52 protein-coding genes (2 of these 52 running past the window's edge) are annotated in these 56,777 nt (G+C 71.8%); 17 read left to right on the forward strand and 35 right to left on the reverse strand.

Annotated features, from left to right (window positions below):
* Positions 1–792, reverse strand: partial view of a class I SAM-dependent methyltransferase gene (locus IA22_RS0106250; protein WP_030122961.1) — the 5' portion only. 45 nt of this gene lie to the left of the window's left edge; only the first 792 of its 837 coding nucleotides appear in the window; its start codon is at positions 790–792; its stop codon lies beyond the left edge, outside the window.
* Positions 793–881: 89 nt separating this feature from the next.
* Between IA22_RS0106250 and IA22_RS0106255 the strand changes: the two genes are divergently transcribed.
* Both IA22_RS0106255 and IA22_RS0106260 read left to right on the forward strand, forming a co-directional pair.
* Positions 882–2,774, forward strand: a complete 1,893-nt coding sequence (locus IA22_RS0106255; RefSeq protein ID WP_030122962.1) for a S9 family peptidase — start codon at positions 882–884, stop codon at positions 2,772–2,774.
* 62 nt (positions 2,775–2,836) lie between these two features.
* Positions 2,837–3,616, forward strand: a complete 780-nt coding sequence (locus tag IA22_RS0106260) for an SURF1 family protein (protein ID WP_030122963.1) — start codon at positions 2,837–2,839, stop codon at positions 3,614–3,616.
* A 314-nt stretch (positions 3,617–3,930) separates the two neighbouring features.
* On the opposite strand, the gene IA22_RS0106265 is transcribed toward IA22_RS0106260, so the two are convergent.
* From IA22_RS0106265 to IA22_RS0106295, 7 genes are all read right to left on the reverse strand, one after another.
* Entirely contained in the window at positions 3,931–5,430 is a 1,500-nt protein-coding gene (locus tag IA22_RS0106265) for a hypothetical protein (RefSeq protein WP_030122964.1), read from the reverse strand.
* Positions 5,427–6,002 (reverse strand): SigE family RNA polymerase sigma factor, encoded by a 576-nt coding sequence (locus tag IA22_RS0106270; RefSeq protein WP_014155427.1) that lies wholly within the window; start codon positions 6,000–6,002, stop codon positions 5,427–5,429. Before IA22_RS0106270 ends, IA22_RS0106265 begins: the two co-directional genes overlap by 4 nt.
* A 359-nt stretch (positions 6,003–6,361) precedes the next feature.
* Positions 6,362–7,426 carry an aspartate-semialdehyde dehydrogenase gene (locus IA22_RS0106275; protein WP_014155426.1) on the reverse strand — a complete coding sequence of 355 codons (1,065 nt, stop codon included), beginning with the start codon at positions 7,424–7,426 and terminating at the stop codon, positions 6,362–6,364.
* Entirely contained in the window at positions 7,423–8,694 is a 1,272-nt protein-coding gene (locus IA22_RS0106280) for an aspartate kinase (protein ID WP_014155425.1), read from the reverse strand. The genes IA22_RS0106275 and IA22_RS0106280 overlap by 4 nt, the downstream gene beginning before the upstream one ends.
* Before the next feature lie 375 nt (positions 8,695–9,069).
* On the reverse strand, positions 9,070–9,729 hold the full coding sequence (locus tag IA22_RS0106285) for a DUF5063 domain-containing protein (protein WP_014155424.1): 660 nt from the start codon (positions 9,727–9,729) through the stop codon (positions 9,070–9,072).
* Between the two features lie 98 nt (positions 9,730–9,827).
* Positions 9,828–10,427 (reverse strand): recombination mediator RecR, encoded by a 600-nt coding sequence (gene recR, locus IA22_RS0106290; protein ID WP_014155423.1) that lies wholly within the window; start codon positions 10,425–10,427, stop codon positions 9,828–9,830.
* Positions 10,428–10,488: 61 nt separating this feature from the next.
* On the reverse strand, positions 10,489–10,827 hold the full coding sequence (locus IA22_RS0106295; RefSeq protein ID WP_014155422.1) for a YbaB/EbfC family nucleoid-associated protein: 339 nt from the start codon (positions 10,825–10,827) through the stop codon (positions 10,489–10,491).
* Between the two features lie 358 nt (positions 10,828–11,185).
* Here IA22_RS0106295 and IA22_RS0106300 point away from each other — a divergent pair, with 358 nt between their 5' ends.
* Complete coding sequence (locus IA22_RS0106300; protein WP_014155421.1) at positions 11,186–11,974, forward strand: SLATT domain-containing protein; 789 nt, start codon at positions 11,186–11,188, stop codon at positions 11,972–11,974.
* A 90-nt stretch (positions 11,975–12,064) separates the two neighbouring features.
* On the opposite strand, the gene IA22_RS0106305 is transcribed toward IA22_RS0106300, so the two are convergent.
* The 3 genes from IA22_RS0106305 to IA22_RS0106315 all read right to left on the reverse strand — a co-directional run bounded on the left by IA22_RS0106305 (position 12,065) and on the right by IA22_RS0106315 (position 14,996).
* Positions 12,065–12,715 (reverse strand): hypothetical protein, encoded by a 651-nt coding sequence (locus tag IA22_RS0106305; protein ID WP_015577773.1) that lies wholly within the window; start codon positions 12,713–12,715, stop codon positions 12,065–12,067.
* Positions 12,716–12,816: 101 nt separating this feature from the next.
* Positions 12,817–13,530, reverse strand: a complete 714-nt coding sequence (locus IA22_RS0106310) for a GntR family transcriptional regulator (RefSeq protein WP_015577774.1) — start codon at positions 13,528–13,530, stop codon at positions 12,817–12,819.
* Between the two features lie 92 nt (positions 13,531–13,622).
* Complete coding sequence (locus tag IA22_RS0106315) at positions 13,623–14,996, reverse strand: aspartate aminotransferase family protein (RefSeq protein ID WP_030122968.1); 1,374 nt, start codon at positions 14,994–14,996, stop codon at positions 13,623–13,625.
* A 177-nt stretch (positions 14,997–15,173) separates the two neighbouring features.
* On the opposite strand from IA22_RS0106315, the gene IA22_RS0106320 reads away from it, so the two are divergent.
* The 4 genes from IA22_RS0106320 to dnaN all read left to right on the forward strand — a co-directional run bounded on the left by IA22_RS0106320 (position 15,174) and on the right by dnaN (position 19,355).
* On the forward strand, positions 15,174–15,797 hold the full coding sequence (locus IA22_RS0106320; protein WP_030122969.1) for a DJ-1/PfpI family protein: 624 nt from the start codon (positions 15,174–15,176) through the stop codon (positions 15,795–15,797).
* Entirely contained in the window at positions 15,794–16,288 is a 495-nt protein-coding gene (locus IA22_RS0106325; RefSeq protein WP_030122970.1) for a MarR family winged helix-turn-helix transcriptional regulator, read from the forward strand. Before IA22_RS0106320 ends, IA22_RS0106325 begins: the two co-directional genes overlap by 4 nt.
* Positions 16,289–16,389: 101 nt before the next feature.
* Positions 16,390–18,111 (forward strand): serine/threonine-protein kinase, encoded by a 1,722-nt coding sequence (locus IA22_RS0106330; RefSeq protein WP_030122971.1) that lies wholly within the window; start codon positions 16,390–16,392, stop codon positions 18,109–18,111.
* Positions 18,112–18,239: 128 nt separating this feature from the next.
* Positions 18,240–19,355, forward strand: coding sequence for a DNA polymerase III subunit beta (dnaN, locus tag IA22_RS0106335; RefSeq protein ID WP_030122972.1), 1,116 nt, complete (start codon positions 18,240–18,242; stop codon positions 19,353–19,355).
* A gap of 14 nt (positions 19,356–19,369) precedes the next feature.
* Here the strand turns inward: dnaN and IA22_RS0106340 are convergent, their stop codons facing one another.
* Both IA22_RS0106340 and IA22_RS0106345 read right to left on the reverse strand, forming a co-directional pair.
* Positions 19,370–19,858, reverse strand: coding sequence for a hypothetical protein (locus IA22_RS0106340; protein ID WP_015577779.1), 489 nt, complete (start codon positions 19,856–19,858; stop codon positions 19,370–19,372).
* Between the two features lie 138 nt (positions 19,859–19,996).
* Entirely contained in the window at positions 19,997–20,881 is an 885-nt protein-coding gene (locus IA22_RS0106345) for a glycoside hydrolase family 19 protein (RefSeq protein ID WP_014155412.1), read from the reverse strand.
* A 265-nt stretch (positions 20,882–21,146) separates the two neighbouring features.
* Here IA22_RS0106345 and IA22_RS0106350 point away from each other — a divergent pair, with 265 nt between their 5' ends.
* Both IA22_RS0106350 and IA22_RS0106355 read left to right on the forward strand, forming a co-directional pair.
* A complete protein-coding gene (locus IA22_RS0106350) occupies positions 21,147–22,679 on the forward strand; it encodes a substrate-binding domain-containing protein (RefSeq protein WP_030122973.1) in 1,533 nt (510 codons plus the stop codon).
* Between the two features lie 144 nt (positions 22,680–22,823).
* Entirely contained in the window at positions 22,824–24,992 is a 2,169-nt protein-coding gene (locus tag IA22_RS0106355) for a serine/threonine-protein kinase (protein ID WP_030122974.1), read from the forward strand.
* A 78-nt stretch (positions 24,993–25,070) separates the two neighbouring features.
* On the opposite strand, the gene IA22_RS0106360 is transcribed toward IA22_RS0106355, so the two are convergent.
* Complete coding sequence (locus IA22_RS0106360; RefSeq protein WP_014155409.1) at positions 25,071–26,354, reverse strand: adenylosuccinate synthase; 1,284 nt, start codon at positions 26,352–26,354, stop codon at positions 25,071–25,073.
* A gap of 186 nt (positions 26,355–26,540) precedes the next feature.
* Between IA22_RS0106360 and IA22_RS0106365 the strand changes: the two genes are divergently transcribed.
* Positions 26,541–27,377 (forward strand): diacylglycerol kinase family protein, encoded by an 837-nt coding sequence (locus tag IA22_RS0106365; RefSeq protein WP_030122975.1) that lies wholly within the window; start codon positions 26,541–26,543, stop codon positions 27,375–27,377.
* A gap of 17 nt (positions 27,378–27,394) precedes the next feature.
* Here the strand turns inward: IA22_RS0106365 and IA22_RS0106370 are convergent, their stop codons facing one another.
* Entirely contained in the window at positions 27,395–27,904 is a 510-nt protein-coding gene (locus IA22_RS0106370; protein ID WP_014155407.1) for a GbsR/MarR family transcriptional regulator, read from the reverse strand.
* A 92-nt stretch (positions 27,905–27,996) separates the two neighbouring features.
* On the opposite strand from IA22_RS0106370, the gene IA22_RS0106375 reads away from it, so the two are divergent.
* From IA22_RS0106375 to IA22_RS37310, 3 genes are read left to right on the forward strand one after another with little or no spacing between them, the layout of a single operon-like run.
* Positions 27,997–28,947: an ABC transporter ATP-binding protein gene (locus IA22_RS0106375; RefSeq protein WP_030122976.1), complete on the forward strand. Its 951-nt coding sequence runs from the start codon at positions 27,997–27,999 to the stop codon at positions 28,945–28,947.
* Positions 28,944–30,602, forward strand: coding sequence for an ABC transporter permease (locus tag IA22_RS0106380; protein WP_030122977.1), 1,659 nt, complete (start codon positions 28,944–28,946; stop codon positions 30,600–30,602). Before IA22_RS0106375 ends, IA22_RS0106380 begins: the two co-directional genes overlap by 4 nt.
* A 36-nt stretch (positions 30,603–30,638) precedes the next feature.
* Positions 30,639–31,025 (forward strand): hypothetical protein, encoded by a 387-nt coding sequence (locus tag IA22_RS37310; RefSeq protein ID WP_015577785.1) that lies wholly within the window; start codon positions 30,639–30,641, stop codon positions 31,023–31,025.
* Here the strand turns inward: IA22_RS37310 and IA22_RS0106390 are convergent.
* The 16 genes from IA22_RS0106390 to IA22_RS0106465 form a co-directional block, all read right to left on the reverse strand.
* On the reverse strand, positions 31,008–32,213 hold the full coding sequence (locus tag IA22_RS0106390) for a cytochrome P450 (protein WP_030122979.1): 1,206 nt from the start codon (positions 32,211–32,213) through the stop codon (positions 31,008–31,010). The two genes, IA22_RS37310 and IA22_RS0106390, sit on opposite strands and share 18 nt — an antisense overlap.
* A 9-nt stretch (positions 32,214–32,222) precedes the next feature.
* Positions 32,223–32,891, reverse strand: a complete 669-nt coding sequence (locus IA22_RS0106395; protein ID WP_014155402.1) for a response regulator — start codon at positions 32,889–32,891, stop codon at positions 32,223–32,225.
* Positions 32,888–34,195 (reverse strand): histidine kinase, encoded by a 1,308-nt coding sequence (locus IA22_RS0106400; protein WP_015577788.1) that lies wholly within the window; start codon positions 34,193–34,195, stop codon positions 32,888–32,890. Before IA22_RS0106400 ends, IA22_RS0106395 begins: the two co-directional genes overlap by 4 nt.
* A gap of 73 nt (positions 34,196–34,268) precedes the next feature.
* Complete coding sequence (locus IA22_RS0106405) at positions 34,269–35,141, reverse strand: alpha/beta hydrolase (protein ID WP_015577789.1); 873 nt, start codon at positions 35,139–35,141, stop codon at positions 34,269–34,271.
* Positions 35,142–35,256: 115 nt separating this feature from the next.
* On the reverse strand, positions 35,257–36,453 hold the full coding sequence (gene kynU, locus IA22_RS0106410) for a kynureninase (protein ID WP_030122980.1): 1,197 nt from the start codon (positions 36,451–36,453) through the stop codon (positions 35,257–35,259).
* Positions 36,446–37,294, reverse strand: a complete 849-nt coding sequence (locus tag IA22_RS0106415; RefSeq protein WP_030122981.1) for a tryptophan 2,3-dioxygenase family protein — start codon at positions 37,292–37,294, stop codon at positions 36,446–36,448. Before IA22_RS0106415 ends, kynU begins: the two co-directional genes overlap by 8 nt.
* Positions 37,295–37,452: 158 nt before the next feature.
* Positions 37,453–37,866, reverse strand: coding sequence for a DUF3151 domain-containing protein (locus tag IA22_RS0106420; protein WP_014155397.1), 414 nt, complete (start codon positions 37,864–37,866; stop codon positions 37,453–37,455).
* A 3-nt stretch (positions 37,867–37,869) separates the two neighbouring features.
* On the reverse strand, positions 37,870–39,378 hold the full coding sequence (locus IA22_RS0106425) for a DHA2 family efflux MFS transporter permease subunit (RefSeq protein ID WP_030122982.1): 1,509 nt from the start codon (positions 39,376–39,378) through the stop codon (positions 37,870–37,872).
* Between the two features lie 100 nt (positions 39,379–39,478).
* Positions 39,479–40,726, reverse strand: coding sequence for a MalY/PatB family protein (locus tag IA22_RS0106430; protein ID WP_199813835.1), 1,248 nt, complete (start codon positions 40,724–40,726; stop codon positions 39,479–39,481).
* Positions 40,727–40,782: 56 nt separating this feature from the next.
* A complete protein-coding gene (fbaA, locus tag IA22_RS0106435; protein WP_014155394.1) occupies positions 40,783–41,814 on the reverse strand; it encodes a class II fructose-bisphosphate aldolase in 1,032 nt (343 codons plus the stop codon).
* A gap of 165 nt (positions 41,815–41,979) precedes the next feature.
* Positions 41,980–42,519 carry an orotate phosphoribosyltransferase gene (gene pyrE / locus IA22_RS0106440; protein ID WP_014155393.1) on the reverse strand — a complete coding sequence of 180 codons (540 nt, stop codon included), beginning with the start codon at positions 42,517–42,519 and terminating at the stop codon, positions 41,980–41,982.
* A gap of 30 nt (positions 42,520–42,549) precedes the next feature.
* Complete coding sequence (locus tag IA22_RS0106445; RefSeq protein WP_014155392.1) at positions 42,550–43,344, reverse strand: aldose epimerase family protein; 795 nt, start codon at positions 43,342–43,344, stop codon at positions 42,550–42,552.
* 30 nt (positions 43,345–43,374) lie between these two features.
* On the reverse strand, positions 43,375–44,319 hold the full coding sequence (locus IA22_RS0106450) for an SRPBCC domain-containing protein (protein WP_014155391.1): 945 nt from the start codon (positions 44,317–44,319) through the stop codon (positions 43,375–43,377).
* Between the two features lie 95 nt (positions 44,320–44,414).
* Complete coding sequence (locus IA22_RS0106455) at positions 44,415–46,001, reverse strand: polyamine aminopropyltransferase (protein WP_030122984.1); 1,587 nt, start codon at positions 45,999–46,001, stop codon at positions 44,415–44,417.
* Between the two features lie 107 nt (positions 46,002–46,108).
* Entirely contained in the window at positions 46,109–46,630 is a 522-nt protein-coding gene (locus IA22_RS0106460; protein ID WP_014155389.1) for a DUF2617 family protein, read from the reverse strand.
* Between the two features lie 311 nt (positions 46,631–46,941).
* Positions 46,942–47,202: a hypothetical protein gene (locus tag IA22_RS0106465; protein ID WP_030122985.1), complete on the reverse strand. Its 261-nt coding sequence runs from the start codon at positions 47,200–47,202 to the stop codon at positions 46,942–46,944.
* 126 nt (positions 47,203–47,328) lie between these two features.
* Here IA22_RS0106465 and IA22_RS0106470 point away from each other — a divergent pair, with 126 nt between their 5' ends.
* The gene (locus IA22_RS0106470) at positions 47,329–48,507 is read left to right on the forward strand and encodes a pyridoxal phosphate-dependent aminotransferase (protein WP_030122986.1); all 1,179 of its coding nucleotides are present in this window, start codon (positions 47,329–47,331) and stop codon (positions 48,505–48,507) included.
* A gap of 82 nt (positions 48,508–48,589) precedes the next feature.
* Here IA22_RS0106470 and IA22_RS0106475 read toward each other — a convergent pair whose 3' ends face one another.
* The 3 genes from IA22_RS0106475 to clpB all read right to left on the reverse strand — a co-directional run bounded on the left by IA22_RS0106475 (position 48,590) and on the right by clpB (position 53,425).
* Positions 48,590–49,147 (reverse strand): type III secretion system chaperone family protein, encoded by a 558-nt coding sequence (locus IA22_RS0106475; protein ID WP_014155386.1) that lies wholly within the window; start codon positions 49,145–49,147, stop codon positions 48,590–48,592.
* A 70-nt stretch (positions 49,148–49,217) separates the two neighbouring features.
* On the reverse strand, positions 49,218–50,486 hold the full coding sequence (locus IA22_RS0106480; RefSeq protein WP_030122987.1) for an MFS transporter: 1,269 nt from the start codon (positions 50,484–50,486) through the stop codon (positions 49,218–49,220).
* A 338-nt stretch (positions 50,487–50,824) separates the two neighbouring features.
* Complete coding sequence (gene clpB / locus IA22_RS0106485) at positions 50,825–53,425, reverse strand: ATP-dependent chaperone ClpB (RefSeq protein WP_030122988.1); 2,601 nt, start codon at positions 53,423–53,425, stop codon at positions 50,825–50,827.
* Between the two features lie 138 nt (positions 53,426–53,563).
* On the opposite strand from clpB, the gene IA22_RS0106490 reads away from it, so the two are divergent.
* The gene (locus IA22_RS0106490) at positions 53,564–53,965 is read left to right on the forward strand and encodes a pyridoxamine 5'-phosphate oxidase family protein (RefSeq protein ID WP_014155383.1); all 402 of its coding nucleotides are present in this window, start codon (positions 53,564–53,566) and stop codon (positions 53,963–53,965) included.
* Between the two features lie 113 nt (positions 53,966–54,078).
* Here IA22_RS0106490 and IA22_RS0106495 read toward each other — a convergent pair whose 3' ends face one another.
* Positions 54,079–54,399: a Rieske (2Fe-2S) protein gene (locus tag IA22_RS0106495; RefSeq protein ID WP_014155382.1), complete on the reverse strand. Its 321-nt coding sequence runs from the start codon at positions 54,397–54,399 to the stop codon at positions 54,079–54,081.
* A 538-nt stretch (positions 54,400–54,937) separates the two neighbouring features.
* Here IA22_RS0106495 and IA22_RS0106505 point away from each other — a divergent pair.
* Positions 54,938–55,783, forward strand: coding sequence for a helix-turn-helix domain-containing protein (locus tag IA22_RS0106505; protein ID WP_030122989.1), 846 nt, complete (start codon positions 54,938–54,940; stop codon positions 55,781–55,783).
* A 160-nt stretch (positions 55,784–55,943) separates the two neighbouring features.
* Positions 55,944–56,777: the 5' portion of a helix-turn-helix transcriptional regulator gene (locus IA22_RS0106510; RefSeq protein ID WP_014155379.1), read on the forward strand. The gene runs 180 nt beyond the window's last position; only the first 834 of its 1,014 coding nucleotides appear in the window; it begins with the start codon at positions 55,944–55,946; its stop codon lies off the right edge, out of view.

A 56,777-nucleotide genomic window follows, 5' to 3' on the forward strand; every position in this document is an offset into this window, starting at 1 on the left:
GATGCGCGGACGGTCCGACGGGAACCGGTAGTACCCGTCTCCTCCTCGCTTCAGCACCTGGTACCGCGGGAAGAGGGACGCGTCGTGCTCGTGCAGGAACTCGATCCGCAGTCCCGCCGCCGCGAGCGCCGAGACCACCTCGCCCACCGGGTGCTGCCACTCGACGCTGCGGTTGTGGACGGTCACGGCGTCGAGGTCGGCATAGGTGCCGGGCGAATCGTCCACCCATGCCTCCCTGCTGAAGTAGTCGTACGTGACCGTCGAGCCCGTCTCGTCGTCCAGGCAGTCGGTGAACGGATGGAACTCGGCGAGGTAGAGAAATCCTCCGGGTGCCACCAGCGAGGCGGCGACCTCGGCCCAACGCGTGACGTCCGGTAGCCAGTTCAGTGCGCCGAGCCCGGTGTAGACGATGTCGTACGACGAGTCCGGGACCGCCTGGGCCGCGTCGTACACGTCGGCCCCGACGAAAGCCGCACGGTCCGCCGGGAGCTCCAGCGAGCGGGCCAGGCCGCGAGCCGTCTCGACGGCCGGCCCGGAGAAGTCGAGGCCCACGACGTGGGCCGCTCCGTGGCGGGCCCAGGACAGGGTGTCCAGTCCGATGTGGCACTGGAGGTGCAGCAGTGTCCGGCCGGTCACGTCACCGACCTCCGCCAGCTCGAAGTCACGCAGGGCGTCCCGGCCGGCCAGGAAGGCGTCCAGACCGTAGAAGTCACCGGCCGCGTGGATGGGCACACGCTCGTCCCAGCGCGCGCGGTTGATCTCGTGCCAGTCCTCAGGTGTCGGTGCGTACATGCGCGAAAGTTACCCACAGGCCGGGGGCGGGTGCGAACAGTTATCCACAGACCGCACGGTGTTGTGGCCACATCGGGTTGGATGGGGGCATGAGCGACACACAGAACGACGCGTCCGTACCGGAGCGGGAGCAGGAACCGCCACAGTGGGAGCAGCGTTTCCGCGCCGCGCGGGTGTCCCTGCCCGACTGGGCCGAGGACGCTCCCGACCGCGCGCTCTTCGTCTCCAACGCCACCGGTACGTACGAGCTGTACGCCTGGGACCGGGCGACCGGGAAGCAGCGGCAGGTGACGGACCGGCCCAACGGCACGACCGACGGGGTGCTGACGCCGGACGGCCGGACCGTCTGGTGGTTCGCCGACACGGACGGCGACGAGTTCGGCGTGTGGATGCGGCAGCCCTTCGAGGGCGGCCCTGACGAGCCGGCCACGCCCGGCCTGGAGCCGTCCTATCCGGCGGGCCTCGCGATCGGACGGGACGGCACGGCCGTGGTCGGCCGCTCGACCGACGAGGACGGCACGACCGTCCACCTGGTGGCTCCGGGAGCGGACCCGGTCGTCATCTACCGGCACCGTGAGTCGGCCGGGGTCGGCGACCTCTCCCACGACGGGACACTGATCGCCCTGGAACACACCGAGCACGGTGACGCCATGCACTCCGCGCTGCGCGTGGTCCGCCCCGACGGTTCCACGGTCGCCGAGCTCGACGACACCGAGGGCGGCACGAAGGAGCTGGGCCTCGCGGTGCTGGGCTTCGCCCCGGTGGCGGGGGACACCCGGCTGCTGGTCGGGCACCAGCGGCGCGGACGGTGGGAACCGATGATCTGGGATCCGGTGACGGGGACGCAGACGGACCTGCCGGTCGACCTGCCCGGTGACACGGGAGCGGAGTGGTATCCGGACGGATCCGCGCTGCTGATCGAGCACAGCTTCGAGGCCCGCAGCGAGCTCTGGCGCTACGAGCCGGGTGCCGCGGCGCCGGTCCGGGTCGAGACCCCCTCAGGCACGGTGTCGGGCGCCACGGCCCGTCCTGACGGCACGGTGGAGTATCTGTGGTCGTCGGCCGCGCAGCCGCCCGCCGTGCGCTCCACGGGGGGCTCCGTCGTGCTCGACCCTCCGGGCGCCAAGGCTCCGGCGTCGGTGCCGGTCCGGGACGCCTGGGTGGACGGCCCCGGTGGCCGCATCCACGCCCTGGTGCAGACCCCGGCCACCGGTGACGGACCGTTCCCGACGGTCTTCGAGATACACGGTGGGCCCACCTGGCACGACAGCGACGCCTTCGCGTCGGGTCCCGCCGCCTGGGTGGACCACGGCTTCGCCGTCGTGCGGGTCAACTACCGCGGTTCGACGGGATACGGCCGCGCCTGGACCGACGCCCTCAAGCACCGCGTCGGGCTGATCGAGCTGGAGGACATCGCTGCCGTCCGGGAATGGGCGGTGAAGTCGGGGCTGGCGGACCCGGAGCGGCTCGTCCTGGCAGGCGGCTCGTGGGGCGGCTACCTGACGCTGCTCGGCCTCGGTACGCAGCCGGACGCCTGGGCCCTCGGGCTGGCAGCGGTGCCCGTCGCCGACTACGTCACCGCCTATCACGACGAGATGGAAGCGCTGAAGGCGATGGACCGCACACTGCTGGGCGGTACACCGGAGGAGGTCCCCGAGCGCTTCGAGGCCTCGTCCCCGCTGACCTACGTGGACGCCGTGCGCGCCCCGGTCTACATCTCGGCCGGCGTCAACGACCCGCGCTGCCCCATCCGTCAGGTGGAGAACTACGTGGACCGCCTCGCCGCCCGTGACGCCGTCCACGAGGTGTACCGCTACGACGCGGGGCACGGCTCGCTCGTCGTGGAGGAACGGATCAAGCAGGTGCGGCTGGAGCTGGACTTCGCGCTGCGCCACCTCGGACAGGCGTCGGCCGAGGCCCGGGATGGCGGCGGGGACGGCGGCCGGGGGAAGGACCCGGAGGAGGCGACGCCCACGGCGTAAGGGCCGGATAAATGGTGCACCCCGCTCCGGGGGCCCGGAGCGGGGAACCGTAACGTGGAGGGGTGTACCGGTTCCTGCTGACCCCGCGATGGTGGGGGATCAACCTCTTCGTCGTGCTGGCCATCCCGTTCTGCGTGTTCATGGGCACCTGGCAGCTCGGCCGTTTCGAGGACCGCGTGCAGACGCACGAGATGGCCGAGAAGCGCCCCGATCCGGGCACCCGCTCCCCGAAGCCGCTCGGCGACCTGCTTCCCGTGAGCACGGAGACCTCCGGCCGCCCCGCCGTGGCGACGGGGACGTACTCCGACCAGTTCCTGGTTCCCGGCCGCAAGCTCGACGACCGTGACGGCTTCTACGTGCTGGATCTGCTGCGCACGGACAGCGGCAAGGCCCTGCCGGTCGTGAGGGGCTGGCTGGCGGGCAGCCCGGGCAGCACCCCGGTGCCCGCCCCGCCGGCCGGCGAGGTCACCGTGACCGGCGATCTGCAGGCCTCGGAGAACAGCGGCACCACCGGCGTCGATGTCAGTGGCGGGCTCCCCGAGGGCCAGCTGGGCATGATCAGCGCGGCCTCCCTGGTGAACCTCGTCCCCTACGACGTCTACGACGCCTGGGTGACTCTGCCCGAGCCGGACGCGGGCGGGACGAGTGGTGGCATGAAGCCGGTGCCCGCGGCGGCCGCGCAGGGCAGCGGGCTCGATCTGAAGGCCTTCCAGAACCTCGGTTACACCGGTGAGTGGTTCGTGTTCGCCGGCTTCGTGCTGTTCATGTGGTTCCGCCTCGTGCGTCGCGAGGCGGAGGCGGCCCGCGACGTACAGCTGGGACTCGCGGCCGACGCCGACTGACTGAGCTTCGCGCCGGTGCCGCTGACGGTTCCGGTGCCAGTGCCGCGGTGCTGGTGCCGGGCGGGCGGTCGGCATCGGCGGATACGGGCAGGGCCCGCCGGAACCGGACGTTCCTGGCGGGCCCTGCCCGTATGCGTGTCCGCGATCCCGGTTCCGGGATCACTGCCTAAGGGCCCCGGATCCCGGAACCCGGGTTCGTGGACACGGCCCGGCGCGTTCCTGTCCGTGGGCCAGGCGTCAGCCGTGATCGCGGGCGCGGCAGCGTCCGGATCCGGATGCGGGCGCGGGGCCGCGAGCGCTATCGGTCCGCCGGGCTAGGAGGCGTTCAGGACGCCGGTGCGGTAGATCGTGCCCGCGCAGGCGTTGGCGATCGTGGTCTCCGCCGTCGGCGCGCCGAGCTCGGGCGTGTGGGTGACCGCGACGCTGCCGTCGGCCGGGCCCTCGTCCGCGCTGCCGAACTGAGCCGCCACGTCCGTCGTCCCCGGGGCGCTCCCGGTGCCCTCGCTGCCGCCTCCGCCGCCGCTCCCGACGCCGTCCGTGGGCGTCGGACTCGGCGACCCGCCGGTGGTCGGGCAGGTGTCGGACGGCACCCACGCGAAGCGGACCTCGTACGTCATCGTCGGCTTGAGGAACACGGTCCCCGGTTCCGTCGACGGGTCGGGCAGGCCACCCGCGGGGTCGCCCGCGGTGTGCTGCACGACCGTGATCTTCTGCGGGTCGGCAGCGCCCGCCGCCTGGAAACCGACCGTGCCGTTGCTGGTGACCGCGCAGGCGTCGCCGGACACGTTCGCGATCCTGAACGTCCCGTAGACCGTGCCGTCCGAACCGGCCGCACCCGCCTGGGCGGAGGCGATGCCGAGCTGATCGGGAGAGCACGCCTTGCTGACCGCCGCGTCGGAGCCCGGCGGATCGTCCCGGCCCGTGGTGCCGTCGTTCCCGGCACCGGGCTCGGATCCCTTCGACGGGGACGCCGACTTCCCGGCCTCACCCTCCGAACCCTCGCTCTGACGGTCCGCGGGGCCGGCCGTCCTCCCGCCGTCGGCCTCACCGCCCGCCTCCTCGCCGCTGCCGCCCTGGGCCTGCTCGCCATGACCGGCGATGGCCGGGTGGGCGGCGACGGAACCGTTCGAGTTCGCCACATGGACGAAGGCCGGGACCGCGGTTCCGATCAGCAGAGCCGCAGCCGCCGCCCCCACCACGCCCTGGCGTCGCCTGGCCCGCCGGGCCGGCACCGCGCGGTGCAGATGATCGAGGGTGCCGTCCGAGGGTTCGAGATCCCGCACGGCGCCGTGCAGCAGACGGCGCAACGCGATCTCGTCCATGTCCTCGTCACCGGAACCACCAAAACCACCGGTGCCACCGGAACCACCTTGGCCCCCGGGGCCGCCTGGGCCACCGGAGCCCTTGCCCGCCTCGCTGCCGACGGCGAAGAGCTCGGTCAGCGTGCCGCCGCCGAACCCGGCGCCCTCACCGCCCGCCGAGTCACCGGCACCCGCGTCACGAGCACCCGACCCATCAGGAACCGGCCCGTCAGCGCCCGGCCCCCGACGGTCCAGCTCGCCGCCGTCCGACGCACCGCCGTCCGGCTCACGGCTGCCCGCCGCGTCGCCGTCCGGCCCCTCGGCGCCCGTCTCACGAGTACCCGAGCCCGCCCGTGGGGCGGTGGTCCCTGAGGCGGCTTCCGCGCCGTCGAGCGCGTCCTGCGTCCGTTCACCCTCCCGCTCCGGATCGGTGTCGGGGGTGTTCTCCGGCCCGTGGTTCACAATTCCGTTTCCAGTCCGGTCTTCGTCGTGCCTGTACTCGGGACCGCTCATGCCTGCGCCTCCATCACGACGCGCAGAGCGGCGATACCCCGGGAGCCGTACGCCTTCACCGAACCGAGCGATATCCCCAGCGTCTCCGCGACCTGGGCCTCCGTCATGTCCGAGAAGTAACGCAGCACCAGCACCTCACGCTGGCGGCGCTGCAGCCCTTTCATCGCCTTGATCAGCGCGTCCCGTTCCAACTGGTCGTACGCGCCCTCCTCCGCGCTCGCCATGTCGGGCATCGGCTTCGAGAGGAGCTTCAGGCCGAGGATGCGACGACGCAGCGCGGAGCGGGACAGGTTGACCACGGTCTGGCGGAGGTAGGCCAGCGTCTTCTCCGGATCGCGCACACGGTTCCGCGCCGAGTGCACCCGGATGAACGCCTCCTGCACCACGTCCTCGCACGACGCGGTGTCGTCCAGCAGGAGCGCCGCGAGGCCCAGCAACGAGCGGTAGTGGGCGCGGTACGTCTCGGTGAGATGGTCGACCGTCGTTCCTGCCGCCACCGTCCCCTCAGCGCCCTCGCGCTGCGAAGGCAGCCGGGTGGACCGAGCAGCGGGCATGGGCGCGATCACCGGCATACCGCCGGCCGCGCGGGGCCGCCGGAGCGGACGCACCGAAGCGCCTCGCAACGGGCCCACCACTGTGATGTCGAGAACCTCTGCCACGCCAGTTGGACACTCGTCCCCCCGTCAGGGTTGTACGCGTACGGCACCGCGTCCGATGCTGTGCGACATGCCCTCATTCGTACCTGCTCTTCCCCGAACGCCCCGAAAACACATCCAGCCATGCAAGAAGTGACGACTTAGACGCGTCGCATCCGCCCAGCGGTTGCGGAGGGCCAGGAGATCATCGTCGGATATGGCAACGCCCCAGCTCAAGGGGTTCCGACTGGCAAGTTACCCACAGGGCGCACACAGATCCTACAAAACAGGTTCGATCAGGTACGAGTGAATTCCCAGGCCACCGATTCGGCGATCTGGGCCACATTGAGAGCCGCGCCTTTTCGAAGATTATCGCCGCAGACGAACATCTCGACGGCATGCGGATCGTCCATCGACTGCCGCACCCGGCCCACCCAGGTCGGGTCGGTGCCCACGACGTCGGCGGGCGTGGGGAAGTCACCGGCGGCCGGACTGTCGAAGAGCACCACCCCGGGCGCGGTCGCCAGGACCTCGTGCGCCTTCGCCACGTCCACCTCGTTCTCGAAACGGGCGTGCACGGACATGGAGTGCGTCGCGACCACGGGCACGTACACGCAGGTCGCCGTCACCTTCAGGTCCGGCATGCCGAGGACCTTGCGGCACTCCTCGCGTATCGCCAGTTCCTCGGAGGACCAGCCGCCCCCGGCGTCGGTCCCGGCCCACGGCACCACGTTCAGCGCCACGGGAGCGGCGAAGGGGCTCTTGTCGCCGTCACCCAGCGCACGGCGTACGTCCCCGGGGCGTGTGCCCAGCTCCGTGCCCGCCACCAGGGCGAGCTGCTCGCGGAGCGCGGCGACACCGTCGTGTCCCTCGCCGCTCACCGCCTGGTAGGACGAGACGATCAGCTCCCGCAGTCCGAACTCGGCGTGCAGGGCACCGACCGCGACGATCAGCGACAGCGTCGTGCAGTTCGGGGACGCGACGATGCCGCGCGGCCTCCGCCGCACGGCATGGGGGTTGATCTCGGGGACGACGAGGGGGACGTCGTCGTCCAGCCGGAAGGCCGCCGAGTCGTCCACGACCACGGCGCCCCCGGCGGCGGCGACCGGAGCCCACTGCGCGGACACCTCGTCCGGCACCAGGAACAGGGCCACGTCCACCCCGTCGAACACGTCCTCGGAGAGTGCGAGGACCTCGGTCGCCTCGCCGCGCACGACCAGCTCGGCGCCGGCCGTGCGCGGGGAGGCGATCAGCCTTACCTCGCCCCAGACATCCGCGTGCTGCGAAAGGATCTGGAGCATGACGCCACCGATCGCCCCGGTCGCACCCACGACCGCGAGCGATGGGCGGCGTCCTGTCATCGGCCGGTGCCCCCGTAGACGACGGCCTCGTCCGAGTCGCTGTCGAGGCCGAAGGCGGAGTGCACGGCGCGCACGGCCTCGTTGACGTCGTCGACACGGGTGACCACCGAGATGCGGATCTCGGACGTCGAGATCAGCTCGATGTTCACACCGACGTCGGACAGCGCCTCGAAGAAGCCCGCGGTGACCCCGGGGTTGGTCTTCATGCCCGCGCCGACGAGGGAGATCTTGGCGATCTGGTCGTCGTAGCGCAGGGACTCGAACCCTATGCCGGCGCGGTTGCGCTCCAGGGCGTCGATGGCCTTACGGCCCTCGGCCTTGGGCAGCGTGAAGGTGATGTCCGTCAGCCCGGTCGACGCGGCGGAGACGTTCTGCACCACCATGTCCATGTTGATCTCGGCGTCCGCGATGGCGCGGAAGATCGCGGCGGCCTCGCCCGGCTTGTCGGGAACACCGACGACCGTGACCTTGGCCTCGGAGACGTCGTGGGCGACTCCGGAGATGATGGCGTGCTCCACCTGCTGGTCCCCTTGCGGCTCGTTGCTGACCCAGGTGCCGCGCAGTCCGGAGAAGGACGAGCGGACGTGGATCGGGATGTTGTAACGGCGTGCGTACTCGACGCAGCGGTGCAGCAGCACCTTGGAGCCGGACGCCGCCAGCTCCAGCATGTCCTCGAAGGAGATCCAGTCGATCTTCCGGGCCTTCTTCACGACCCGGGGGTCGGCGGTGAAGACGCCGTCCACATCGGTGTAGATCTCACAGACCTCGGCGTCCAGCGCGGCGGCCAGGGCGACGGCGGTCGTGTCGGACCCACCGCGACCGAGGGTCGTGATGTTCTTGCCCTCCTGGCTCACACCCTGGAACCCGGCGACGATGGCGATGTTGCCCTCGTCGATCGAGGTCCGGATGCGTCCGGGCGTGACATCGATGATGCGCGCTTTGTTGTGGACCGAGTCGGTGATGACACCGGCCTGGCTGCCCGTGAACGACTGGGCCTCGTGGCCCAGGTTTTTGATCGCCATCGCCAGGAGGGCCATGGAGATCCGCTCTCCGGCGGTCAGCAGCATGTCGAACTCACGCCCGGCAGGCATCGGGGATACCTGCTCGGCAAGATCGATCAACTCGTCCGTCGTGTCGCCCATCGCGGACACCACGACAACCACCTGGTTGCCGTTCTTCTTGGCGTCGACGATTCGCTTGGCAACACGCTTGATGCCTTCGGCATCGGCTACGGAGGAGCCTCCGTACTTCTGCACGACAAGGCCCACGTGCGCTCCTCGCTCAATAATGGTGCGGTCGGCTCAGTTTAACGAGCAGCCCGGAATCGACCCGTCGGTACCGGATGATGAGATGTCCCGCCCACCACGCGGTACGAGCGCCGTCCCGAACTGCTCGTACCGGGCTGCTGCCCTCGTCCTTCGCGCCGCACGCCTTTTGTGGCCCAGGACACAACGGCCGCAGGCGGCCCGGCGGACACGTCCGGCACGTGCGACACGGGCGGAGCGGAGCCGCCGGACACCCTCGGGGACACCGGGAACGCGGGCCGGGAAAGCCGGGCCGGCACACGGCCGTTCGTGGGACCCGGAGCCCGTTCGCTGGGACCGGGAGCCCGTTCGCTGGGACCGCGAGCCCCCGGAAGCGCGTTACCGGACCGGGCGCAGGCCCAGGGGCCCGGCGATCTCCTCGGCCATCACACGTCCGGCCTCCTCGGCCAGGTCCCCGTCGCCCGGGTCCTGGTCCGTGTCCAGGCCGTCGAGCTCCTGGAGCGGCTGGTTCAGCCGGATGTGGGCGATCAGCGACTGGAGCGCGCGCAGGGCCGCCGACGCCGTGGAGCCCCAGTTGGAGAAGTACGAGAACTGCCACCACCACATGGCCTCCGCCGTGCGGTCCGCCTCGTAGTGCGCCAGGCCGTGTCCGAGGTCCGTGACCAGGTCGGCCAGGTCGTCGGAGATGCGGTGGGGCACGGGGGCCTTGCGCGGCTCGTACGGGTCGAAGACCTCGGAGTAGACGTCGATGGGCTCCAGGAGCTCCGCGAAGCGCTCACGCAGCCCGTCGGCGTCCGGTTCGGCGCCCAGGTCCGGCTCGTAGCGCTCGTCCGGGAGGATGTCCTCGTAGGCGCCGAGCCTTCCGCCGGCCAGCAGGAGCTGCGAGACCTGCAGGAGCAGGACCGGGACGGCCTTCTCGGGCTCGTCGGCCTTCGACACCTCGGTCACCGCGACGATGAACGTCTTGATCTGGTCCGCGATCTGGACGGCGAAGTCGTCCGGGTCCTGCGTGACGGAGTTCAGCGTGGCGTCAGACATCGAGGGGACCTCCCGTGGGCACGGTCGCGAACGGCGGGTAGAACATAACGCCACCACGTGTAAAGCCGCGGTGAGACGACGGGGCGCACGACGAGGGGTCACACATCGAGCAGCCGCCTTCCCTCGAAGGCGCGGCCGAGGGTGACCTCGTCGGCGTACTCCAGGTCGCCGCCGACGGGCAGCCCGCTGGCCAGCCGCGTGACCCGCAGGCCCATCGGCTTGACCATCCGGGCGAGGTACGTCGCGGTGGCCTCGCCCTCCAGGTTGGGGTCTGTCGCCAGGATCAGCTCCGTGATGGAGCCGTCCGCGAGCCGGGCCAGCAGCTCCCGGATACGCAGGTCGTCGGGGCCGACGCCCTCGATCGGGCTGATCGCGCCGCCCAGCACGTGGTAACGGCCGCGGAACTCACGGGTCCGCTCGATCGCGACGACGTCCTTGGGCTCCTCGACCACGCAGATCACCGAGCGGTCGCGGCGGGCGTCACGGCAGATCCCGCACTGCTCCTGCTGCGCGACGTTGCCGCAGATCTCGCAGAACCGGACCTTGTCCTTGACCTCGAGCAGGGCGTGGGCCAGACGGCGCACGTCGGTGGGCTCGGCCTGCAGGACGTGGAAGGCGATCCGCTGCGCGCTCTTGGGACCGACGCCCGGCAGCCTGCCCAGCTCGTCGATCAGCTCCTGAACAACGCCTTCGTACAACGGAACGCCTTTCCTTTTTCCTGCTCGTACCGTAGCGGGTACGCCCGGGTAGCCACAGGGGTCAGAACGGAAGACCCGGCATGCCGCCGCCGAGGCCCTGGGCCAGCGGGCCCAGCTTCTGCTGCTGGAGCTGCTGCGCGTTCTCGTTCGCCGCCTGGACCGCGGCGACCACGAGGTCGGCCAGCGTCTCCGTGTCCTCCGGGTCCACCGCGCTCGGGTCGATCACCAGGGCGCGGAGCTCGCCGGACCCGGTCACGGTGGCCTTCACGAGACCACCGCCCGCCTGTCCCTCGACCTCGGTCCTGGCCAGCTCCTCCTGGGCCGCGGCAAGGTCCTGCTGCATCTTCTGGGCCTGCTGGAGCAGCTGCTGCATGTTGGGCTGACCACCACCGGGAATCACGGTCACTCCTGGCATTTCGACGACGGATTGTTTCGGTACGCCGAGCCTACGTGTTCGCCGGACGCCGTGCCCCACCCGCAGGCGACCAACTCTTTCGGGTGAGTTCTGAATAGCCTCTGCCGTGCTCCTATACCTGACCAGAGGCCGTGCACACCGGGGAATCCAGCGATTTCGACCCCGTGGCCCACCATTCGGCGGTAGGAAGAGCATGCGTATCCGTACCCGTACGCATGCTGAAGGTAACGCAGAGTTACACGGTGGGGGCCCGGTCATATGCCGGGATCCGCCCCCTCCATGACCGAGACCGTGCCGACCCGCGTCGATACGCGCCGAGCGCAGAGTGCAGAGGAGTGCCCCGGTGAGTCAGCCGGAGATGCAGCCCGAGGGGCCGCCCCGCAAGGAGTCAGGCGCGGGATCCGGTGCAGGCACCGGAACCGAGCCTTCCGGTTCGCGCTACGTTTCGAGCCCCCGGGATCTGACCGGCCGCGCCTTCCCCCTCGGGGACTGGGGCGAACCGGCGGAACGGCTCGACGAGCTGTACCGCTGGGTCGAGGCCGGCGCCATCGAGACCGCCGACTGGTATCTGCGCGACCGGATCCGTAAGCGGCGCACGGCCCGACTGCTTCGGGTCGGTACCGCGGCAGGGGTGGTGGCCGGTGCGGCGCTCCCCCTGCTCGACCTCACCGGGGAGCTGCACGGCTCGGCCGGCTGGGGCTATCTGTCGCTCCTGCTGGGCGCCGCCTGCATGGCGTGCGACCGGTACTTCGGACTGACCTCCGGCTGGATAAGGAACCTCGCGACGGCACAGGCCGTGCAGCGGCGCCTCCAGGTGCTCCAGTTCGACTGGTCCTCGGAGTGCGTCCGCGAGGTGCTCGGGCCCACGGAGGGCACCGCCAGCGAGGCCGCGGAGCGGTGCCTGGGGGTGCTGCGCCGGTTCTCCGAGGACATCACCGAGCTCGTCCGGATGGAGACGGCGGACTGGATGGTGGAGTTCCGGGCCGGTCCCGCGCCCATGGGGATGCAGTCGCTGGTGACGGGCGGTCCGGGCGGCCGCCCCGAGGCCGGGTCCGCGCCCGGCCGGTTCACCATGCCCGCGGTGGCGCGTCCGAACATGCCGCGCCAGCGCCCCCCGGAGCCGCCCCGCTGAAGCCGGAGCCGCCCCGCTGAAGCCGGAGCCGCCCCGCCTCACGAGCAGGGGGGCGGCGGTCCGGACTCGAGCGCGGGGCGGCGGTCCGGCCTAGCTGAAGATGATCATCGAGCCCTGCGCGAGGCTGCGGGTGGCCGCCGCGTGCAGGCCCAGCCAGACGTGCCGCTCCCGGGCGAAGGGACTGTCGTCGTACGGGAGCGGGGCGGCCGGTTCCTCCAGCGTGGTCGGGCCGGCCGGCGGCACGGGAGCGGCCGGCGGGTTCGCCGGGTCGATCCCGATGGACGGGGCGACGAACTCCAGCTCACGCAGCAGTCCGTGGGAGGAACCCAGCGGGCCGCCACCCTCCAGGAGCTGGTCGCCGGAGAGCGGGCGGGGGAAGTCCAGCGGGACGTACGCCCCGGCGTGGTCGTAGTGCCACACCAGGTGCGACTCCTGCGCGCTCTGCTCGAACATCTCCAGCAACTGCTCGTAGTCCCCGCCGAGTTCGTCGACGGGCGTGACCGCGAGACCGCTCAGCTGAAGCAGGTAGGCGCGGCGCAGGAAGTGCAGGGCGTCGTAGTCGAAGCCCGCGACCGGGGCGACGTCCCCGGTGAGTCCTGGCATGTAGGCGTAGACGGGCACGGGCGGCAGCCCCGCCTCGGTCAGCGCCTTGTCGTAGACGGCGATCTCTTCGGCGAACGGGTTGTCGGGGCTGTGGCACAGCACATCGACGAGGGGGACCAGCCACAGGTCACAGGCCACGAAGTCTCGCTCTCCAACGGGTTCGTGCGATGGTCGGGACAGCGTAATGCGGCCGGGACCCCGCGCACAGGGTGCGGGGTGCCGGCCGGGCCTTCCGGCGCTCAGCCGTGGCCCGGGTGCGGGGGGTTGCCGGCGGCCAGCCGGTCCGCCCAGTCCATTCCGTGCGCGTAGTAGGCGTCCAGCACCGCGCGTACGGCGGGCCCGTCCGCGGCCGTGATCGCCTCCACCAGCTCCCGGTGGCCGTTCCACAGCCAGTCGCGCACGTCGGCGTCGCCCCGGAGGTACGGGACGGCGAAGATCCACGCCTGCATCCGGAGCCGCTGCAGGAAGTCGTTGATGTAGATGTTGCCGATGACGGCTCCGAGCTCCCGCCAGAACCTCAGGTCGTAGCCGATGAGGATGTCCAGGTCGCCGCTGAGCGCGGCGCGGGTGGCCTCCTCGGCCCGGCGGCGTACGGACACGAGCGCGGGCAGGTGGGCGGCCAGCACGGTGGGCGCCGAGCCGGTTCCGTCGAAGATCCCCCGGAACACCCCGTCTATGACCAGGGCGCGGGCCTCGACCATCGACCGGTAGTCGGCGACGGTGAACTCGCGGACCCGGAAGCCGCGGTGCTGGTCCGATTCGAGCAGCCCCTGCGCGCTCAGGTCGAAGAGTGCTTCGCGTACAGGGGTCGCCGACACCCCGTACTGCTCGGCGATCTGCTTGACGGTGAATTCCACCCGTGGCCGCATACGCCCCGCGAGGACCTCGTCACGCAGTGCGTCGGCGATCTGCTGCCGCAGCGTACTGCGGGTCACGCCTCCGCCCGCACCCATGACGCCCCCCTCCCGTTCTCGGCTTGGGTCACCATAAGCCAGGGCAGGTGCCCGGTTCCGGGCACGGGGGAGGGCGTCGCGGACGGGGGCGTCTACACGGTGTACTCGTCGGCGACCGAGAGGGCCGTGTCCAGGGCCGTCAGCCCCTCCTTCGCCTCGGCCTCGGTGATGTTGCAGGCGGGGACCACGTGGGTGCGGTTCATGTTGATGAAGGGCCAGAGGCCGTTCTTCTTGCACGCCGCGCCGAAGGCCGCCATCGGACCGTTGGCCTCACCCGTCGCGTTGTACGGGACCAGGGGCTCCCGGGTCTCCCTGTCACGGACCAGTTCGAGCGCCCAGAACGCGCCGAGCCCGCGCACCTCGCCGACGGACGGGTGGCGCCCGGCGAGCTCGCGCAGACCGGGGCCGAGCACGTGCTCACCGAGGTGCGCGGCGCCCTCGACGATCTTCTCGTCCTCCATCACCTGGATCGTGGCGACGGCCGCGGCACAGGCCAGCGGGTGGCCGGAGTACGTGAGTCCGCCGGGGTAGGGGCGGGTGTCGAAGGTGGCGGCGATCTCGGCGCTGATCGCGACCCCGCCGAGCGGTACGTAACCGGAGTTGACGCCCTTCGCGAACGTCATGAGGTCCGGGACGACGCCGTGGTGGTCGGCGGCGAACCACTTCCCGGTGCGCCCGAATCCGGCCATCACCTCGTCCAGGACGAAGACGATCCCGTGCCGGTCGCAGATCTCACGGACACCCGCGAGATAGCCGGGCGGCGGCGTCATGATGCCCGCCGTGCCGGGGATCGTCTCCAGGACGACGGCGGCGACGGTCGCCGGCCCCTCGAAGGCCAGCGTGTCCTCGAGGTGCTGGAGCGCGCGGGCGCACTCCTCGGCCTCGGTCTGCGCGTAGAACGGCGAGCGGTAGAGGAACGGCGCCCAGAAACGGACGACCCCCGCCGACCCGGTGTCGGACGCCCAGCGGCGCGGGTCGCCGGTGAGGTTGATCGCGGTGGCGGTCGCCCCGTGGTACGAGCGGTAGGCGGAGAGCACCTTGTGGCGTCCGGTGTGCAGCCGGGCCATGCGGACGGCGTTCTCGACGGCCTCGGCACCACCGTTGGTGAAGAAGATCTTGTCCAGGTCGCCAGGGGTGCGCTCGGCGATGAGGCGGGCCGCCTCGGAGCGCGCCTCGACGGCGAAGGCGGGAGCGAACGTGGCCAGCTTTCCCGCCTGTTCCTGGATCGCGGCGACCACGACGGGGTGCTGGTAGCCGATGTTGGTGAAGACCAGACCGCTGGTGAGGTCCAGATAGCGGTTGCCGTCGTAGTCCCAGAAGTACGCCCCCTCGGCGCCGGCGACGGCGAGCGGGTCGATCAGGCCCTGGGCGGACCAGGAGTGGAACACGTGCGCGCGGTCGGCGGCCTTCACGGCCGCGCCCGCCGCGGAGTCGGTGTACGGGGCGCGAGAGGCATCGGTGCTCATGCGGCGAGCGTATGCGGCCGCCACGGCCGATCTCCATGGCCACTGTGTACGGCGCGGGCCGCCCGGCTCGGCAGGGTGTCGGGTCGCCGTCCGGGACGGGGGGAACAGTTGACAGCATTCTGTCATTTATGACAGCCTACTGTCATAAGGTTCCGCGCTTCGCCACCGGAGGTCACCATGACTCGCACGACCGTCCACCTGGCTGTCTACGACACCTTCGCCGACTGGGAACCGGGCTTCGCGACAGCGCAGCTCACCGGGCACGGCTACACCGTGCGGACCGTGGGCCTCACCTCGGCACCTGTCACCACCATGGGCGGACTGCGTGTCCAGCCGGATCTCACGCTGGACGAACTGGACCCCGACGACAGCGCGTTGCTGCTCCTCACGGGCGCTTCCCTGTGGGACACCGGCGACACCCTCACGCCGTTCGCCCGGGCGGCGCGGACCTTCCTGGAGGCCGGTACCCCCGTGGCGGCCATCTGCGGGGCCACCGCGGGGCTGGCCCGGGAAGGGCTGCTCGACGACCGCGCCCACACGAGCGCCGTGTCCTTCTACCTGGCGGCCACGGGGTACGCGGGCGGTGCGCGCTACGTGGAGGCCGACGCGGTGACGGATCGCGGTACGGACGCCGGCGGGGCGCCCCGTGGCGCCCTCGTCACGGCGGGACCGACCGAGCCGGTCGCCTTCGCCCGCGAGATCTTCGGACTCCTCGGGGTGTTCGGGGCGGAGAAGCTGGACGCCTGGTACCGGCTCTTCCACGACTCGGACGCGAGCGCCTACGAGGTGCTCGAAGGATGAGCGCGACGGACGCCGGAGGCACGGCGAACCCGGACCGGTTCAGCCGCACCGCGATCGGGGTGTTCCGCCTCAACGGCCGGTTCCTGTCCGTCGCCGAGGAACTGGCCTCTCCCGCCGGCCTCACCGCGGCACGGTGGCAGGTCCTCGGCGCGGTCCTGAGCGAGCCGCTCCCCGTGGCGGGGATCGCCCGCGCGATGGGGATCACCCGGCAGAGCGTGCAGCGGATCGCCGATCTGCTGGTGGACGGGGGCCTCGCCGAGTACGTCGCCAACCCGGCCCACCGACGGGCCAAACTGCTCCGGCCCACCCCGGAGGGCCGTGCGGCGGTGGACCGGATCGGCCCCGCCCACGCGGAGTTCGCGGAGCGGCTGGCCGGAGCCCTGGGCGAGGAGGAGTTCGCCCGTACCGTCCAGGTGCTGGAGCGGCTCTCCGCCGCCGTGGACACCCTGACCTCCCCGGCCGGGCGGCCGCCGGAGTCCTCCCGGGAGTGACCGGACCGGCCGCCCCGCGGGACCGTGGGCGGCCGCCGCGCAGGTCCGCCGCTATCCTCGACCCACGGCCCGACACAGCCGGTACGGGGAGGAAGCGCACCATGGAGAAGCTGGGCTCCGGCGATCCGCAACGCATCGGCAGATACCGGCTGTTGGGGCGACTCGGCGCAGGCGGGATGGGCCAGGTGTTCCTGGCACGCTCGGACCGGGGCCGCACCGTCGCCATCAAGCTGGTCCGCCCCGAGCTGGCCGAGCAGCAGCAGTTCCGGGACCGTTTCCGGGCCGAGGTCCAGGCCGCCCGGAAGGTCGGCGGTTCCTGGACCGCACCGGTGCTCGACGCCGGAGTGGACGACGCGGTGCCGTGGGTGGCCACCGGCTACGTCGCCGGCCCCTCGCTCCACCGCATCGTCTCGGGCCGCCCCGGCGCCCCGGTGGCCGGGTCCGGGGCGTACGGACCGCTCCCCGGACGCTCGGTCCGGCTCCTGGGCGCCGGGCTCGCCGGGGCCCTCCAGGACATCCACCGTGCCGGACTGATCCACCGGGACCTGAAACCGTCCAACGTCCTGGTGACGATCGACGGCCCCCGGGTCATCGACTTCGGCATCGCCCGGGCTCTGGACACCGTCGCCGACGGAGGTCTCACCCGCACCGGCGCGATGATCGGCTCACCCGGCTTCATGGCGCCCGAGCAGGTGCGCGGCGAACGCGTGACGACCGCGTGCGACGTGTTCTGCCTGGGTTCCGTCCTGGCGTACGCGGCGACCGGGCGGCTGCCGTTCGGTGCGGCGGACAGCAGGATCCACGCCCTGATGTACCGGATCGCGCAGGAGGAACCGGACCTCACCGGCGTGCCCGCCAACCTGGTCGACGTGGTCCGGGACTGTCTGGAGAAGGACCCTGCCGCACGCCCCTCCACGGAGGCCGTGCTGGAACGGCTGGGCGACACCGACACGACGGAACCGTGGCTGCCCGGCGCGCTGATCGCCCAGTTGGGCCGGCACGCCGTGGAACTGCTGGACTCCGAGGACCCGGAGGAGCACGGCCCGGAGCAGTCCCCGCCGGCATCCGCGCCCACGCCGCCGCACGCACCGGTCCGACAGCCCGCGGCCACGCACCCGGCGCCCACGCGGGTCGCCCCTCCCGTGCCCGCGCCGCACCCGGCCCCCGCACCGCGGCAGGCGTACGGATACCCCGGGCCCCAGGCCCCCGCCTACGGATACGGCTACGGCCCCACGCCCCCGCACGGCCCGGCTGCCACCTTCGCCCCGCCCGCGCACCCGCGCCGCCGCGGAGCGGGCTCCGTCCTGCTGCTGGTCGCCGTGGCGCTGCTCGTCGCCGCGGGGGCGGGCTGGGGCGTCTACGCGCTCACGCAGGGCGCGGGCGGCTCGACGGCCTCGTCCACCGGCGGATCGTCCGGGGGCGGAACGACGGGGGGCGACACGAAGCACGAAGGCAAGAACGCCGACGGCGCGGTCCCCTCCGGACTCCTGGGCACCTGGACCGCGCGGGTCGGCGGAGAGGGCACGTCCACCCGGCAACTCGTCGTCGAACAGGGCGGGGTGGGCGACCGCGTGCTGACCCTCACCGCCGAGGGCCCGCTCGACACCGGGGGTTCCTACCGCTGCGTGTTCCAGGCCGACCTGGAGAGCGCGTCCTCCTCGGAGGAGTCCGTCCGCGTCGGGGCCTCCCGGATCACCGAGGGCGAGCCCATGACGTCGTGCAGCCCGGGAAAGCCCACCATCCTGACGCTGCTGCCCGACGGCGGGCTGCGACGTGAGATCGCGTCCTCCGGGGAGAGCCTGACGTACAGGAAGTCGGGCTGAGGCAGCCGCGGGGTGAGGGCCGTGCGGGCCCGGGGCGCGGTCGCCGTCGCCGGTCCGCGCCGATTGTCAGTGGCTCCGCCTAGCGTTCGTCCCGACCGTGACGCACGCCGGACGAGAGGCACCCTGCCGTGGAATTCCGCATGGAACGTGGCGCACTGACCGATGCCGTCTCGCGGGCCGCCCGGGTGCTGCCCGCGCGCTCGCCGGTCCCCGTCCTCGGCGGTCTCCTCCTCGACGCGGACACGGGCCGGCTCCGGGTGTCCGGGCTGGACTTCGAGGCCTCCGCACGCGTCGAGACCCAGGCGCACACCGTCCGGCCGGGGAAGGTGCTGGTCATGGGGCGGCGGCTGCTCGACATCTGCAAGGTGCTGCCCGAGGGACCCGTGGAGTGCGCGGTGGAGGGCTCGCGCCTCACGGTCACCGGGGACGGCTCCCGTTTCGGTCTCTCGATACTTCCCCTCGACGACTACCCGGCGCTGCCGCCGCTGCCGGACGTACGCGGGACGGTGGACGCCGGGGAGTTCGGCTCGGCCGTCGCCCAGGTGGCGGTGGCCGCGGGGCGGGACGACACCCTGCCGACGCTCACCGGCATCCGTCTCGGTCTCGACGGCTCCACGATGACCCTCGCGGCCACGGACCGGTACCGCTTCGCGGTGCGCACGCTTCCGTTCGAGGCGAAGGCGCCGGACGTGACGGCCGACGTCGTCGTGTCGGCCCGCCGGCTGACCGAGATCGCCCGGTCGCTCGGCAGGTCCGGCAGGGTCGACGTCTCCGTGGACGGGGGGTCGGCCGGATTCGAGCACGCCGGGACGCGCACGACGGTGCGGCTGCTGGACGGCAGACTGCCCCGCCACGACAAGCTGTTCGCGCTCGGGGACACCGCGGTCGCGGTGATGGACCGGGCGCGTCTGGTGGAGGCCGTCAGGCGGGTCTCCGTGGTCGCGGACGGCGGGAGCCCGCTGCAGATGACGTTCTCCCCCGGGCCCGACGGCTCGGCCCTGCTCCAGGCGGGATTCGAGGACGACGTGGCCGCGCAGCGGCTGCCCGCGGCTTTCGACGGCGCCGGGGAGATGACGGTGGCCTTCAACCCCGCCTATCTGACGGACGCCTTGTCCTCCTTCGAGGACGCGACGGTCAGGATGAGGCTGCTGGGGCCGGGACAGCGCGCGATGATCAGCGGCGAGGGCGCGGGCCCGTCCGCCCACGAGCACCTGCTGATGTCGGTGAAGCCGTCACTGCTCTGACCGCCGTCCGGGGCTCAGCCCGGAAGAATCGCCGACTCCCCGACCCCGGCCAGCAGCCAGATGGGGAACTCGGGGTCGGCCTGCCCGACGGCGAGACCGAGCCACCGGGTGCCCCCGGGCACACGCCAGACCTGCATGCTGCCCGCCAGGTTGCAGAGCTGCCCGATCGGTTCCGGTGCGACGCCCGCGTCGTCGTCCCGGTCCAGGAAGGGCCAGAGGTCGACGGTCTCCGGCTCGCCCCACCGCTCGCTCAGCGCGGTCGCCAGGGCGCTGAACTCGACCTCGATCTCCTGCTCGGCGGGCTCGACGACCTCGGGGGAGCGGTCGTCCCAGAAGTCCTGGCTCGCCCGCAGGATCAGCAGGTGGTGTCCCGGGCCGCTGCTGTGCGCACCGCTGTCCTCGCTCTCCTCACCTGCGGGGAAGGGCAGGGTGAGGACCTCGTCGATCCGGGCGAGACGGTCCGCGGTGGTCGTGGGCGGGTTTCCGGTGCTGTCCGTGTCCATGGTGGGTGATCCTGCCAACCCCCCGTGCCGGAGGACGAATCGGGGACGCGCCGGGGCCGGCGGAGCGCCGGACACGCGAGACGGGGGCACGTCCGGCCGCTGCCGGGCGCGCCCCCTCTCCCCGGGGTGGGGCCGGGCTCAGCAGCTCAGGTTCGAGCCGGGCGTGGTGCCCAGGATCTGGACGAACGCCTTGTACTTGTCGATGCGGCTCTGCACCTGGGCGGGGTTGCCGCCGTTGCACTCGATGCTGCCGTTGATGGACCGGATGGTCTCACCGAAGCCGGCGCCGTTGACGATGGCGTTGTGGGGCGTCATGGTGCCGGGGCCGGACTGGGTGTTCCAGTACCAGAGGCCGGTCTTCCAGGCCACGGCCGCGTTCTGCTCCACCTGCCAGGGGTTGCGGAGCAGGTCGATGCCGAGGGCGTCACCCGCGGCCTTGTAGTTGAAGTTCCAGCTCAGCTGGATCGGGCCACGGCCGTAGTAGGCGGCCTGACCGGCCGGGCAGCCGTACGACTGGCTGGTGTCGCAGTAGTGCGGGTAGTTCGCGGTGTTCTGCTCGACGATGTGCACGAGGCCGCCGGTCTCGTGGCTGACGTTGGCGAGGAACGCCGCCGCCTCCTGCTTCTTGACCGTGTCGCTGCCGGTCTTGGCGAAGCCGGGGTAGGCGCTCAGCGCGGCGGTGAGGCCGCTGTAGGTGTAGAAGCCGTTCCGGCTCGGGAACATCTGGTTGAACTGGGACTCGCTCACGACGAAGCCCGAGGGGTTCGGCTCCTCGGTGCCGCCGGACCCGCACGTGCCCTGGTCGGCCCAGACGTCGGCCGTACCGGGCCGCTCGTTCTGCGTCCACCACTTCGCGGACCAGTTGTGCCCGTTGTACGAGGCCGAGCCTCCGCCCACGTAGACGGAGGAGGCGTTCCAGGCCGGGGCGCAGGCGGCGGCCGACGCGGTGGAGGCGGGGAGGAAGACGAACGTCGCGATGACCGCGCCCAGCGCGGCGATCAGGCTCATGACACGTTTGGCCACGTGATGACTCCTTCGTCGCGGCGCCCGCGCCGAGCGTGCGCCGCCATGGGGGGTGCACCAACTCAAGCGTCGATGGTCTGGACCTGTCAAGGTCTAGACCAGAACTCGTCACTCGTCGACGCTCCCCCAACTCGACTCTGGCGCAACCCTGTTGAACGCAAGACGAACTTCACCGGAAGGTATCCGGAGGCTCCCCCACCTCCCCCTTCCCGCCCGTACGGTGACGCCGTCCGGCCCACCTCACCCCCGGGGGAGCGCGAGGAACATGGAGTGGTTCAGTCCGGAGAACGTCGTCGCCCTCCTCACCGCCGTCCTGGGTGTCGTGACCTCGGCGGGAGTGCTCTGGTACGAACGCCGGGTCCCCCGCCGCAAGCGCATCGGCTACCGCGTGCAGATGGACACCCCGATCGGCAGCGAGGTCAGCCAGGGCCGGGCCAACGTGCGGATGGGGCTCTTCGACGAGACCCCGGACATGGCCGACGCCACGCTCGTCCTGCTGCGCGTCGAGAACGACGGCTCGCAGTCGATCGCCGACGAGGACTACACGGGGCGCGGTGAACTCCACGGGCTGACGGTCGAGTTCATCGGGCGCACGGTACGGGGGATCGCCGTGACCCATTCGCCGGACGCCGATCACCTGATGGACCACTTCACCCCCGCCGCCGGGCTGCGGCACCAGGGTTCGGTCATCCGGCTGCCGCGCGTGCCCCTCAACCGCAACGAGCACTTCAAGCTCCTGGTCCTGCTGACCGGTTCGCACGTGGGCGGCCCGGTCACGGTCACCGGAGGCATCAGGGACGGGGCGGTGGCGCGGAACAAGGCCGCCCGCCCCGACGAGAAGCCCCCGCTGTTCGGCCCCGCGGCCAGGATCGTCACCGTGGCGCTCACCGCCTGCGTCGTCACCCTCGCCGGCATCATCGTCGTACGGGACGACTCCCCGCCGCCGATGGACTGCGCGGCCGGCACCCTCACGGTCACCGGCTCCACGGCGTTCAAGCCGGTCCTGGAGGAGCTGGGGAAGACGTACGAGGACGAGTGCGAGGGCGCCACGATCCGTCTGGACGTCCATGGCAGCAACGCCGGGGTGCGGAAGCTCGACGCACTGGGCGCCAAGGCCGGCTCCGCGGGCTCCCCCTCCATGATCGCCCTGTCCGACGGCCCCCGGCCCGCCGCGCTCACGCAGCTGCGCGAGAAGCGGGTCGCGATCTCGCTGTTCTCCCTCGTCGTCAACGACTCGGTTCCGGTGACCGACCTCTCCCTGGACCGGATCAGACGCATCCACCGCGGCGAGATCCGCAACTGGAACCAGATCCCCGGCGGACCCGACCTGGAGATCCGGCTCGTCAGCCGGGACGCCAACTCCGGTACGCGCGAGGTCTTCCAGCGCCGCGTCCTCGACGCCAACGAGCTCGCCACGTCCTCCCGCGACTGCGTCACCAAGGACTACGCCGACGCCCCCGTGCTCCGCTGCGAACTCGACGGCACGGACCAGGTCCTGGCCGAGGTGGCCGAGCTGGACGGGGCGATCGGCTACAGCGAACTACGGGGCGGCGACGTCCCCGACGGTGCGCACCGCGTGTCCATCGACGGCACCACCCCGTCCGTGGACACGCTCGCCACCAGCGGCTACCCGTACCGGGAGATCGAGTACGCCTACACCTACGGGTCGCCCCCCGCCAACTCCCTGGTCGCCGGTTTCCTGAACTACCTGGACAACTACGGCGAGGAGATCATGCGCACCAACGGCCACCTGCCGTGCGCCACCCCGAAGGGGATGCGGCTCTGCGGGGAGGACTGACACCCGCGCCAGGAGGCGGAACCCGCCGCACCGGACACCGTGCTCGCACCTGCCCCACGGCCACGCGCACCGCCGCGTAACGGAACTGCACCACAGCGTGCCGCCCCCGCCCCCGGGCCCGTTGCCCTGTGCGAGGATCCGACGGTGGATCAGCTGACACATGACGACCCTTCACACATCGGTCCCTACCGCCTCCTCGCCCGCCTGGGCGCGGGCGGCATGGGTGAGGTGTACCTGGCGCGTTCGGCCGGCGGACGGACCGTCGCCGTGAAGCTCGTACGCTCCGAACTCGCGACGGAACCCGAGTTCCGCAGGCGCTTCGCACAGGAGATCGCGGCGGCCCGCCGGGTCGGCGGTCTGTGGACCGCGGCCGTGCTCGACGCGGACACCGACGCCCCGGCGCCCTGGGTCGCCACGACGTACGTCCCCGGCCCGTCGCTGCACGCGGTGCTCGCCGGACGGACCGAGCCCCTGCCGGAGCGCTCGGTGCGCATCCTGGCCCACCGGCTCGCCCAGGCACTGACCGCGGTCCACACGGCCGGGCTGATCCACCGCGACCTCAAGCCCGCCAACGTCCTGGTGACCATCGACGGACCGCGCGTCATCGACTTCGGGATCGCCCGGGCGCTCGACGCGGTGACCGCCGACGGCAAGCTGACCCGGACCGGCGCGGTGATCGGCTCTCCCGGCTACATGTCCCCGGAGCAGGTGCGCGGCGAGGCCCTGACGCCCGTCAGCGACGTCTTCTCGCTGGGATCGGTGCTGGCGTTCGCCGGTACGCGCCGGCATCCCTTCGGGTCCTCCGAGAGCGGCATGCACGCGGTGATGTACCGGATCGCCCAGGAGCAGCCCGACCTGACCGGCCTCCCGGCGGGCCTCACCGAGCTGGTGGGCGCCTGCCTGGCGAAGGACCCGGCCGACCGCCCGGCCCCGGAGGAGGTCGTGGCGCGTACGCAGGAGGTGGCGCAGGACACGGAGCCGTGGCTGCCGGGCGCGCTGATCGCCGAGCTCGGCCGCAAGGCCGCCGAACTGCTGGACTCCGAGGGCCCCGGACAGCGCGTCCCCGCGCGGCCCGCCGGGCCGCCCCCGGGCGCGACGCCCCCGCCGCCGGCCACGGCACCCCGCCCGACCGGGATCACGCCTCCGCTCCCGTCGGGCCCGCCGACCCCGCCGCCCTCCGCACCACCTCGGCAGGCACCTCCGGCGCAGCCGGAACCGGCCGCGGCTGCGACTCCCACCCCGCCCACCGTGCCGCTCCCCGGCCCCGAGCCGACGCCGCCCCCGCCGTCCGCACCCGCGCAACTGGGCGTGTTCGGCGCTCCCCTGGACGCCCCCGCGGACCCGGGGCCGCAGGCGGGCGCCCGCCCCGACGGCCCCCGGCCTCCCGCCGGCCGGCCGCGGCGCACCGCGCTGATCGTCGCCGCGGCGGTCGCCGCCGTCGCCCTGATCGCGGGCGGGATCACCTACGCGACCATGAGCGGCAGTTCCGACGACAGGGACGGCAAGGGGTCCGCGGCCTCACCGGACCCGTCGGAGCGGGGCGGAGAGTCGTCCGCGGAGCCGGCCGCGGACGACGCCTCGTCCCCGGGGCCGTCCTCGGACCCGTCCGCCGCCGTCGAGGGCGTGATCGGCAAGGAGTACCTGGGCACCTGGGAGGGCGCGGGCAAGGACAGCGAGCAACGGCCGTACTCCTTCCGCCGCATCACCATCACCCAGGGCGGGGTGGGCGCCGATGTCGCCACGACGTTCAACTCGTTCGACGACGCGCTGTGCAACGGCGCCGCCAAGCTGGTCTCCTTCGACAACCTGATGGTGCTGGAGTCCAGGGCGCTCAGCAGCATCCCCGAGGAAGCCTGCTCCGACGGCGGCCGGCAGACGGTCCGCGCCGCGGGCGACGGCACGCTCATCTGGACGGACGACGACGGTGAGACCGCGGTCCTCAGCAGGAGCGTCGAGAACGCCACTCCCGTCCCCGCCGAGTTCCTCGGGAAGTGGGAGTACGTGGAGACGGGCGGCTCGCCGTCCCCCGACAGCTCGACGCTGGAGCTGAGTCAGGGCGCGTACGGAGAGGTCGTCGCCAAGTACATCAGCGACGGACCCTCGTACCACTGCGAGAAGGAGAGCGTCCTCGTCTACGCGAACAGCAAGGAGCTGCGCCTGGGCCCGCAGGCCGTGACGGCGGCCGAGCCCGAGGACGAGTGCGAGGGCGACGGGACCAGCACGGTGCAGATGAAGGGCGCCGACGGTCTGTCGCTCGCCTGGACGGATTCCGACGAGGAGGACGCGCCGGCCACCTACCGGCGGGCCGGCTGACCCCGGACGCACCGTGCGTGACGAACACAGCGGCGGCCGGCACTGCCTCGGGCAGGCCGGCCGCCGTCGCGGTGACTCCTACAGGAAGGAGTTGATCTCGATCGTCTCGGTGCGGCCGGGGCCGACACCGATCGCGGAGATCGGGGCGCCGGACATCTCCTCCAGCGCCTTCACGTACGCCTGCGCGTTCTTCGGCAGGTCACCGAAGGTCTTGGCCTTCGTGATGTCCTCGGACCAGCCCGGCAGCGTCTCGTAGATCGGCTTCGCGTGGTGGAAGTCGGTCTGGTTGTACGGGAGCTCCTCGACGCGCTTGCCGTCGATCTCGTACGCCACGCACACCGGGATCCGCTCCCAGCCGGTCAGCACGTCCAGCTTGGTGAGGAAGAAGTCGGTGAGGCCGTTGACCCGGGTCGCGTACCGCGCGATCGGGGCGTCGAACCAGCCGCAGCGACGGTCACGGCCGGTGGTGACACCGCGTTCCCCGCCGATCCGGCGCAGTGCCTCGCCGTCCTCGTCGAGAAGTTCGGTCGGGAAGGGTCCGGCACCGACGCGGGTGGTGTAGGCCTTGAGGATGCCGATGACCCGGCTGATCTTCGTCGGGCCCACGCCGGCACCGGTGCAGGCGCCGCCCGCGGTCGGGTTCGACGAGGTGACGAAGGGATACGTGCCGTGGTCGACGTCCAGCAGGGTTCCCTGGCCGCCCTCGAACAGGACGACCTTGCCCTCGTCGATGGCGTTGTTCAGGATCAGCGTCGTGTCCGCGACGAACGGCTTGATCTGCTCAGCGTACTGGAGCATCTCCTCGACGATCTTGCCGGACTCGATCGCGCGCCGGTTGAAGACCTTGGCGAGCAGCTGGTTCTTCTGCTCCAGCGCGGCCTCGACCTTCTGCTCCAGGATCGACTCGTCGTAGAGGTCCTGGACGCGGATGCCCACGCGGTTGATCTTGTCGGCGTACGTCGGGCCGATACCGCGCCCGGTCGTACCGATCTTGCGCTTACCGAGGAAGCGTTCCGTCACCTTGTCGACGGTGACGTTGTACGGAGTGATCAAATGAGCGTTGCCGCTGATCAGGAGCTTGGACGTGTCGACGCCCCGCTCGTTCAGGCCGCTCAGCTCGGAGAGCAGGACCGCCGGATCGACGACGACACCGTTACCGATGACCGGAGTACATCCGGGCGAGAGGATTCCGGAGGGGAGCAGATGCAGCGCGTACTTCTGGTCGCCCACGACGACCGTGTGGCCGGCATTGTTGCCGCCCTGGTAACGCACCACGTAGTCAACGGATCCACCGAGGAGGTCGGTGGCCTTCCCCTTGCCCTCGTCACCCCACTGAGCACCGAGCAGCACAAGTGCGGGCACAGGCGTACACCCCTTCCGGGCGGGGCATGTCCAAGGCCAGGGGGCGTACGTAAAGGTCGTACCTGCCGCACGACGATGTACGGCAAAGCCTGAGCCGTCGAACCGGGTGCCCCGGAATAGACCAAGCCCCTGGCGCAATAGCGCAAGGGGCTCTTGCACCAAGATGCTACCCGAGGAAGGACCGAGGTGTCGGCTGCAGAGCCCCCCGGCGACGGCGACCACCAGCTACTCGTGCTCATCGACCCCCTTGCCCGCCGCTACGACGGGGAGTCCGTGCGCATCGCGAAGGACGTCCTGAGCGCGGGCGCGCACGCCAAGATCTGCTTCGCGGACGGCCCCGACGAGTTCGCCAGGGCCCTGTCCCGGCGGGGCTCCAGACGCCCGGTCGTCGTCGGCGACGACCACGCGCTGCTGCGCGCCGTGTCCCAGCTCCACCGTGAGCGCGAGCTGGCCGACAGCGTCCTGTCCCTGGTCCCGGTCGGCGCGGCGCACACACTGGAGCTGAGCTACGCCCTCGGCGTGCCCCGGGGAGCGGTCGCGGCGGCGCGTACCGCGCTCGACGGTGCCCGCAGGCGGCTGGACCTTCTCGTCGACGACAGCGACGGGGTGGTCCTCGGCGAACTGCGCATCCCGGCCGCCGCGTCCTCGCCCGGCCCGTCCCACACCGTCTGGGAGACCTGCCGCACCCTGGTGGCCTCCCTGGTCCGGCCCGCTCCGCCCTCGTCCGCCGGGCCCTCGGGGTCCCACCGGCTGCGGGTGGAGGCCGACGGGGTCCTGCTGAACGACCTCGACCAGCCGGTCGAAGGGCTCTCGGTGGCCGCCCAGGGCGACGGCGGACTGGCGGACGTGGTGGTCCGCACGGCGTCCGGAGAGACGCACACGGCCGAGGCCAAGGCGGTCACGGTCTCCGGGCCCGACTTCCGCTACCGCGCGGACATACAGGTGGCGGGTCCCGTCAGGACCCGCACCTGGACCGTGCACGCGGACGCCTGGGGGCTGGTGCTCCCGACGGCGGACGAGTGAGCCCGTCCCGCACGGCCTCAGCCGGAAGCGGTGCGGCTCTCCCGCCACCGCTCCAGGACGCCGAGCAGTTCGGTCTGCATGAACGCGAAGAACTCGGCCGTCTCCTTGAGCCGCGCGCCGGCCGGGGTGTCCTCGCCGAGGGAGCGTGCGCCGTCCCGCAGCGTGCGCTCCCAACGGATCAGCACCTGGTCGCGCTCGGCGAAGGTGGCGTACCAGATCTCGTCGTGCAGGCGGTAGCGGTCCCGGCGTGAACCGGGGTCCCTCTCCCGGCCGACCATGCGGACCTGGCTGAGGTAGTTGATCGCTCCCGACACCGCGGCCGGGCTGATCCTGAGCTGTCTGCCGAGCTCCGCGGAGGTCATGGACGCGTCGTCGTCGGCGAGGAGCGACGCGAAGACGCGCGCGGCCATCCGCTGCATCCCCGCCTCCGTCATCTCGGCCGCGAAGCGCTCGACGAAGCGTGACACCGCGTCCTCGTCGCGGCCGGTGCCCTCCGTCGCCCCGGGCTCGCCGGTCCCGCCGGTCATGTCTTCCGCCGCCTCCCCTGCTCCGTCCACGGCCCGACTTTATACGGTTCCTTAACTTCACAATTTTGTGAAACCCCCATACTTTCAGAATCATGACGAAGGCAATCGCCGTGACCGGTCTGCACAAGTCGTTCGGACGGACCCACGCCCTGGACGGCCTCGACCTCACCGTCGAGGAGGGCGAGGTCCACGGCTTCCTCGGGCCCAACGGCGCCGGGAAGTCCACCACCATCCGGATCCTGCTGGGACTGCTCCGCGCCGACACGGGCGCCGCCCGGCTGCTCGGCGGGGATCCCTGGCACGACGCCGTCGCACTGCACCGGCGCCTGGCCTACGTACCCGGCGACGTGGAGCTGTGGCCGGGCCTCACCGGCGGCGAGGCCATCGACCTGCTCGTGCGGCTGCGCGGCGGGGCCGACCGGCGGCGCCGCGACGAACTGATCGAGCGCTTCGACCTCGACCCGGCGAAGAAGGGCCGCGCCTACTCGAAGGGCAACCGCCAGAAGGTGGCCATCGTCGCCGCGCTCGCCTCGGACGCGGAGCTGCTGCTCCTGGACGAGCCGACGGCCGGACTCGACCCCCTCATGGAGGTCGTCTTCCAGGACGTCGTCCTGGAGGCGAAGGCGGCGGGCAGGACGGTGCTGCTCTCCAGCCACGTCCTGGCCCAGGTGGAGAAGCTGGCGGACCGGGTCAGCATCATCCGGCACGGCAGGACCGTGCAGTCCGGATCGCTGAGCGAGCTGCGGCATCTGACGCGTACGACGGTCGAGGCGGAGACCGACCGGCCCGTCACGGGGCTCGACCGGCTCCCCGGCGTGCACTCCGTGGAGATCATCGACAGTGGGGCGGGGGCCGGGAACCGGGTGCGATTCACCGTGGACGGGGGCCGTCTCGGCGCCGCCGTCGACAGGCTCGCCGCATGCGGCGTACGCGGCCTGACCAGCCATCCGCCGACCCTGGAGGAGCTCATGCTCCGCCACTACGGCGACGAACTCGCCGCCAACGGCCACGGCGCGCCCGCGCTCCACGAGGACGCGCGATGAGCGCCGCGGCCGCCGCCGGCACTCCCACGGTGACCCGTACCCCGGCCGCCGCCGGGGCGCTGGCGGGGACCCGCGCACTGCTCCGGTTCGCCCTGCGCCGGGACCGCGTCAGGCTCCCCGTGTGGATCCTCGCGCTGTTCCTCGGCACCCTGTCCGCCGCCGGCAAGTTCACGTCGCTGTACGCCGACCCGCAGGCCCGCGACTCCCTCACCGACACCATGGCGAGCCCGGCCGGGCTCGCCATGACCGGGCCACGGCACTACCTGGACGACTACACCTTCGGCGCGATGCTGGGCCATCAGATGCTCGGCTTCCTGGCCGTCCTCGTCGGCCTCATGAACGTCCTGGTCGTCACCCGTCACACCCGCGACGAGGAGGAGACCGGCCGCGCCGAACTGGTCCGCTCCGCCGTCGTCGGACGCCATGCGCAGCTGGCCGCCGCACTCTGGGTCGCGGTCGTCGCCGACCTGGCGCTCGCCCTGCTGCTCGCCGCCGGTCTCGGCGCGACGGACCTGGCCCCCGGAGGCGTCACGGGCCCGCTCCTCTACGGCCTCGCGCACGCCGCCGTCGGTCTGGTCTTCGCCGGTGTCGCCGCGGTCACCACGCAGATCACCGCCCACACCCGGGCCGCGTCCGGCACGGCCCTGGCCGTCATCGGCCTCGCCTACGCCCTGCGGGCCGCCGGTGACGCGGGCGGGCACGACGGGCTGTCCTGGCTCTCCCCCATCGGCTGGGCCCAGCGCTCCTACCCCTACGTGGACGACCGCTGGTGGCCCCTGCTGCTCTGCGTGGCACTCGCCGTCCTCTGCGCCGGGACGGGATTCGTCCTGTCGACGCGGCGCGACGTGGGCGCCGGGCTGCGCGCCGCCCGGCCCGGCCGCCGTACCGCCTCCGGCGCGCTGCTCGGCCCCCTGGGCCTCGCCCTGCGGCTGCACCGCCCCCTGCTGGCCGGCTTCGGCGCCGGGCTGTTCCTGATGGGGGCGATGTACGGATCGGTCCTCGGCGAGGCCGACGGCATGCTGAAGGACATCGACCAGGTCCAGGAAGCGCTGCGGAGGATCGGCGGGACGAGCCCGGCCGAGTCGTTCGCCTCGATGATCATGGTGATCCTCGCGGTCGTCGCCTCCGTGTACGTCGTGACGGCGGCGCTGCGCCCCCTTGCCGAGGAGCACGCCGGCCGTGCCGAACCCCTCCTGGCGACCGGTCTGTCCCGGGTCCGGTGGGCGGGCGGCCATCTGGCGGTGGCCCTCGGCGGCGGCACGGCGCTGCTGCTGCTCGGCGGCCTCGGCATCGGGATCACGGGGGCCGCCTCGGCCGGCGACCCCGGACTGGTCCTCTCCCTCACGGGTGCGGCGCTCGCCTACGCACCCGCCCTGTGGGTCACCGCCGGGATCGCCGCGGTGCTGTTCGGCCGGCTGCCCCGGGCGGCCCGGGCCGCCTGGACGGTGCCGGTGTACGCGTTCGTCACCGGCTACCTGGGCCAACTGCTCGGATTCCCGGGCTGGACGAACGACCTGTCGCCCTTCGGCCATGTCCCGCGACTGCCCGCGGCCCCCGTGGACGGGACGCCCCTGACCGTCCTCACCCTGGTCGCCGCCGCCCTGGTCCTCGTCGGGCTGGACGGCTTCCGGCGCCGGGACCTGGAGACGAAGTAGGGAACCGGCCACGGGCGCGCCGCCGTCCTGAGAATCATGGAACAGCGTGACGCGGCAGGGTACGGAGGATGCGCGACGGCGGCACTCGGGGCGGCCACGGCGCTGTACGTCTGGGGTGCCTCGGGGCGCACGCAGCGCCACATGGGCGCCGGCTTCGAGGGACAGGGCAGGGACCTCTCCGTCCTGTGGACGGAGCTGCCCCTCGTCCTGCTCGCGGGAATGCTGACACCCCCGGCCGTCTGGCTGCTGACCATGCGTCTGCTGCACGGACACGGGCGCCTGCGCCACCGGGCCCTCGTCGCGGCCGTGTGCACGGCGGGCGTACTCGCCCTGTCGGTCTGGGGCCTGCACGCCTGGGCGAACCCGCCCGACCCGGACCACATCCCGCTGTCCGGCTCCCCCGTGTCAGATCTCGACGCGTAGCTCGCTCAGCCCCCGGATCACGTACCCCGGGTTCCACCGCGGCTCCGCCGCCAGCCGCATCCCGGGCGCCTTGCGCAGCAGCTCCCCGAACGAGGCCGCCATCTCGACGCGGGCCAGAGGTGCGCCCAGGCAGTAGTGGATGCCCGCGCCGAACGAGATGTGCGGGTTGTCCCGGCGCGAGAGATCCAGCGTCTCCGCGTCGGCGAAGCGCTCCGGGTCCCGGTTGGCCGACGCGAAGAGCAGCGCGACCTGCGACCCACGCGGGATGACGGTGCCGTCGATCTCGATGTCGTCCAGGACCCAGCGCGCGAACATGGGCACCGGGGTGTCGTAGCGCAGCAGTTCCTCCACGGCGGTCGGGAGCAGGCCGTGGTCGCCGCGCAGCGACGCCAGCTGCTCCGGATGCCGGAAGAGCATCCACCAGCCGTTGGCGGTGGCGTTGACGGTCGCCTCGTGACCGGCGTTGAGCAGCAGCACGCAGGTGGAGATGATCTCCTGCTCGGTCAGCCGGTCCTCCTCGTCATGTGCGGCGATGAGCCCGGAGATCAGATCCGTCCCCGGGTCCGCGCGCCGGGCGGCGATCAGCTCGCGCAGGTAGGCGGAGAACTCGACCGACGCCCGGACGGCGGCCCGCGCCGTCTCCTCCGGCGGGTTCAGCTCGAACATCCCGCAGATCGCCGCCGACCACGGCCGCAGCAGCCCCCGGTCGGCCTCCGGGACACCCAGCATCTCGGCGATGACGGCCACCGGGAGCGGCTCCGCGACCGCGCTCAGCAGGTCGCCGCCGCCCGCCGCGACGAAGTCGTCGACGAGCCCGGCGGCCAGCCGCTCCACGGTCGGGACGAGCGCCTCGACCCTGCGGGGGGTGAACGCCTTGGCGACCAGCCGCCGGATCCGGGTGTGGTCCGGGGCCTCCAGGTCGAGGATCCCGTGCCCGTTGAGCGTGTGGAACGGCTCGTGGGCGGCGGGCGGGGCGGTGACGCCGAACTCGTCGTGGCTGAAGCGGTGCAGGTACGTCCGCCCCAGCCGGCGGTCGCGCAGCAGCCCGGACACGTCGGAGTAGTGCGGGACGAGCCACTGCCGTGTCGGCTCGAAGTAGTGCGCCCGGCCGGTGGCGCGCAGCGCGGCGTAGGCGGGGTACGGGTCGGCGACGAACGCCGGGGACCAGGGGTCGAAGGACACGTGCATGAGCCGACGCTATCCGGGCGTGACCAGCCGCGCCTCGTAGGCGAACACCGCCGCCTGGGTCCGGTCCCGCAGCCCCAGTTTCACCAGGATGCGGCTGACGTGCGTCTTGATGGTCGACTCGGCGACCACCAGGTGCGAGGCGATCTCCAGGTTCGACAGTCCTTGGGCGATCAGCACGAGCACCTCCGTCTCCCGCTCGGTGAGGTCGCCGATCCTGGCCATGGCGGGCGGCCGCGGGGCCTCGGCGATCTTCGAGAACTCGGTGATCAGCCTGCGGGTCACCGTCGGAGCGAGCAGCGCCTCGCCGGACGCCACCACCCGCACCCCGTCGGCGAGCTGCCGGGCCGAGGCGTCCTTAAGGAGGAAGCCCGAGGCACCCGCGCGCAGCGCCTGGTACACGTACTCGTCGAGATCGAACGTGGTCAGGACGAGGACCTTGGCGTCCGCGTCGGCGGCGACGATCTCACGGGTCGCGTCGATGCCGTTGAGCTCCGGCATGCGGATGTCCATCAGCACCACGTCGGGCCGCAGGGCCTTGACCTGGGAGACGGCCTGCCGGCCGTCGACGGCCTCGCCGACGACCTCGATGCCGGGCATCGCGTTGAGCAGCACGGAGAAACCCTCGCGGACCATCGCCTGGTCGTCGACGATCAGGACGCGGATGAGTGCCTCGCTCATGCCCCCTCACCGGCCTCGGCACGCTCCGCCTGCACCGGGAGGAACACGGCGACCTCGTAGCCGCCGTCCTCGGTGGCTCCGGCCGTCATCTCGCCGTTCAGCATCGCGACCCGCTCCCGCATCCCCGTGATGCCGTGCCCGGCCCCCGGCGACGGCTTGACCAGCCCCCGCGCGGGGCCGTTGACGACCCGCACCCCGAGCCCGCCCAGCACATAGCCGATCTCCACCTTGGCCGTGGCGCCCGGCGCGTGCCGGAGCGTGTTGCTCAGCGCCTCCTGGACGATCCGGTACGCCGACAGTTCGACGCCCTGCGGCAGCACCCGCACCGCGCCGGTGACCGTCTTCTCCGTCTCCAGCCCGGTCTCCCGGACGTTGTCCAGCAGCCGGTCGATCTCGGCGAGGGTGGGCTGCGGGGCGTCCGGCGCCTCGTAGTCCTCCGCCCGGACGACGCCGAGCACCCGGCGCAGTTCGGTGAGAGCGGCGACGGCGTTCTCCCGGATGGTGACGAAGGCCTGTTGCAGCTCGGGCGGCGGATTCTCCACCCGGTACGGGGCCGCCTCGGCCTGGATCGCGACGACCGACATGTGGTGCGCGACGACGTCGTGCAGCTCGCGGGCGATGGTGGTGCGCTCCTCCAGCAGCGTCCGCCGGTCACGCTCGACGGCGGTGACGGTCCGCTGCACGGTGACCTCGTGCTGCGCCTCACGCCGTACCTGCACCATGGCGACGAGGAGCAGCGCGAAGGCCGAAGTGACCGCCATCGGAGCCGTGTTGGAGAACCCGGGGCCCATGTTCCCCAGGGAGCTCCCGACGAGCAGGGTGATCAGCCACATCCAGGCGGCGGTACGCGGCCGCGTCCTCGCCGCCACCACGATCAGCACACCCAGGTGGCAGGCGAACGCGCTCGGCTGCCAGGGCCAGTCGCCGCTGCCCACGATCGCCACCACCGGCGTCGACACGATCGACACCCAGAACGCGAGGACGGGACGGACCAGCGTCATCAGCAGCGTTCCGGCCGGGACGAACGCGGTGATCAGGGTCGCGATGCCGAACGGGGAGTAGGTGTTCGCGGCGAAGACGCCCTCCAGCAGCGCGATCAGCGCGACCAGGCCCACCACCAGGTGCGGGAACCAGACGACGACCTTGCGGAAGGGAGCCGGGAGGCGCCGGACGACCGGCCCGCCGGTGCCCAGCGGGTCCAGCGGGCGGTAGTCGAAGACGTCGTGGAACAGGTCCTGCCGAAGGCTGTGTATCGCCGCCGCGGCTGCCCGGCGCTCCGGGCTCTGGGTCTTGGTCTCGGTCACGCTTCCACGGTAGGGGGCCCGCCCGCCCCGGTCGTCAGCAGTGAAGCGGATCCTTCGGGGTCCGTCGCAAGGACTACCAGGCCAGCTGGGCGATCTCCTCGGCCACCACCGCGCACGCGTCGGCCGCCGGGTCGATCAGCGGGAAATGGCCCACGCCGTCCAGCAGCGTCAGTCCCACCATCTCGCCCGCCTTCGCCGCGGCGTCCACGAACGCCTCCGTGACGGCCTGCGGGACCGTGGTGTCCTCCACCCCCTGGACGACGGCCGTCGCGATCCCGCTCGGCAGCAGCAGAGCGGGGTCGACGTGCGCGCTCCGGGCCTCGAAGTCGTCCGCGCCGAGGAGCTGGTGCAGCGCACCCGAGCAGACGTCCAGCTCCACCGCGCTCGCGAAGTCGCCGATCGGTGCCAGCGCGACCACCCCGCGCAGCGCGGGCGCGGCGGGCAGCCGCCACGGGGACCCCTTCGGAAGGACGTGCCGGGCCGCCGCCCACAGGGCGAGCTGTCCGCCCGCGGAGTGCCCGGTGACCACGGTCCTGCGCGGATCCGCCCCCGGCAACTCCCGCGCGGCGAGCGCCGGGAGGGCGTCCATCGCCGCCGCCACGTCGTCGAAGGTCTCGGGCCAGCGCCCCGCGACCGGGCCCGCCGCGCCCTGCCGGGGGATCTCACCGCCGCGCCGGTACTCGACGCTGGCCACGGCGAACCCGCGCCGCGCGAGGAAGTCCGCGAACGGCGACACGTGCTGCCGGTCGTACGGCGCCCGCCAGGCCCCGCCGTGCAGGAGCACCACGAGCGGCACCCCGGTCCGGCCGTCCCGCGGCGCGAAGAAGTCGATCACCTGGTCGGGGTGGCTCCCGTAGGACGCGGACCCGTCGGGGGCGACCGCCGGATGCGCGAAGGCCGACTCGGTCTCGGCGGCGTCGCGGTCACGCCCGGCAGAATCCGACATGCTGCTCCAACCGTCCTGGGCCTGAGCCCAACTGGACTGACCTGCGGGGACGGTACCAGTACGGAACAGCGCCGCCGTACCGGCCCGGATCATGGGCCGGTACGGCGGCGGACGCTCAGACCGCCAGTACCTCGGCGAGGATCCGCGCCGCCCGTTCCGCGTCGGCGAAACCGACGTACAGCGGGGTGAAGCCGAAGCGCAGGATGTCCGGGCGGCGCAGGTCGCCGACCACACCCCGCTCGGTGAGCGCGCGCATCACCGCTTCCGTCTCGTCCGCGTTCTCGCACCGCAGCGAGACCTGGCTGCCGCGCTCCTCGTGGGCGGCCGGGGTGACGGGGACGACCCGGCCCTCGGGGACGTAGGCGGCGACGCACTCCAGGAAGAAGTCCGTGAGCGCCAGCGACTTGGCCCGCACCGCATCGACCGACACACCGTCCCAGACGTCCAGCGCCGCCTCCAGGGCCAGCATGGACAGGATGTCCGGGGTGCCGACGCGTCCCCGTACGGAACCCTCCGCGGGGGCGTATCCGGGGGACATCGCGAACGGGTCGGCGTGCGAGGTCCACCCGGGCAGGGGCGAGTCGAACGCCGTCTGATGGCGCTCGGCGACGTACAGGTAGGCGGGCGAGCCGGGGCCGCCGTTGAGGTACTTGTACGTGCAGCCGACGGCGAGGTCCACACCGTGCGCGTCGAGGCCCACCGGCAGGGCGCCCGCGCTGTGGCACAGGTCCCAGACGGCGAGCGCACCCGCCTCGTGGACGTCGGCGGTGAGACCGGGCAGGTCGTGGAGCCGGCCCGTACGGAAGTCGACGTGGTTCAGGAGCACGACCGCCGTACGGGGGCCGAGCGCACCCCGCACCTCGGCCGGGTCGACGGGGACGACACGGTGGCCCGTCATCCGAGCCGCCGAACCGGCGATGTACCCGTCCGTGGGGAACGTCGTGGCGTCGACCAGGATCTCGTCCCGGCCCTCGTCGGCGAGGCGGCTCGCGGCCACCACGGCCTTGAAGACGTTCACACTGGTGGAGTCGCCCACCACGATCTGTCCGGCGGCCGCGCCGACCAGCGGGGCGATCCGGTCGCCGATCCGCTCGGGCGCGGTCCACCAGCCGCTCTCGTCCCAGGAGCGGATGCGCAGCGAGCCCCACTCACGGGTGATGACGTCCTGCATACGGGCGGGAACGTGACGGGGCAGCGCGCCCAGCGAGTTGCCGTCGAGGTAGACGGTGTCGTCGAGCGTGAACAGCTCGCGCAGCGCGGCGAGCCCGTCGGCGGAGTCGAGCGCCTCGGCGCGCTCCTCGAGGTCAGACATGGCTGCGCGCCGTCCAGAGCTCGGGGAACACGCTCTTCGTCGCCCGCTTCTCCAGCCAGGCGACCCCGGCCGATCCGCCGGTACCGGTCTTCGACCCCATCGCCCGCCGGGTGGCGGTCAGGTGGTCGTTGCGCCAGCGCCACACGAGCTCGCCGACGTCGGTCAGCACCTCACCGAGCCGCACGAGCTCGGCGTTCTGGTCGGCGTCGGCGTAGATCTCCGCCCAGACGGCCTCGACCGCGGGGGACGGCTCGTACTTCTGCGACAGGTCACGCTCCAGCACCGACCGGGGCACGGCGTATCCGCGCCGGGCCAGCAGGGCGAGCGTCTCGTCGTACAGACCGGGCTCCTGGAGCGCCTTCTCCAGCTCGGCGTGGACACGGGGCGCGCCCCGGTGCGGCACGAGCATGGAGGCGGACTTGTCGCCCAGCAGGAACTCCATCCGCCGGTACATCGCCGACTGGAAGCCGGATCCCTCGCCGAGGGACCCACGGTAGGAGTTGAACTGTGCGGGGGTGAGGCCGGCGAGCGGCTTCCAGGACGCGTTCAGCGCCTCCAGCTCCCGGAGCGAGCGCTTCAGGGCGTCGCGGGCGACCGGTACGCGGTCCTCGCGCAGGGCGTGCGCCGCCGTCTCCCACTCATGGACGATGACCGTGAACCACAGCTCCATGACCTGGGTGGTGACCAGGAAGACCATCTCGCCGGGATCGTCCGAGCGCAGGTGCTGGAGGTGGGTCAGTACATCCGCCTGGACGTAGTCCTCGTACGGCGTCGTTCCCGCGAAGTCCAGGTGCGGGGTCTCCGCACCGGTGGCTTCGGGGTCGGGGTGGAACGTAGACATCGCTGTCTCCTCGACACGAGCTTCCGGGTAGCGGTCCGCCCCTTCCTCCGAGGGTGGGTGGAGCTCCGGTCCCCTGCCCGGCATCCTAACGGCCATCCGCGGAACGCGTCGGGCCCCGCGGGCTGCTGCCCGCGGGACCCGTGAGGCGGGGCCGGGCCTCAGCCCAGGATGTCGGCGGCGGTCTGCGAGGAGTCGCGCAGGAACGCCGAGCAGCGCTCGTACTCCTCCTGCTCACCGATCGCCTGCGCGGCACGCGCGAGGGCGTGCAGGGCCCGCAGGAAGCCGCGGTTCGGCTCGTGCTCGAAGGGGACGGGGCCGTGGCCCTTCCAGCCCGCGCGGCGCAGCGCGTCGAGGCCGCGGTGGTAGCCGGTGCGCGCGTAGGCGTAGGACTCGACGACCCGGCCGCCCTCGAACGCCTCGTCGGCGAGCTGCGCCCAGGCCAGCGAGGACGTGGGGTACTTCGCCGCGACATCGGCCGGGGCCGTGCCGCCCGCGAGCAGCTCACGCGGCTCCGGGTCGTCGGGCAGATGGGTCGGGGCAGGGCCCCCGAGCAGGTTCTCGTGGATGGACATGGCTCAAGTGTGCCCGGACCCGGGCTCCGGCTCCAAGGGCGGGGCCGTGACCCCGCAGTGCGTCGCACACGCCGGCCGTGGCTCGGCCCGGGCCGCGGGGGACGCCCGCACCGCCCACCAGGCGATCACCGAACCCGCCACCAGCAGGCCCGCGCACATCGGCATGGCCCGCCGGAAGGTCGAGGCGAACTCCCCGGCGTCCCGGTACGCCTCCGGGCCCATTCCGGCCAGCAGGGGGAGCGCGGCCACCGCGAGCAGCCCGGCGGCCCGTGCCGCGGCGTTGTTGACGCCGCTGGCCAGCCCGGCCCGCCCGGTGTCCACGGCGGCCAGCACCGTCGCGGTGAGCGGGGCCACCAGGGTGACCATGCCGACCCCCAGGACCAGGACCGCGGGCAGGACGTCCAGGAGGTAGGAGGCCCCCGGGCCGACCCGCAGCATCAGCAGCATCCCGGCGGCCGCCAGCAGCGGGCCGACGGTGAGCGGGATCCTCGGCCCGATGCGCCGCCCGAGATCCCCGGCCGACGCGGAGAAGAGCAGCATCAGCACCGTGGTGGGCAGCAGCGCGGTGCCCGCGCCGAGCGCCGAGTAGCCGGCGACGACCTGGAGCTGGATCGCGGACAGGAAGAAGAACCCGCCGAGGGCCGCGTACACGCAGAACGTGACGATGTTGACGGCGGTGAACTGCCGCGACGCGAAGATCGAGGGCGGCACCATGGGGTCCGCCCGTCGCCGCTCCAGCCGCACGAAGGCCGCTCCCAGCACCACGCCGCCGAGCGCCGCGCCGATCACCAGGACGGACGCGCCCTGCTCCGGCACCTCGATCAGCGCGTAGGTGACCAGGCCGAGTGCGAGCGCCGCGAGGACGGCACCGAGGACGTCGAAGCGGCCGTGGGCGTCCGGGTCCCTGGATTCCGGCACGTGGCGCAGGGCCACCGGCACGCAGACGGCGGCGAGCGGCAGATTGAGCAGGAACACCCACCGCCAGCCCGGCCCGTCCACCAGCCATCCCCCGAGGAACGGCCCGATCGCCGCCCCCACCCCGCCGAGCCCGGACCAGAGCCCCACGGCGCGGGCCCGGTCGTCGGGATGGAAACTCGCCTGGATGATCGCCAGCGATCCGGGGGTGAGCAACGCGCCACCGACCCCCTGCATCGCCCGCGAGGCCACCAGCACCCCCGCGTTCGGCGCGATCCCGCACAGCAGCGAGGCGACGGCGAACCAGACCACGCCGACGACGAACACCCGGCGCCGCCCGAACCGGTCCCCGAGCGCACCCCCGAGCAGGATGAGCCCCGCCAGGGTGAGCATGTAGGCGTTGACGGTCCACTGCAGGGCGGCCAGATCGGTGCCGAGGTCCTGGCCGATGCGGGGGAGGGCCACGTTGATGACCGTGGAGTCCAGCAGGGCCATGCTCGAGCCGAGCACGGTGGTCAGGACGACCCAGCGCCCCACGGGCGAGGCGACCCGGATCCCGCCCTCGTCCGCACCGTCCGTACCGTTCGCGTCAGTCATACGAGCAGCATCATCGCTGCCCGGCCCGAGGGCCATTCACCGCGCTCACCCGGCCGGGGGACGCGGTCCGTCCGACGCGGGGCGGGGCCTTCCGGCCCGCCTACGCCCGCACCGTCCTCAGCCCCCGCACCAGGGCCGACACCCCCGCCTCGGCCTTGCTCCGCGGGCACCCCAGGTTGAGCCGCAGGAATCCGGGCGCCCCGTACACCGAGCCCGGCATGATCGCGACCTTCTCCCGCTCGATCAGCACCCGCTGCAGCGCCTCCTCCTCCACACCCAGGGGACGCAGATCGATCCACGCCAGGTAGCCCGCCTGCGGCGGCACCCACGCGAGCTCCGGGAACTCCGCGTCCAGCCGCTCCGCGACCATCGCCAGATTCCCCGTGACATACGCGCGGACCGCGTCCAGCCAGGCCGCGCCCTCGCGGTACGCCGCGATGTGGGCGGTCAGCGACAGCACCGCGGGCGAGGCGAGCCCCTCCGCGGTCTCCATCCGGCGCAGGTACTCCGCGCGGTCGGCGGGGTCACCGATGATCCCGTACGAACCGGTCAGCGCCGGAAAGTTGAAGGACTTCGACGCGGAGGTGATCACCGCCCAGCGGCCGCCGGCCGGACCGCCGCCGTCCCGCACGCCGGCCTCCACGCCGCCGTCCCCCACGCCGGCCGCGTCGGCGATCCGGGCGTACGGGACGTGCACATGGCCGTCATGGACGAAGTCCGCGTGGATCTCGTCGCTGATCACGGCCGCACCGTGGCGACGGGCCAGTTCCGCCATCTCCCGGAGCTCGGCCTCCGTCCACACCCGCCCGGTCGGGTTGTGCGGCGAGCACAGCACCAGCACCTTCGCGTCGGCCCGCGCCAGCTCGCGTTCCAGCGCTTCGGTGTCCCCCAGCGGCACGCCCCGCAGCTCCCGCCCCAGCCCCAGGACCGCCTTGCGGAAACCGTCGTACGTCGGGGTGTGGACGACCACGCCCTCCCCCTCGGACGTCCACATCTGCAGCAGCTGCGAGAGCTGGCTCAGCACGGACGGACCGTAGACCAGCCGGCCGGTGTCCAGATCGGCGCCGTACCGGGTCCCGTACCAGTGGGCCACGGCCGACAGGAAGTCGTCCTGCTGCCAGGTGGTGTAGCCGAGCACCCCGTGGTCCAGGCGGGCACGCAGCGCGGCCAGGACCTCGGGCGCGGTCTCGAAGTCCATGTCGGAGATGGTGAAGGGCAGCAGCCCGTCCACCCCGAAGCGGTCCGCGACGCCGTCCCACTGGACGCACCAGGTGCCCCGGCGGTCGATGACGGTGTCGAAGTCGTAGCGCGCGGTCGTGCTCACAGCGTTTCTCGCTCCCTCGGACATGGGGCGGGCCCGGTTCCCAGAAGGGAGACCGGGCCCGCCGTACGTCCGTGACGTACTTACTTCAGCTTGGTGCCGGCGGAGCGCAGGTTGGCGCAGGCCTCCGTGACGCGCACGGCCATGCCGCCCTCGGCGGACTTGCCCCAGCTGCGCGGGTCGTAGACCTTCTTGTTGCCGACCTCGCCGTCGACCTTCAGGACGCCGTCGTAGTTGCGGAACACGTGGTCCACGATCGGGCGGGTGAAGGCGTACTGGGTGTCGGTGTCGAGGTTCATCTTCACGACGCCGTTCTCCAGCGCGGTGGCGATCTCCTCGGCCGTGGAGCCCGAGCCGCCGTGGAAGACGAAGTCGAACGGCTGGCTGCCGGCCGGCTTGCCGTACTTGGCGGAGACACCCTCCTGCAGGTCCTTGAGAAGCTCCGGACGCAGGACGACGTTGCCCGGCTTGTAGACGCCGTGGACGTTGCCGAAGGACGCTGCCAGCAGGTAGCGGCCCTTCTCACCCAGGCCCAGGGCCTCGGCGGTGCGCAGCGCGTCGTCGACGGTCGTGTACAGCTCGTCGTTGATCTCGTGCGTGACGCCGTCCTCCTCGCCACCGGTCGGGGTGATCTCGACCTCAAGGATGATCTTGGCGGCGGCGGCCTTGGCCAGCAGCTCCTGGCCGATGGAGAGGTTGTCGGCGAGCGTCTCGGCCGAGCCGTCCCACATGTGCGACTGGAACAGCGGGTTCAGACCCTTGGCGACGCGCTCCGCGGAGACGTCGAGCAGCGGACGTACGTAACCGTCCAGCTTGTCCTTGGGGCAGTGGTCGGTGTGCAGCGCGACCGTGATGTCGTACTTGGCGGCGACGATGTGCGCGAACTCGGCGAGAGCGACGGCGCCCGTCACCATGTCCTTGTTGTACTGGCCGCCCAGGAATTCGGCACCACCGGTGGAGATCTGGACGATGCCGTCGCTCTCCGCCTCCGCGAAGCCGCGCAGTGCAGCGTGCAGGGTCTGGGTCGACGTCACATTGATGGCCGGGTAGGCGAACTTGCCTGCCTTCGCCCGGTCGAGCATCTCGGCGTAGACCTCGGGGGTTGCGATGGGCATCTGTCCGCTCCTTGGGATGTGCGGGTGTTCAGGCTTGGTCCCTGACCTGGGGGCGACGTCATCGTCGCCCTCATCTTCCCAGACTCTCGCTTCGGCTCCACGCTGACCGTCGAGTAGTGCCTCCCGTTTCACGTGAAACGGGAGGCACTCGGAGGAAGCCCCAGGTCAGGCCAGGTCGAGGTCCGCCACGGAGTAGACCTGCACGTAGGGGAGACCCGCCTCGGCGATCGCCGAGGCGGCACCGCGCTCCACGATCACGGCGACGGCCACGACCTCACCGCCCGCCTCACGCACCGCTTCGACCGCGGTCAGCGGCGATCCACCGGTCGTCGAGGTGTCCTCGACGACGAGGCAGCGGCGGCCCTTGACGTCCGTGCCCTCGATGCGGCGCTGCATCCCGTGCGCCTTCTGGGCCTTGCGGACGACGAACGCGTCCAGGCTCTTACCGCGCGCCGCCGAGGCGTGCAGCATCGAGGTGGCCACCGGGTCGGCGCCCAGCGTCAGGCCACCCACGCAGTCGTAGTCCAGCTCGGCGGTGGCGTCGAGCATCATCTGTCCGACCAGCGGCGCGGCCTTGCCGTCCAGGGTGATCCGGCGCAGGTCGATGTACCAGTCGGCTTCCAGACCCGAGGAGAGGGTCACCTTGCCGTGCACCACGGCCTTGTCCTTGATCTGCTGGAGCAGCTCAGCGCGTACGTCAGTCATGTCAACGAGGGTAAGCGCTGCCGTGGAGGGTCAGAGCCGTGCCCAGCTCCAGGTCGTCGTGATCTCCAGGGGCTCGATCGGGGTGACGAGCCGGGGGGCGGTGTTCAGCCCGTTCGGCGGTCCGGACTGCGGCTCGACGCAGACGGCCTCCGCCTGCTCGTCGTAGATCACCACCCACTCGTCCCGGCTCTTGACGGTCAGCTCCAGCTGTTCGGGCCAGGTGAGCTTCACGTCGACGCCCGCGGGCATCCCGAAGCAGTCGTCCCACGGGCCGGGCAGCGGGTCGATCCGGCGGCCGGTCGGCAGGTGGTTGTCGCCCCGCTCCTCCTGCCACTCCGCGTCGAAGGACATCCGCACGTCCTGGCCGCCGAGGTTCCGGAGGAACCAGGGATGCCACCCGGCCTGCGCGGGGAAGGAATCGCCGTAGGTCTCGATGCCGAGCCCCAGGGTCAGCGACTCCTCGGTCAGCTCGAAGGACTGCGTCACCCGGCCCTCGTACGGCCACGGATCGGTCAGGTCGTAGATGAAGGCCGCTTCCGAGTCGCTCTGCCGGACCGGCTTCCAGGAGGTGTCGCGACCGGTGCCGTGGATGGCGTGCGGCGGGGAGTTCAGCGGCATCCGATGCACCGCGCCGCCATTGCGGAACTGGCCGTTCTCGGTGCGTCCGCACCACGGCACCATGGGGAAGCAGCCGTACCGCTCGCCTTGGCGCAGCAGTTCGGTCCCCCCGATCCGCAGGCTGCTGATACGGCAGCCGTGCACGGGGTCAACGGTCAATTCGACGTCGCCGGCTGTCAGCCGGGCGTTCTTCGCAACTCTGCTCACCCTCCGACACTACTGGCGCGGTGTCGTGCCCTACGGCCTCCTGCGCCGCAGAGCCCTGCCCACCACCACGGCGGAGGCGATCGCCAGAGCGGCGGCCGGGGCGGCCCAGCGCAGGGTGATGCCCGCGGCACCCGCCTCGGGCGACGGCACGGGGGCGTACCGGCCGCGCGGCGGGGCGTGGTCGACCTCCTCCGTGCTGCGGCCGATCATGGTGCGGCGGGCGTGGGCGGCCTCGGCGGGCGGCTCGTCCGGCACGGTGAACTCCAGCTCTGCGGAAGGGTCGAGCGACGGCGGCGGTACGGGCGAGTCGAACACGGACTCCTTGTCCGCGGAGGGCTCGGCGGGCCCGGACCCCTGCGGCTCGTCCGGGGCGTCGGGGGACGGCGCATCGGAAGCGTGCTCCCCGGCGGCGGGCTCCGGCTTCCGGGGCTCAGGCGCGTCGGACTCCGGCTTCCCGGGCTCCGGCGCGCCGGGCTCCTGCGCGCCGGACTCAGGCGCGTCAGGCACGGACGCGTCGCGCACGGGCTCGTCCGACCGCGCCGACAGGGACTCCGTCACCAACTGCTGCGTAAAACGGTCCAGCAGCCGCTGCGCCGCGGTGAGGGCCGTGGAAACGTCCAGATCCACGATGCGCCCCTCACCACGCGCCGTGCCGCTGTAGCCGATCGTCGTCCCGCCGTCCGTCCGCGTGAGACCGATGGTCAGTGCCAGCTTCGCCGAGCCCCCGCCCCGGGCCTCCGCCCCCTCCCCGCTCACGGAGAAGGAGTCACCGCCCTCGGACGGCCGCAGGGCCAGCGCACCGCGATACGTGATCGTGTGACCGCCGGCCCGGAATTTCAGCCGGCCCGCGAGGGGGCCCGCCGACGAGTCGGCGTCCTGCTGGAACCCGGGCACGCAGCGCGCGACACGGGCGGGGTCAGCCAGCGTCCGCCGAAGGGCCGGGACCGGAACCGGAACGAACACCTCATGCTCCATACCGCCCGAGCCTACTCAGCCCCGGCCGTCCCGTCAGCGCTTCCCCACCCCGTGCACCGTGCGTACCGCACCGGCGGTGCCGCGCCCGTGGATCCTCAGTACCGCGGATGGACCAGCGTCGACGGCGGGACCCCGCGCTGCCGGACCTTCTCCACGGCGCTCCGGCCGGCCGTCAGCTCCCGCTCCCCCAGCGTCCTCAGGGCGGGCGCCCCCGGGTCCAGGCCGAGGCTGCCCACCGGCTTCCGGGCGGCCAGGACGAACCCCCGGTCCCAGGGCGCCTCCGCGCTCCCCGCGACGCGGTCCGGGCCGGCGGCGAACCCGATGAGGCGCCCGCCGACGCCGTACGGCCGGGTCGCCAGACCGCCCGCCCGGACCGACGCCTCCACCGTCCAGAACGTCGTCGGCCTGCTGCTCGGCGGTCCCGCGTGCACCACCAGCCGGCCGTCCGGCTCCAGCGCCCCGGCGACCAGCCCGTAGAACTCGGCGGAGTAGAGCTTCGTACTCGCCGTGATCTCCGGGTCGGGAAGGTCCGAGATCACCACGTCGAAGCGGTCCCGGGACGTCCGCAGCCAGGTGAAGGCGTCCGCGGCGACCGTCGTCACCCGAGGGTCCTCGAAGGCACGCCCGTTCAGCCGGGAGAGCGCCGGGTCCGTGCGGGCCAGGCGGGTGACGGCCGGATCGAGCTCGATCACCACGACGGATGCGACGTCCGGATAGCGCAGCACCTCACGGGCGGCGAGCCCGTCGCCCCCTCCCAGGATCAGCACCCGCCGGTGGGCCCCCTTCATCGCCGGATGCACGAGCGCCTCGTGGAAGCGGTACTCGTCGCGGGAGCTGACCCGGAGCCGCCCGTCCAGGTAGAGGTCCAGCGCGCCGCTCCCCCGGCCGGTGAGGACGATCTCCTGCAGGCCCGTCCGCACGGCGACCCGCACCTCGTCGCCGTACACCGCTCGCCGGGCCGCCCTCTCGAAGTCGTCGACCAGGACGGAGGCCGTGGCCAGCAGGGCGATCACCACACCGTTCACCACGACGAGCAGCAGGCGCGAGCGCGGGTTCAGGTCGCGCCGGAACACCCACAGCACCAGCGCGAGACCCGCCGCCGCGTTGACCGCGCCGGTGAACAGCGCCCCGGTGAGCTGCCCCATCATCGGCAGCAGGAGGAAGGGGAAGGCCAGCCCGCCCACCAGCGCGCCCACGTAGTCGGCGGCGAAGAGGTCGGCCACCGCCCCGCCCGCGTCCTGCCGGTCGACCCGTTGGATCAGCGTCATCAGCAGGGGGATCTCCGCGCCGATCAGGATCCCGATCGCGAGCGAGAAGCCCACCAGCGCGTAGCGCGACTCACCGAGCCAGGCGAAGGAGGCGTACAGGATGAGCGCCGACGAACCGCCGACGAGCGCGAGAGCCGCCTCGAGCAGACCGAACCCCACGGCGGCCCGGGTGCGTAAACGTTTCGCGAGCAGGGACCCGATGCCCATCGCGAAGACCATCACGGACAGCACGACCGAGGCCTGGGTGACCGAGTCACCGATGAGGTACGAGGCCAGCGCGACCAGTTCCAGCTCGTACACCAGGCCGCACGCGGCACAGACGAAGACCACGGCCAGCACGAGGAACCTGCCGGTCCGCGGCCGGACGGGAAGCCGTGGGGCGCCCCCTCGCAGCGGCGTCTGCTGGTCGATCATGAAACGAACGCTACGTGACGGGACGGTTGCCTTTTGTCACCCACAAGGGTGCAAGTGACGCGCACCGGGCATGAGGCGCACCACCGGGAAGAGCTCGCGCACCCCCCTCAGGACACCCCGGCCGGGATGCGCGCTCCCACCCTCGTACGGGTCACCACCAACTGCCCCTCCTGGGGATACGCATGCCAGGTGCGCCAGCGCACCTCACCGCCCGTCCGTTGCGCGAGCATCGCCGTGAAGGCGTACGGGCTGCCGGGGAACGTCCCCGCCAGGCCGTGCGGATGATCGGCCACGAGCGCGAGCAGTTCCTGCGCGCGCCCCGCGAACGAGCCCGGGGACAGCGTCTCGACGCGCGCCGCGAACTCGTAGTCCCAGTCACCCACGCTCTCGGCGACCCCCAGCGGCAGCGGCGTACTGCTGCCCGGCAGGCAGGCGACGGTCTCGGAGCAGGTACGCCCCTCCTCCTCGAGCAGCACCTGATGGGAGGCACCCAGAAGCCGCAACTGGACTTTCGCGGCGGCTAGTTCGAGATCGAGTACGGCGAGGGCGGGCAGCGGCTCCCGCCCGAGCGTCCATGCCAGATCGGCGGCTCGGGTGTCGGAATAGGAGGTCTGGAGGGTCGTGAGCATGGAACGGCTCCGCAAAACACACAGGGACACAGGGACAGGAGGTATCCCCGTGCGGGACACGCGGGGAAGCGGGAGCCCAATCCGGCCCAACTGGGGCCCGGGGGCTGAATGTTCTCTACATCGATGCAATCACGACGAACGTCGCTCTCGCAGCGTTTTTACCCAACTTGCCGTGGTTTCCATCCCTCAGGGGGCAGGACGGTTCACCTGTTCCCGCGCTCCCAACAAAAAGGTGCCCGGCGGGAGTTGGACCCCACCGGACACCTCGGACGCATCCGCCCCGCCCCTCCGCACGGGAGGAGACGGCTCACTCAGTTGCCGCCGCCACCGCCGCAGCCCCCGCCGCCTCCGCCGCAGCTGCTGCCTCCGCCGCAGGAGTGGCCCCCGGAGTGCCCGCCGGAGTCGCCGCCGCCGCTGTCACCGGCCCACCAGCTGCCCCCGCCTCCCCCGTCGCTGCCGGAGCCACGGCGTCCCCCCCGCCCGGACGACGGCTTCTTCCGGCCACTCGACGTCAGGGCGACGAACCCCACCACCACGATCACCAGAAACACGATGAAGAACACGAACCCCATCGACCTCACATCCTTCTGTCCCCCGAAGCGAGGTCCCCGCTTCTCGACTGACCGTGGGATTCCCACGCCCCGCCGGGACCAAAGCGGACTTGAGCAACTCCAGAGCTTCGGCACAGGATGGCGGCCATGACACACGGACGACCGCTCCTCAACCGCCGCCTCACCGAGTTCGGCACGACGATCTTCGCGGAGATGTCCGCGCTGGCCGTGCGGACCGGATCGATCAATCTCGGCCAGGGCTTCCCGGACACCGACGGACCCGAGGAGATCCGCGAAGCCGCGGTCCGCGCCCTGCGCGCCGGCCACGGCAACCAGTACCCGCCGGGCCCCGGTGTCCCCGAGCTGCGCTCCGCGGTGACGGAGCACCAGCGGCGGCACTACGGGCTGGAGTACGACCCCGACACCGAGGTACTGGTCACCACGGGCGCCACGGAGGCGGTCGCCGCCTCCCTGCTGGCCCTCCTGGAGCCCGGGGACGAGGTCATCGCCCTGGAGCCCTACTACGACTCGTACGCCGCCTGCATCGCCATGGCCGGCGGCACGCGCGTCCCCGTCACGCTCCGGCCCGACGACGGCGCCTACCGGCTCGACCTGGACGAGCTGCGCGCCGCCGTCACGCCCCGCACCCGGCTCATCCTGCTCAACACCCCGCACAACCCGACCGGCACCGTGCTGACCCGCGACGAGCTGGCAGCCGTCGCCACGCTCGCCTGCGAGCGGGACCTCCTCGTCGTCACCGACGAGGTCTACGAGCACCTCGTCTTCGAGGGCGAGCACATCCCCCTCGCGTCCTTCCCCGGCATGCGGGAGCGCACCGTCACCGTCAGCAGCGCCGGCAAGACCTTCTCGCTCACGGGCTGGAAGATCGGCTGGATCACCGCGAGCCCGGAACTGGTCACCGCCGTCCGCTCCGCCAAACAGTTCCTGACGTACGTCTCCGGCGGCCCCTTCCAGTACGCCGTCGCCGACGCCCTGCGGCTGCCCGACAGCTACTTCGACGCTCTGCGCGAGGACCTGCGCGCCAAGCGCGACCTGCTGAGCGCGGGCCTCACCGAGGCCGGCTTCGAGGTGTACGAGCCCGCCGGGACGTACTTCGTCACCACCGACATCCGCCCGCTCGGCGAGACGGACGGCTTCGCCTTCTGCCGGGCGCTCCCCGAGCGCTGCGGGGTCGTCGCCGTCCCCAACGCGGTCTTCTACGACCACCGCGAACAGGGCGCGCCCTTCGTGCGCTTCGCGTTCTGCAAGCGCACGGACGTCCTCACCGAGGCCGTGTCCCGGCTGAAGGGCCTCAGGGCGGCCTGAGCGCACACGAAGAAGGCCCGGGACAGGGAGCCGGCCGCGGTGGCCGGCCCGTCCCGGGCCTCTTCCGTACGTCCGTGCCGGTTCAGGCGTCCGGCGCCTGCTCCGTGCCGCCGTCGCCCTCGGTCCCCTTGTCGGCGACCTCCAGGCCCAGGCGCTCCACGAGCCACTTGTCGAACTCGATCGAGGCCCGCACCCAGCTGACCGTCGAGGAAACGAAGTGCTCCAGGCTGACACCGGTACCGATGAGCATCTGCGCCTCACCGACCAGCCGCACGGAGCCCGTGGCGCCCTCCTCGCCCTCGTGGGCGTGGGTGTAGACCTTGGGCCAGAGGGTGCGGCGGTTCCAGTCGTCGATCGCGTCGAGCAGAACGGGACGCTGGTCCAGGTCGTGGGGGCGGTCGTAGAAGGTCCGGACCGAGAAGACCTGCTGCTCCTCCTCGCCGCGGAACATGAAGTACGTCCGGAAGTCTTCCCATGGCGCGGCGAGGTCGCCCTCGTCGTCGACGACGAACTTCAGCTCCATCTGCTCGAGAAGCTGCTTGACGAGGTCCTGGTCGGGGACCACGGGGCCCTCGGGTCCTGTCGCCTGGGGTTCGGGCTGGCCCCCGAAGTTGGGGATCGAGGACGGGTCGATAGACATCGCTGGGTACTCCTGTGGATCGCACGTGGTTGCCTGGCTCCGACCCTAGCCGCGATCGCGGCCGGTAGTCCTACGCGCTCAGGGGAATCGTCCCCGCGCTCGTTCCCCTGGCCCGCGACCAGGAAACCGCGACCAGGACGGCGAGGAGCGTTCCCACCAGCCCGGCACCCCCGATCGTCTGCGCCGAGGACCCGGAGAGCTCCGCCGCGAGACCACCCCCAGCGACGCCGATGCCCTGCATGGCGGTCAGCCCCGACCTCGCCAGTCCCAGTGCCTGACCGCGCTGGTCGGCGGGGGTGAGCAGGACGAAGGTCGCCCCCGCGGTGATCTGGTACGCGGAGCAGATGCCCGAGACCAGCAGCACCAGCAGGGCCACGCCCACCCCGGGGCCGGCCCAGTAGACGACCAGCGGAAGGTTCGCGCCCACCGCGAGCGGTCCGAGCAGCCGCCGGCGACGCTCCGCGTCGAACACCGGGCGCCCCAGGAGCGCCGCGCCGAGGACCATACCGGCGGGGTGCGCGGCGAGCAGCAGGCCCACCGACGCGGCGCCCGATCCGGCCTCCTCCGCGAAGGGAGCGGCCAGGCCCTCCGGCAGCACGATGAACCCGGCGAGCCAGCCGAGCGCCACCAGGGACCGCAGCCTGGGGTCCGACCAGATCAGCGCGGCGGCCTTCCCCACCTGGGTGTGCATCCGCTTCGGCGCCGCGCCGGCGACGGTGTCCACCGGACGGGCCTTCACGCCCAGCCTGATCAGCACCGCGGAGACCAGGAACGTCAGTGCGTTCAGCCCCAGCGCGAGGTGGCTGCCCAGCCATACGACGAGCACCCCGCCGAGGGCGAAGCCCACCAGCTGTCCCGCCTGGTGGGTGATCATCATGACCCGCTGTCCCCGCTCGTACAGGCGCCCGCCGAGGACGACCGGCATCAGGGCCCCCTGCGACGCCCCGAAGGGCGCCTCGGCGAGCTGTGCCAGCACCAGCAGGCCGGCCAGCAGCGGCAGCGGCGTGCCGGGCAGGGCCATCAGTCCGACGAGGACCGCGCGCAGCAGGTCGCACCCCATCATGACCGTGCGCCGGGGGAAGCGGTCGGCGAGACCGGAGAGCAGCACCCCGGACAGCAGGGCGGGCAGGCTCGTCAGCGCGTAGGTCGCGGCGGTCCAGCCCGCCGACTCGGTGCGGTCGAACACCAGCAGGGACAGGGCCACCCGCGCCAGCTGATCACCCAGAACGGACTGGGCATATGCCGCCCACAACGTACGGAATTCGCTCAGGCGAATAAGGCCGGCACTTCCCTCGCCCTTCGGCTCCGCACTCGCCTCACCGGGTATTCGCTCCGTCATGCGCGTACCTTACCGGTTTCCCAATTCGATACAGCCGCCCTCACCGCTCGGACGAAAAGAGCCCGGAGTGTCCCGGTATCGCGGCAGCACAATCGCCCGCGCGACCTTCACTCGGGCCACAGGCAAGGGATAAGATATGTACCGGCCGGGTACAAATAACGGCCCGCCGAACCGTTCCGCATCCGTCGTTCAGCCATGTGACGGAAATTTTCGGCTCATATTTGCGGACGGCCCGAAGACGTATGCGTGCCAAATGCACACACCAATACGCACAGGGGGCGGACAGATGTCCCCGGCCGGGACGCGAGGCCGTCCGGCCGGGGACACGGGGGAACCGGCTACAGGGTCTTCGGCGCCGGAGCGGGACCCACGGTCAGTCCGTCGCCGGCCCGGTCCACACGGACCGTGTCGCCGTCCCTGACCTCGCCGGCGAGGATCTCCCTGGCGAGCCGGTCGCCGATCGCGGTCTGGATCAGGCGGCGCAGCGGCCGGGCGCCGTACGCCGGGTCGTTGCCCTCCTCGGCCAGCCAGGCCAGGGCGTCCGGGGTGACGTCCAGCCGGATGCGGCGGTCGGCCAGCCGGTCGGCGAGACGGGCCACCTGGAGCCCCGCGATGTGGGCCAGCTCGTCCCCGGAGAGGGCGGAGAAGACGACCAGGTCGTCGAGCCGGTTGAGGAACTCCGGCTTGAACGAGGCGCGTACGACGTCCAGCACCCGCTCCTTCTTCACCTCGGGCCCGGTCAGCGGGTCGACCAGGAACTGACTGCCCAGGTTCGACGTGAGGACCAGGATGGTGTTGCGGAAGTCCACCGTCCGGCCCTGACCGTCGGTGAGCCGGCCGTCGTCGAGCACCTGGAGCAGGATGTCGAAGACCTCGGGGTGGGCCTTCTCGACCTCGTCCAGCAGCACGACGCTGTACGGGCGGCGGCGCACCGCCTCCGTGAGCTGGCCGCCCTCCTCGTAGCCGACGTAGCCGGGCGGGGCACCGACGAGCCGGGCGACGCTGTGCTTCTCGCCGTACTCGCTCATGTCGATGCGGATCATGGCCCGCTCGTCGTCGAAGAGGAAGTCCGCGAGCGCCTTGGCCAGCTCCGTCTTGCCGACCCCGGTCGGGCCGAGGAAGAGGAACGAGCCGGTGGGCCGGTCGGGGTCGGCGATCCCGGCGCGGGTGCGGCGTACGGCGTCCGACACGGCCCGGACGGCCTCGCCCTGCCCGATCAGCCGCCTGCCCAGCTCGGACTCCATGCGCAGGAGCTTCTGCGTCTCGCCCTCCAGCAGGCGTCCGGCCGGGATGCCGGTCCACGCGCCGACGACGTCGGCGATGTCGTCCGGGCCGACCTCCTCCTTGACCATGGTGTCGACGGCGGCCTCCTGCTCGGCCTCGTCCGCCTCGGCCAGCTCGCGCTCCAGTCCGGGGATCTCGCCGTAGAGCAGCTTGGACGCGGTGTCGAAGTCTCCGTCGCGCTGGGCACGCTCGGCCTGGCCGCGCAGTTCGTCGAGGCGTTCCTTCAGCTCGCCGACGCGGTTCAGGCCCTGCTTCTCCTTCTCCCAGCGGGCGGTCAGACCGCGCAGCTCCTCCTCCTTGTCGGCGAGGTCGCGGCGGATCTTCTCGAGCCGCTGCTTGGAGCCCTGGTCGGTCTCGTTCCTGAGCGCCAGCTCCTCCATGTGCAGCCGGTCCACGGAGCGCTGGAGCTCGTCGATCTCCAGGGGCGAGGAGTCGATCTCCATGCGGAGCCGGGAGGCCGCCTCGTCGACGAGGTCGATCGCCTTGTCGGGGAGGAAGCGGGAGGTGATGTAGCGGTCCGAGAGGGTCGCGGCGGCCACCAGCGAGGAGTCGGCGATCTGGACCTTGTGGTGTGCCTCGTAGCGGCCCTTGAGGCCACGCAGGATCGCGATGGTGTCCTCGACGGACGGCTCGGCCACCAGGACCTGCTGGAAGCGGCGTTCCAGGGCGGGGTCCTTCTCGATGCGCTCGCGGTACTCGTCGAGCGTGGTGGCGCCGACCATCCGCAGCTCACCGCGGGCGAGCATCGGCTTCAGCATGTTGCCCGCGTCCATCGCGGAGTCGCCGCCCGCGCCCGCGCCGACGACCGTGTGCAGCTCGTCGATGAAGGTGATGATCTGCCCGTCGCTCTCCTTGATCTCGGAGAGGACGGTCTTCAGGCGTTCCTCGAACTCGCCGCGGTACTTGGCACCCGCGACCATCGCGCCCAGGTCCAGGGAGACGAGCCGCTTGTTCCGCAGGGACTCGGGGACGTCGCCCTTGACGATGCGCTGGGCGAGCCCCTCGACCACGGCCGTCTTGCCGACGCCGGGCTCACCGATGAGCACGGGGTTGTTCTTCGTACGGCGCGACAGCACCTGCACGACCCGGCGGATCTCCTGGTCACGGCCGATGACCGGGTCGAGCTTGCCCTCGCGGGCGGCCGCGGTGAAGTCGGTGCCGAACTTCTCCAGCGCCTTGTACTGGCCTTCGGGGTCGGGAGTGGTCACCCGGCGCCCTCCCCTGCTCTTCTCGAATGCGTCCAGCAGCTTCTTCGCGCCGGCTCCCTGCCCGTCGAGGATCTCACCGGCGCGGCCGCCCTTCGCCGCGACGGCGATGAGCAGGTGCTCGGTGGAGAGGTAGTCGTCACCGAGCTCCTTGGCGCGCCGGTCGGCGTCGGCGAGGACGGCGAGCAGCTCGCGGCTGGGCTGCGGCGGCGCGACGGTCGACCCGGTGACGCTGGGCAGCGCACCGAGGAGCCGCTCGGTCTCCTCGCGCACGACCACCTGGTCGGCCTCGACGGAGGCCAGCAGATCGGTGATGTTGGCGTTGTCCTCGCCCGCGAGCAACGCCAGCAGCAGGTGCCCGGGGGTCAGGTCCGGGTGTCCGTCCTTGACGGCCCTTGCGGTGGCCGCGTTGAGGGCGTCCCGGCTCTTGTTGGTCAGCTCGGCGTCCACGGGCGCTGTCTCCTCCTCGTTCGGGGTGCTTCTCGGAACTTTGACTCGAACAACGGGTACAAAGTTGAGTCTATTCCACTCAAGGCTGCTCGGGCACCTCCCCGGGCCGCCCACGCGCACTCTCTCTAGGCTGACCCCATGCCTGACGTACGCAACCCCGGCCCCGAGTACCTCGCCTTCTGGCGCGAGCGCCACGTGTGCACCCTGACCACGCTCCGTCCTGACGGCACACCGCACGTGGTGCCCGTCGGCGTGACCTACGACCCGGAGACACGCATCGCCCGTGTCATCACGGGCGGGAACACCAGGAAGGCCGCCCACGTCATGGCGGCGGGCCCCGAGGGGGCACGGGTCGCGGTCTGCCAGATGCAGGGGCGCCGCTGGGCGACCCTGGAGGGCCGCGCGGTGGTGCGCACGGAGCCCGAGGAGGTCGAGGACGCGGTACGCCGCTACGCGGAGCGCTACGAGCGCACGCCACGCCACAACCCGGAGCGGGTCGTCATCGAGATCGCCGTGGACAGGGCGCTCGGAAAGGGCTGAGGAATTCAAGCCCGGTAATTCCGGGCAGCACAACGGCGCCACCGTGTTCAGGTCACGATGGCGCCGTTGTGTGGGGGAAGTGCCGGAACGATATGGAACGACGGGGGAATCGTTCAGGCACTGCGGGGGGTGGCGGAAATGGTTTCTGGTTCGAACAGCTCGTGGTCGCGCTGATCGAGATTCACGAAAATCATGCCGTATCTCACGGCACATCGAACGGGCTGCGGCGCTCCGCGGGGCCGGCGAAGACAGCGATAGGCGCGGATGTCGTCATCCGTTTCCATCACGACGACGATCGGCTCTCCGAACAGGGTGACCATCAACGAATCGCCCTGGCGGGTAAGTGCCGTGAGCAGATCGATGAAATGCCACCCTGAGCGATACGCCGTGGCCATCTCCCGTCGGAAGGTCCGGTCGTCCGGCGGGGTGGTCATGCCACAGGGCCGGTCGGAGCCACACCCCACGTGATGTCACCCGAGGCCGCACCCCACGTGATGTCGGTCGGAGCCGCACCCCACGTGATGTCGCCCGAGTCCGCACCCCACGTGATGTCGGTCGGAGCCGCACCCCATGTGATGTCACCGGGCACTGCCGTCGCCTGCTCTGCCTGTGCAGCCCCCCAGGTGATGTCCTGGACACCCAACGCACCGTAGGCCAGGGCCCCCACGAAAGCTGTGGCAAGCACCGAGCGAAGCATTCGCTTAGACATTTCGGCTTCGTCCTCACTTGATGGATTCATCTCCCCCGCTCTCAAGACGATGTCTCACGCGGACACGCAAGCACCACTGGATCGATGCATCATGTTCTTGCACGTTCAGGAACATGGGGGGTGGAGATATGGATACATGTGACTCAAATGGGGCGCATCGGCACGGGATCACCCAACTATGCGATGCGGGGCAGCGTCTCTACGCGAGCGCGCTGCGCTCCGGCCGCATACCGCGTTCGGAGGTGGAGCCCGCTCCGTGCCTGATGGACTTCGCCCTGCTCCACCCGGACCCCGACGACCCCGACTGGCTACGCCCCGTACCTCCGTCGGCGGCCCTCGCCCAGCGGCTGCACCCCATCGAGAGGGAGATCCAGGAGCGTCGGCGCCATTCCCTGGAGCTCACCGAGTCCTTCGAACCTTTCATGGACATCAGCGCGCAGGATCCGCCCACGACGCACGCAATCACCGTGCTCGAAGGCGGCACCCGCATCAACGCGGCGATCGACGTGGCCACGGCCGAATGCCGTAGCGAGGTGCTCACCGTGCAGCCCGGAGGGGTGCGCAGCGAGGACATCCTCAGCAAGGGCCTGGAGCGCGGCACCGCCGTGGTGGACCGCGGAGTCAGCATCCGCACCCTCTACCAGCACACGGTCCGCCATCACCACGGGACGTTCGCGTACGCGGAGCGGCTGGCCGAGGGCGTCGAGATCCGTACGCTGGAGGAACTCGTGCAGCGCATGCTCATCTTCGACCGCGCCGTCGCCTTCATCCCCGCGCAGGACGACCTGACGGTCGCGCTGGAGCTCCGGCACCCGGGTCTCGTCTCCTACCTGATCAACGTCTTCGAGCAGCTCTGGCAACGCGCCACCCCGCTGCTGGAGGACGTCTCGTACACCCCGACCCCCGCCGGGATCAGCGGGGTCCAGCGTTCCATCGCCCAACTGCTGGTCGAGGGGCACGTCGACGATTCGATAGCCCGTCGGCTCGGCATGAACGTCCGCACCTGCCGGGCGCACATAGCCAAGCTCAACGCGGCGCTCGGCAGCGGCAGTCGGGCTCAGCTCGGCTACCTCATCTCACAGTCGGGAATCCTGGACCAGAAGAACTGACGGACGATGCCTCGCCGGAGCGAGGCGCCGCCGCTCCACGACGGCGGCGGGCCGGACACCCGGGCGGGGCCCCACGACCGCAACACGTCCACACTCCACCCGGACACTAGGCTTGCGCCACCGGCAACTTGTTGCAGCGTACGAAGCGGGGGGCTCCCAGATGGGAACAGAACCGGTGCAACCGCCGCACAACCACGGCCCCGGAGAACTCTGCGCCCCCGGACTAGCGCTGTACGAACGGGCTCTGCGACAGGGGCGGATCGCCCGCTCGGATGTCGACGCCGCACCCTGCCTGCCCGACCGGGCGCTGGTGCAGGCCGATCCCTGGGACGCGGAATGGCTCCGCCCCGTCCCGCCCTCGGCGGCCCTGGCCCGCCTGCTGCAGCCGCTCGCGCGCGAGATAGACGAGCGTGTGGAACGCACCCTGGACCTGACCCGGTCCCTGGCCCCCCTGGCCGCCCTGGCCCACGGCGACCCCCATCTGGCCCTCACCGTGCTGGAAGGCCCCGAGGCGATACGGACGGCCATCCACGAGGCCACCGCCCAGGCCACGGACGAGGTCCTCACGGCGCAGCCGGGGAGCACACGGCCACGCACCACCCTGCGAACGGCCCTGGACAACGCCAGGACCGCCATCGCCCGGGGTGCCGGGCTCCGTCACATCTACCAGCATCCGGCGCGCTACAGCACCCAGGTCAGGGACTACCTGCGGCAGGTTCCCGCGGAGTCCCTCGATGTCCGGACCACCGAACTGACCGTGGAGCGGCTGCTCATCTTCGACCGCCGGGTGGCCTTCATCCCGGCCACCGCCGACCGCAGCGCGGCGCTGGAGATCCGCCACCCCGCCCTCGTCCGCTACCTCGTCCAGGTCTACGAGGTCCTCTGGACGCAGGCGACCCCGCTCACCAGGCAGCTGCCCACGACGGCCCCGGGCGTCCAGGTCACGGCCGTCCAGCAGAGCATCGCCCGGCTCCTCAGCCAGGGCCATGTCGAC

Origin of the sequence: Kitasatospora papulosa (assembly GCF_000717245.1) — a bacterium.
Classification (GTDB): domain Bacteria; phylum Actinomycetota; class Actinomycetes; order Streptomycetales; family Streptomycetaceae; genus Streptomyces; species Streptomyces papulosus.

Coding starts and splice junctions, on each gene's coding strand:
- IA22_RS0106310 (WP_015577774.1), bottom strand. CDS start 13,530: ATGGGTGCGGGCGGAGGCGTGACCCGCAGTACGCTGCGGCAGCAGATC.
- IA22_RS0106395 (WP_014155402.1), bottom strand. CDS start 32,891: ATGAGCGAGGCACTCATCCGCGTCCTGATCGTCGACGACCAGGCGATG.
- IA22_RS0106465 (WP_030122985.1), bottom strand. CDS start 47,202: ATGGGGTTCGTGTTCTTCATCGTGTTTCTGGTGATCGTGGTGGTGGGG.
- IA22_RS0106325 (WP_030122970.1), top strand. CDS start 15,794: ATGAGCGCGACGGACGCCGGAGGCACGGCGAACCCGGACCGGTTCAGC.
- IA22_RS0106320 (WP_030122969.1), top strand. CDS start 15,174: ATGACTCGCACGACCGTCCACCTGGCTGTCTACGACACCTTCGCCGAC.
- IA22_RS0106495 (WP_014155382.1), bottom strand. CDS start 54,399: ATGACCACCCCGCCGGACGACCGGACCTTCCGACGGGAGATGGCCACG.
- IA22_RS0106420 (WP_014155397.1), bottom strand. CDS start 37,866: ATGTCCATCCACGAGAACCTGCTCGGGGGCCCTGCCCCGACCCATCTG.
- IA22_RS0106490 (WP_014155383.1), top strand. CDS start 53,564: ATGCCTGACGTACGCAACCCCGGCCCCGAGTACCTCGCCTTCTGGCGC.
- fbaA (WP_014155394.1), bottom strand. CDS start 41,814: ATGCCCATCGCAACCCCCGAGGTCTACGCCGAGATGCTCGACCGGGCG.
- IA22_RS0106270 (WP_014155427.1), bottom strand. CDS start 6,002: ATGCCGGTGATCGCGCCCATGCCCGCTGCTCGGTCCACCCGGCTGCCT.
- IA22_RS0106255 (WP_030122962.1), top strand. CDS start 882: ATGAGCGACACACAGAACGACGCGTCCGTACCGGAGCGGGAGCAGGAA.
- IA22_RS0106265 (WP_030122964.1), bottom strand. CDS start 5,430: ATGAGCGGTCCCGAGTACAGGCACGACGAAGACCGGACTGGAAACGGA.
- IA22_RS0106505 (WP_030122989.1), top strand. CDS start 54,938: ATGGACTTCGCCCTGCTCCACCCGGACCCCGACGACCCCGACTGGCTA.
- kynU (WP_030122980.1), bottom strand. CDS start 36,453: ATGTCTGACCTCGAGGAGCGCGCCGAGGCGCTCGACTCCGCCGACGGG.
- pyrE (WP_014155393.1), bottom strand. CDS start 42,519: ATGACTGACGTACGCGCTGAGCTGCTCCAGCAGATCAAGGACAAGGCC.
- IA22_RS0106375 (WP_030122976.1), top strand. CDS start 27,997: ATGACGAAGGCAATCGCCGTGACCGGTCTGCACAAGTCGTTCGGACGG.
- IA22_RS0106480 (WP_030122987.1), bottom strand. CDS start 50,486: ATGACGGAGCGAATACCCGGTGAGGCGAGTGCGGAGCCGAAGGGCGAG.
- IA22_RS0106350 (WP_030122973.1), top strand. CDS start 21,147: ATGGAGTGGTTCAGTCCGGAGAACGTCGTCGCCCTCCTCACCGCCGTC.
- IA22_RS0106455 (WP_030122984.1), bottom strand. CDS start 46,001: ATGATCGACCAGCAGACGCCGCTGCGAGGGGGCGCCCCACGGCTTCCC.
- IA22_RS0106415 (WP_030122981.1), bottom strand. CDS start 37,294: ATGTCTACGTTCCACCCCGACCCCGAAGCCACCGGTGCGGAGACCCCG.
- IA22_RS0106470 (WP_030122986.1), top strand. CDS start 47,329: ATGACACACGGACGACCGCTCCTCAACCGCCGCCTCACCGAGTTCGGC.
- IA22_RS0106315 (WP_030122968.1), bottom strand. CDS start 14,996: ATGAGCACCGATGCCTCTCGCGCCCCGTACACCGACTCCGCGGCGGGC.
- IA22_RS37310 (WP_015577785.1), top strand. CDS start 30,639: ATGGAACAGCGTGACGCGGCAGGGTACGGAGGATGCGCGACGGCGGCA.
- IA22_RS0106405 (WP_015577789.1), bottom strand. CDS start 35,141: ATGTCGGATTCTGCCGGGCGTGACCGCGACGCCGCCGAGACCGAGTCG.
- IA22_RS0106450 (WP_014155391.1), bottom strand. CDS start 44,319: ATGGAGCATGAGGTGTTCGTTCCGGTTCCGGTCCCGGCCCTTCGGCGG.
- IA22_RS0106390 (WP_030122979.1), bottom strand. CDS start 32,213: ATGCACGTGTCCTTCGACCCCTGGTCCCCGGCGTTCGTCGCCGACCCG.
- IA22_RS0106275 (WP_014155426.1), bottom strand. CDS start 7,426: ATGACAGGACGCCGCCCATCGCTCGCGGTCGTGGGTGCGACCGGGGCG.
- IA22_RS0106340 (WP_015577779.1), bottom strand. CDS start 19,858: ATGGACACGGACAGCACCGGAAACCCGCCCACGACCACCGCGGACCGT.
- IA22_RS0106380 (WP_030122977.1), top strand. CDS start 28,944: ATGAGCGCCGCGGCCGCCGCCGGCACTCCCACGGTGACCCGTACCCCG.
- IA22_RS0106370 (WP_014155407.1), bottom strand. CDS start 27,904: ATGACCGGCGGGACCGGCGAGCCCGGGGCGACGGAGGGCACCGGCCGC.
- IA22_RS0106430 (WP_199813835.1), bottom strand. CDS start 40,726: ATGTCCGAGGGAGCGAGAAACGCTGTGAGCACGACCGCGCGCTACGAC.
- IA22_RS0106460 (WP_014155389.1), bottom strand. CDS start 46,630: ATGCTCACGACCCTCCAGACCTCCTATTCCGACACCCGAGCCGCCGAT.
- IA22_RS0106425 (WP_030122982.1), bottom strand. CDS start 39,378: ATGACTGACGCGAACGGTACGGACGGTGCGGACGAGGGCGGGATCCGG.
- IA22_RS0106285 (WP_014155424.1), bottom strand. CDS start 9,729: ATGTCTGACGCCACGCTGAACTCCGTCACGCAGGACCCGGACGACTTC.
- IA22_RS0106330 (WP_030122971.1), top strand. CDS start 16,390: ATGGAGAAGCTGGGCTCCGGCGATCCGCAACGCATCGGCAGATACCGG.
- IA22_RS0106475 (WP_014155386.1), bottom strand. CDS start 49,147: ATGTCTATCGACCCGTCCTCGATCCCCAACTTCGGGGGCCAGCCCGAA.